Annotated in this window: 43 protein-coding genes and 4 tRNA genes (1 of these 47 only partly in view); 43 read left to right on the top strand and 4 right to left on the bottom strand. The window is 59.6% G+C overall.

The window, feature by feature from the left end; all coding sequences use genetic code 11:
* From modB to PMW67_RS02740, 27 genes are all read left to right on the top strand, one after another.
* Positions 1-148, top strand: the 3' portion of a protein-coding gene (gene modB, locus PMW67_RS02610; RefSeq protein WP_271738667.1) for a molybdate ABC transporter permease subunit. The gene continues 1,295 nt to the left of window position 1, outside the view; the window shows 148 of its 1,443 coding nt (coding positions 1,296-1,443); its start codon lies off the left edge, out of view; it ends in the stop codon at positions 146-148.
* 3 nt (positions 149-151) lie between these two features.
* A complete protein-coding gene (locus PMW67_RS02615; RefSeq protein ID WP_271738668.1) occupies positions 152-1,222 on the top strand; it encodes a sulfate/molybdate ABC transporter ATP-binding protein in 1,071 nt (356 codons plus the stop codon).
* Positions 1,223-1,651: 429 nt separating this feature from the next.
* Positions 1,652-2,935, top strand: a complete 1,284-nt coding sequence (locus PMW67_RS02620) for a double-cubane-cluster-containing anaerobic reductase (protein ID WP_271738669.1) — start codon at positions 1,652-1,654, stop codon at positions 2,933-2,935.
* A gap of 155 nt (positions 2,936-3,090) precedes the next feature.
* On the top strand, positions 3,091-4,254 hold the full coding sequence (locus PMW67_RS02625; protein ID WP_117564977.1) for a double-cubane-cluster-containing anaerobic reductase: 1,164 nt from the start codon (positions 3,091-3,093) through the stop codon (positions 4,252-4,254).
* 104 nt (positions 4,255-4,358) lie between these two features.
* Positions 4,359-5,123 carry an acyl-CoA dehydratase activase gene (locus tag PMW67_RS02630; protein ID WP_271738670.1) on the top strand — a complete coding sequence of 255 codons (765 nt, stop codon included), beginning with the start codon at positions 4,359-4,361 and terminating at the stop codon, positions 5,121-5,123.
* Between the two features lie 14 nt (positions 5,124-5,137).
* Complete coding sequence (locus tag PMW67_RS02635) at positions 5,138-6,355, top strand: glycosyltransferase family 4 protein (RefSeq protein ID WP_271738671.1); 1,218 nt, start codon at positions 5,138-5,140, stop codon at positions 6,353-6,355.
* Positions 6,348-7,397, top strand: coding sequence for a selenide, water dikinase SelD (selD, locus tag PMW67_RS02640; protein WP_253056262.1), 1,050 nt, complete (start codon positions 6,348-6,350; stop codon positions 7,395-7,397). The genes PMW67_RS02635 and selD overlap by 8 nt, the downstream gene beginning before the upstream one ends.
* 61 nt (positions 7,398-7,458) lie before the next feature.
* Positions 7,459-8,085, top strand: coding sequence for a sulfurtransferase-like selenium metabolism protein YedF (gene yedF / locus PMW67_RS02645; RefSeq protein ID WP_271729681.1), 627 nt, complete (start codon positions 7,459-7,461; stop codon positions 8,083-8,085).
* A 19-nt stretch (positions 8,086-8,104) separates the two neighbouring features.
* Positions 8,105-8,356 carry a putative Se/S carrier protein gene (locus PMW67_RS02650; RefSeq protein ID WP_117564982.1) on the top strand — a complete coding sequence of 84 codons (252 nt, stop codon included), beginning with the start codon at positions 8,105-8,107 and terminating at the stop codon, positions 8,354-8,356.
* Positions 8,353-9,492, top strand: a complete 1,140-nt coding sequence (locus tag PMW67_RS02655) for an aminotransferase class V-fold PLP-dependent enzyme (protein ID WP_271738672.1) — start codon at positions 8,353-8,355, stop codon at positions 9,490-9,492. Before PMW67_RS02650 ends, PMW67_RS02655 begins: the two co-directional genes overlap by 4 nt.
* A gap of 195 nt (positions 9,493-9,687) precedes the next feature.
* Positions 9,688-10,146: an IS200/IS605 family transposase gene (gene tnpA / locus PMW67_RS02660; RefSeq protein ID WP_089573702.1), complete on the top strand. Its 459-nt coding sequence runs from the start codon at positions 9,688-9,690 to the stop codon at positions 10,144-10,146.
* A gap of 161 nt (positions 10,147-10,307) precedes the next feature.
* Positions 10,308-11,666 (top strand): branched-chain amino acid transport system II carrier protein, encoded by a 1,359-nt coding sequence (gene brnQ / locus PMW67_RS02665; protein ID WP_271738673.1) that lies wholly within the window; start codon positions 10,308-10,310, stop codon positions 11,664-11,666.
* Between the two features lie 91 nt (positions 11,667-11,757).
* Positions 11,758-11,834, top strand: a tRNA-Pro gene (locus PMW67_RS02670).
* Positions 11,835-11,840: 6 nt separating this feature from the next.
* A tRNA-Gly gene (locus tag PMW67_RS02675) sits at positions 11,841-11,914 on the top strand.
* Between the two features lie 196 nt (positions 11,915-12,110).
* Positions 12,111-12,947, top strand: coding sequence for a formate/nitrite transporter family protein (locus tag PMW67_RS02680; protein ID WP_271738674.1), 837 nt, complete (start codon positions 12,111-12,113; stop codon positions 12,945-12,947).
* Between the two features lie 184 nt (positions 12,948-13,131).
* Entirely contained in the window at positions 13,132-14,589 is a 1,458-nt protein-coding gene (gene selA, locus PMW67_RS02685; RefSeq protein WP_271738675.1) for an L-seryl-tRNA(Sec) selenium transferase, read from the top strand.
* Positions 14,586-16,556: a selenocysteine-specific translation elongation factor gene (gene selB / locus PMW67_RS02690; RefSeq protein ID WP_271738676.1), complete on the top strand. Its 1,971-nt coding sequence runs from the start codon at positions 14,586-14,588 to the stop codon at positions 16,554-16,556. The genes selA and selB overlap by 4 nt, the downstream gene beginning before the upstream one ends.
* A gap of 61 nt (positions 16,557-16,617) precedes the next feature.
* Positions 16,618-16,714 (top strand) — tRNA-Sec (locus PMW67_RS02695).
* A gap of 261 nt (positions 16,715-16,975) precedes the next feature.
* Positions 16,976-18,331: an NADP-specific glutamate dehydrogenase gene (gene gdhA, locus PMW67_RS02700; protein WP_271738677.1), complete on the top strand. Its 1,356-nt coding sequence runs from the start codon at positions 16,976-16,978 to the stop codon at positions 18,329-18,331.
* Positions 18,332-18,561: 230 nt separating this feature from the next.
* Entirely contained in the window at positions 18,562-19,476 is a 915-nt protein-coding gene (locus PMW67_RS02705; protein WP_271738678.1) for an FAD binding domain-containing protein, read from the top strand.
* Complete coding sequence (locus PMW67_RS02710; protein WP_271738679.1) at positions 19,476-22,307, top strand: molybdopterin-dependent oxidoreductase; 2,832 nt, start codon at positions 19,476-19,478, stop codon at positions 22,305-22,307. The genes PMW67_RS02705 and PMW67_RS02710 overlap by 1 nt, the downstream gene beginning before the upstream one ends.
* A gap of 140 nt (positions 22,308-22,447) precedes the next feature.
* Positions 22,448-22,531 (top strand) — tRNA-Leu (locus PMW67_RS02715).
* A gap of 88 nt (positions 22,532-22,619) precedes the next feature.
* Positions 22,620-23,921, top strand: coding sequence for a trigger factor (gene tig, locus PMW67_RS02720; RefSeq protein WP_233509174.1), 1,302 nt, complete (start codon positions 22,620-22,622; stop codon positions 23,919-23,921).
* Between the two features lie 163 nt (positions 23,922-24,084).
* A complete protein-coding gene (locus tag PMW67_RS02725) occupies positions 24,085-24,705 on the top strand; it encodes an ATP-dependent Clp protease proteolytic subunit (RefSeq protein ID WP_022095182.1) in 621 nt (206 codons plus the stop codon).
* Between the two features lies 1 nt (position 24,706).
* Complete coding sequence (gene clpX, locus PMW67_RS02730; protein WP_271738680.1) at positions 24,707-26,119, top strand: ATP-dependent Clp protease ATP-binding subunit ClpX; 1,413 nt, start codon at positions 24,707-24,709, stop codon at positions 26,117-26,119.
* Between the two features lie 287 nt (positions 26,120-26,406).
* Positions 26,407-29,103 carry a valine--tRNA ligase gene (locus PMW67_RS02735; protein WP_271738681.1) on the top strand — a complete coding sequence of 899 codons (2,697 nt, stop codon included), beginning with the start codon at positions 26,407-26,409 and terminating at the stop codon, positions 29,101-29,103.
* Between the two features lie 280 nt (positions 29,104-29,383).
* The gene (locus PMW67_RS02740) at positions 29,384-30,727 is read left to right on the top strand and encodes a bifunctional folylpolyglutamate synthase/dihydrofolate synthase (protein ID WP_117773596.1); all 1,344 of its coding nucleotides are present in this window, start codon (positions 29,384-29,386) and stop codon (positions 30,725-30,727) included.
* Positions 30,728-30,832: 105 nt separating this feature from the next.
* Here the strand turns inward: PMW67_RS02740 and PMW67_RS02745 are convergent, their stop codons facing one another.
* From PMW67_RS02745 to PMW67_RS02760, 4 genes are all read right to left on the bottom strand, one after another.
* On the bottom strand, positions 30,833-31,921 hold the full coding sequence (locus PMW67_RS02745) for a M24 family metallopeptidase (protein ID WP_118270672.1): 1,089 nt from the start codon (positions 31,919-31,921) through the stop codon (positions 30,833-30,835).
* 156 nt (positions 31,922-32,077) lie between these two features.
* The gene (locus PMW67_RS02750) at positions 32,078-32,476 is read right to left on the bottom strand and encodes a DUF1667 domain-containing protein (protein ID WP_271738682.1); all 399 of its coding nucleotides are present in this window, start codon (positions 32,474-32,476) and stop codon (positions 32,078-32,080) included.
* A gap of 4 nt (positions 32,477-32,480) precedes the next feature.
* Complete coding sequence (locus tag PMW67_RS02755) at positions 32,481-33,875, bottom strand: NAD(P)/FAD-dependent oxidoreductase (RefSeq protein WP_271738683.1); 1,395 nt, start codon at positions 33,873-33,875, stop codon at positions 32,481-32,483.
* A 1-nt stretch (position 33,876) separates the two neighbouring features.
* Positions 33,877-35,331 (bottom strand): NAD(P)/FAD-dependent oxidoreductase, encoded by a 1,455-nt coding sequence (locus PMW67_RS02760; protein ID WP_271738684.1) that lies wholly within the window; start codon positions 35,329-35,331, stop codon positions 33,877-33,879.
* Positions 35,332-35,816: 485 nt separating this feature from the next.
* On the opposite strand from PMW67_RS02760, the gene PMW67_RS02765 reads away from it, so the two are divergent.
* From PMW67_RS02765 to PMW67_RS02840, 16 genes are all read left to right on the top strand, one after another.
* Positions 35,817-36,248 (top strand): double zinc ribbon domain-containing protein, encoded by a 432-nt coding sequence (locus PMW67_RS02765; RefSeq protein WP_055251579.1) that lies wholly within the window; start codon positions 35,817-35,819, stop codon positions 36,246-36,248.
* Positions 36,249-36,469: 221 nt separating this feature from the next.
* Positions 36,470-38,233, top strand: a complete 1,764-nt coding sequence (thrS, locus tag PMW67_RS02770; protein WP_271738685.1) for a threonine--tRNA ligase — start codon at positions 36,470-36,472, stop codon at positions 38,231-38,233.
* A gap of 326 nt (positions 38,234-38,559) precedes the next feature.
* The gene (locus PMW67_RS02775; protein WP_271738686.1) at positions 38,560-39,150 is read left to right on the top strand and encodes a hypothetical protein; all 591 of its coding nucleotides are present in this window, start codon (positions 38,560-38,562) and stop codon (positions 39,148-39,150) included.
* Positions 39,151-39,231: 81 nt separating this feature from the next.
* Entirely contained in the window at positions 39,232-39,981 is a 750-nt protein-coding gene (locus PMW67_RS02780) for a sugar transferase (RefSeq protein WP_253056227.1), read from the top strand.
* A 38-nt stretch (positions 39,982-40,019) separates the two neighbouring features.
* Positions 40,020-41,279: a nucleotide sugar dehydrogenase gene (locus PMW67_RS02785; protein WP_118256138.1), complete on the top strand. Its 1,260-nt coding sequence runs from the start codon at positions 40,020-40,022 to the stop codon at positions 41,277-41,279.
* A gap of 9 nt (positions 41,280-41,288) precedes the next feature.
* Positions 41,289-42,335 carry an NAD-dependent epimerase/dehydratase family protein gene (locus PMW67_RS02790; protein ID WP_118256137.1) on the top strand — a complete coding sequence of 349 codons (1,047 nt, stop codon included), beginning with the start codon at positions 41,289-41,291 and terminating at the stop codon, positions 42,333-42,335.
* Between the two features lies 1 nt (position 42,336).
* On the top strand, positions 42,337-43,461 hold the full coding sequence (locus PMW67_RS02795; protein WP_118256136.1) for a glycosyltransferase family 4 protein: 1,125 nt from the start codon (positions 42,337-42,339) through the stop codon (positions 43,459-43,461).
* Positions 43,458-44,720, top strand: coding sequence for a glycosyltransferase family 4 protein (locus tag PMW67_RS02800; protein WP_271738687.1), 1,263 nt, complete (start codon positions 43,458-43,460; stop codon positions 44,718-44,720). Before PMW67_RS02795 ends, PMW67_RS02800 begins: the two co-directional genes overlap by 4 nt.
* 5 nt (positions 44,721-44,725) lie before the next feature.
* Positions 44,726-45,871: a radical SAM protein gene (locus PMW67_RS02805; RefSeq protein WP_118256134.1), complete on the top strand. Its 1,146-nt coding sequence runs from the start codon at positions 44,726-44,728 to the stop codon at positions 45,869-45,871.
* Positions 45,872-45,991: 120 nt separating this feature from the next.
* On the top strand, positions 45,992-47,257 hold the full coding sequence (locus PMW67_RS02810; protein ID WP_147346294.1) for an O-antigen ligase family protein: 1,266 nt from the start codon (positions 45,992-45,994) through the stop codon (positions 47,255-47,257).
* 105 nt (positions 47,258-47,362) lie between these two features.
* Positions 47,363-48,196 carry an ATP-grasp fold amidoligase family protein gene (locus PMW67_RS02815; protein WP_158566263.1) on the top strand — a complete coding sequence of 278 codons (834 nt, stop codon included), beginning with the start codon at positions 47,363-47,365 and terminating at the stop codon, positions 48,194-48,196.
* A gap of 21 nt (positions 48,197-48,217) precedes the next feature.
* Positions 48,218-49,306 (top strand): polysaccharide pyruvyl transferase family protein, encoded by a 1,089-nt coding sequence (locus PMW67_RS02820; protein ID WP_271738688.1) that lies wholly within the window; start codon positions 48,218-48,220, stop codon positions 49,304-49,306.
* Positions 49,307-49,334: 28 nt separating this feature from the next.
* A complete protein-coding gene (locus tag PMW67_RS02825; RefSeq protein WP_118256130.1) occupies positions 49,335-50,504 on the top strand; it encodes a sugar-transfer associated ATP-grasp domain-containing protein in 1,170 nt (389 codons plus the stop codon).
* Between the two features lie 9 nt (positions 50,505-50,513).
* Positions 50,514-51,500 (top strand): glycosyltransferase family 2 protein, encoded by a 987-nt coding sequence (locus PMW67_RS02830; RefSeq protein WP_147346293.1) that lies wholly within the window; start codon positions 50,514-50,516, stop codon positions 51,498-51,500.
* On the top strand, positions 51,497-52,708 hold the full coding sequence (locus PMW67_RS02835; protein ID WP_118256128.1) for a Coenzyme F420 hydrogenase/dehydrogenase, beta subunit C-terminal domain: 1,212 nt from the start codon (positions 51,497-51,499) through the stop codon (positions 52,706-52,708). Before PMW67_RS02830 ends, PMW67_RS02835 begins: the two co-directional genes overlap by 4 nt.
* Positions 52,709-52,748: 40 nt before the next feature.
* Positions 52,749-54,173 (top strand): lipopolysaccharide biosynthesis protein, encoded by a 1,425-nt coding sequence (locus tag PMW67_RS02840; protein ID WP_118256127.1) that lies wholly within the window; start codon positions 52,749-52,751, stop codon positions 54,171-54,173.
* Positions 54,174-54,414: the final 241 nt, after the last annotated feature.

The following is a 54,414-nucleotide window of genomic DNA, read 5'->3' on the forward strand; positions in this document are numbered from 1 at the left end:
TCTCTCCCGTGCGGAGCGGAAGCAGGCTAAGGAGCTCGCCGGACAGGGCGATTCGCTCGACCCGGCGGGCGGAGATGCCTTGCGTATCGATCGCGAGGCGCTGGCCGAGCTCATGCGAGATGATGCGGCGCCGCAGGGAGGTCGATAAGCTATGTCGCTCGTTTTGGATATTAAGAAACGTTATCCCGGGTTTGTGCTCGACATGCAGCTTGAGGCCGACGAGGAGCGCGTGGCGCTGCTGGGCGCCTCGGGTTGCGGCAAGAGCTGCACACTGCGCTGCATTGCCGGTGTGGAGACGCCCGACGAGGGCAAGATTGTCGTCAACGGCGTGACATTTTTTGACTCGGCCGCGGGCATTAACCTGTCGCCTCAGGAGCGCAAATGCGCTCTGCTGTTCCAAAACTATCAGCTGTTTCCCAATATGACGGTGGCCGATAACGTGTGCGCTGGCGTAAAGGATGCGGGCGACGCCGCGGCGCGCAAAAGGCTGGCCGAGCGCTATCTGGGCATTTTCGGTCTGGCCGACTTTGCCGACCGCTATCCCGCGCGCCTCTCGGGCGGTCAGCAGCAACGTGTGGCGCTTGCCCGTATGGTGGCGGCTCACCCGGGCATCTTTATGTTCGACGAGCCCATGAGCGCACTCGATTCCTATCTTAAGAGCGCCCTCGAACAGAACATGCTCGACCTGTTCGATGTATGCAACCGCACCGTGCTCTATGTGAGCCACGACATCGACGAAGCGTGCCGCCTGTGCCAGCGCATCTGCGTGATGCACGACGGGCATGTTGAGGAGATCGGCTCCGTCGAGGACGTGGTCCGCCGTCCGCAGACGCTGGCGGCGCTGCGCCTGACGGGCTGCAAGAACACAAGCCGGGCGCGCAAGATCGGCGACGAAGAAGTTGAGGCGCTCGATTGGGGCATGACCTTTAACGTGGGTCGCGAGGTTCCCGATAATGTGGCGTACCTGGGCATTCGCGCGAGCTACTTCCATGTGGACAACCGTGCCGAGCGGGGTCGCAACAGCTACGACCTGCACGTGGCGCGCGTGAGCGATTCGCGTTTTGAGCGCCTGGTGCTGTTGGATGCGCCGCGGGCCGATGCGCCAACGCGTCTGCAGTGGAAGGTCAACAAATTGAGCGTACCAGCGGATGGGTTACCGCAAGAAGGCGAGACCCTGCGTATGCATTTTGATGCCAGCAGGATCCATCTGGTTTGTCGGTAGCGCCGGGTAATGCCGTCGGGGATATAAGTCTCGGCGGCTTTGTCTTGCCGTTCGCCTAATGGGGAATGACAAACTCTTATCAACACAGATAATTATTTATTAAACGGCGGCACACGACGCTGTCGTACGAATGTCAACGGTGTTCGCATGGTCGACGACCGTTGATATAGTTGACCTTAACTTGTAAAGGAGGACGCGCACATGCCGCAGACGACATACATTCGCCGCGTTGCCGCGCGCGCCCTGTATATGGCTCGGAGTCGCATATGAGCAGGTATGTTCACGGCTCCGGGAGAGACGACGCACAACTAAATAATCGACCGCAAAGCAGGTTCCCCAAAATTCCGGGTTTAGGCACGGCTGGGTTTTCGCCGCCCACCGTGCAGCAATACCGTAGTTATCCGTATTTGGTTCGAGAGGGGAACCGTCATGGCTGAAGAATTCGATTTCCATCCGATGTGGGAGAGCCTCGGCATGAATCTTGCCGATCACGACATGCTGCTGGGCGCTGTGGGCCAGATGTACGGCGATATGTTCCTGACGCAGAACAATCGCCCCAAGTCCACGTCCTACCTGGATTTTGTCGCCACCAACATCCACAGCGGCCGTATTAAGGAGATGCTCGACAAGAAGGAGGCCGGCGAGGCCACCAAGATCGTCGGTTCGTTCTGTGTGTACGTGCCCGAGGAGATCGTGCTTGCCTGCGATGGCATCCCCGTTGGCCTGTGCTCGGGTGCCGACTGGGCGACCGACAAGGTCGAGGAGCACTTGCCGCGCAACACCTGTCCGCTCATCAAGAGCTTTGCCGGCTTTAAGCTGGGCGAGGTCTGCCCCTACATTGAGTCGAGTGACCTGGTGGTGGGTGAGAACACCTGCGACGGCAAGAAAAAGGCCTACGAGTTCTTTGCCACGCAAAAGAACATGTACGTCATGGATATTCCCAACGTACACGACGAGTCGACGCTCGTGACCTGGAAGGCCGAGGTCAAGAAGCTCGCCGCCAAGATCGAGGAAGAGTGCGGCGTCAAGATCACGCCCGAGCGTCTGAAGGCCGCCATCCACGCCGTCAATGAGAAGCGTCGCGCCCTGCAGCGCCTGGCTGCCACGCGCGCTGCCGACCCGGCGCCCATCAGCGGTCTCGACAGCCTGCTGACCGTTCAGGCCGCCTTTATGGACGACACGCCGCGTCTGACCGGAGCCATCAACGAGATGGCCGCCGAGTGCGAGCAGCGTGTCGAGGCCGGCGAGGGCGTGGCGCCCAAGGGCACCAAGCGCATCCTGTACACCGGTACGCCCATGGCCGTCCCCAACTGGAAACTGTTCAACCTTATCGAGAAGGCCGGCGGCGTCGTGGTAGGCGAGGAGTCCTGCACGGGTTCACGCTACTACAAGGACCTGGTCGACGAATCCGGCGAGACGGTTGACGAGATGCTCGATGCCATCGCCGAGCGCTACTTTAAGATCAACTGTGCCGTCTTTACGCCCAACGACCAGCGTATGAAGGACATTGTCCAGATGGCCAAGAACCTGCATGCCGACGGCATTGTCGACGTGGCCCTGCAGTTCTGCACGCTCTACGAGATGGAGTCGTTTGCCGTGGAGAAGGCCGCCGAGGAGGCCGGCATTCCATTTATGCACATCACGACCGACTACGTCGGCGAGGATGCAGGCCAACTGCAAACCAGGATTGAGGCTTTCTTGGAAACCATTTAGGACTATTCGTCCCGGCGGCTTCCCCAGGCACCCGATCTTGCTGTTCAAACCGTCGCTTGCGTACCAGAAGTACGCGGCGCTCCTCTTTCACGGCAACCTCGGGCACCTGGAAAAGCCGTTTCCTTGGTTGTTTAAAAGGTTTGTTAAGGAGTTATATGTCGGAAAATATTGAGCAGCCGTTGCCGTCCACGTTTGAGGAGTTCAACGAGCAACGCAAGGCGGCGTTTATTCGCGTCAAGGATTACAAACAGGCCGGCAATCGCCTGGTCGGCTATTTGTGCAGCTATACGCCGCTCGAGATTATCGATGCCGCGGGCGCTGCAAGTGTGGCCTTGTGCGGCACATCCGACGAGGTGATTCCCGAGGCCGAGAAGGTGCTGCCGGCAAATCTGTGTCCGCTCATCAAATCGACGTACGGCTTTGCCTACTCGCAAAAGTGCCCGTTTACGTACTTTAGCGACATGATCATCGGCGAGACCACCTGCGACGGCAAGAAGAAGATGTACGAACTGCTCAACGAGCTCAAGCGCACGCACATTCTGCATCTTCCGCAGGGTCGCGATCGCGCCTACGAGCGTAAAGGCTGGTACGAGGAGTGCCGCCTGCTCAAGGAGGAGCTCGAGGGCTTCTACGGCATCACGATTACCGACGATGACCTGCGCGCTGCCGTCCGTCGTCGCAACCGTCTGCGTGCGGCCCAGCTCGAGATGTTTGCGCTGCAGGCCAACCAGCCGGCTGCCATGAGCGGCGTTGACCTGATGAGCACCATGTTCGCCGGTACGTTCAGCTTTGATATCGAGGCCTATACGCAGCAGCTGGAGCAAAAGGTTGCCAAGCTGCGCGAGACCTACGACGCGGGCGAGCGCCCGGTTGCGGCGGATGCCAAGCGCATTCTGATCACTGGCTGCCCGGTGGGCGGCGTGATCAACAAGATCGGCCGTACTATCGAGTCCAACGGCGGTGTGGTCGTGTGCATGGACGACTGCTCGGGCGAGCGCACGGCGGCCATGATGATCGACCCGGAGGCTCCCGATATCCTGCGCGCCATCGCCGACCGCTACCTGGATATCAACTGCTCGGTCATGACGCCCAACGACGGTCGTATGGAAAACACGCTGGCCATGCGCGAGAAGTATCACGTCGATGGGGTAGTGGAGAACGTGCTCCAGGCGTGCCATACCTTTAACGTGGAGAGCGCACGCATGCAGGAAGCTGTCGAGGGTGCGGGCATTCCGTACATGAAGATTGAGACCGACTACAGCAACGGCGACATGGGCCAGATCGAGACGCGCATTGCTGCCTTCATCGAAACCCTGTAGGTGACGGTATGTGACAAAGGGACTGTCCCTTTGTTACATGTGAGGGAGGATGCCAAGGCGCCTGAACGCGCCGCTACCTTTGATGTTTAGATTGGGAGAGAGCCATGATAGGGATCGGGATCGATATCGGGTCTACGGCGGCTAAGGCTGCTGTGGTCGATGGGGAGGGTTCGGTGGCGTGGACGTGCGTGCAGCCAACCGGGTTCTCCTCGGTCGATGCGGCCGAGCGCCTCCGCGGTGAGCTCGCTGCAGCCGGCTATGACGTGACGGGCGACGATGTTCGCGTGGTCGCGACTGGCTACGGCCGTGTCGCGGTGCCCTATGCCAACAAGGTAGTGACCGAGATCACCTGCCATGGTGCCGATGCGGTCCGCCTGTTTGGCGAGCAGGGCACGGTGATCGACGTGGGCGGCCAGGATACCAAGGTCATCCAACTCAAGGGCGGCCGCGTGGCAAAGTTCGCCATGAACGACAAGTGTGCCGCCGGCACGGGGCGCTTTCTGGAGATCATGGCCGACCGCCTGGGCATTTCCCAGCAGCAGATGGCCGACCTGGCGCGTTCCGGCGAGCCCACCAAGATCAGCAGCATGTGCACGGTGTTTGCCGAAAGCGAGGTCATCAGCCTGATCGGTCGCGGTGAGCCGCGCGAGAACATTGCGCGTGGCGTGATCGACAGCGTGGTCTCGCGCGTGGCGACCATGGCCGGGCAGGCCGCGGGCGCCCCGTACTACCTGACCGGTGGCCTGTGCGAGAACGCCTTCGTGGTGGAGCGGTTGGGCGAGCTACTGGGGTCGCCGGTGACCACCTCGCCCCAGGCTCGCTTTGCCGGAGCGATCGGCGCGGCTGTCCGCGCCGCCGCCTTGGCCTAGGGGTGTACCGCGACATGCGCATCCTCAATATCTCGGCACAAAAACCAGATAGCACTGGCAGCGGCACCTACCTTGCCGCGCTCGTACGCGAGCAGATCGAGACGGGGCATCGCGCCGCCGTGCTTTGCGGCGCGGCACCGGGTGATACCCAAGGCGAGCTGGACCGGCGTGCTGCCGTGTTTGCCGTACCGTTCGAGTCGCCCGAGCTGCCGTTTCCCATCTGTGGCATGTCCGATGTCATGCCCTATCCCTCCACACGCTATCGTGATCTGACGCCTTCGATGCTCAAGGCATTTGAGCGGGCATTTGCTGCTGCAATCGATCGAGCGGTGACTGAGTTTCGGCCCGATCTGGTGCTCTGCCATCACCTGTATCTGGTGACCGCATTGGCGCGCGAGTGCGTCCGAGGCGTGCCGGTTGTTGCCGTGTGTCATTCGACCGACCTGCGCCAGCTGCGTTCGCATACGCTCGAACGCGATCGCATCGTAAGTGCGGTTCGTCGGCTCGATGCCGTCTTTGCGCTCCATGCTGGGCAGGCTGAGCAGATTGACCTGGTGTGCGGCGTCGATGCCGATCGCATCCACGTGATTGGGACGGGTTACGACCATCGCGTCTTCTGCCGCGATGCAAGCGTGGCGAGGCAGCCGGGATCGCTTGTGTACGTGGGCAAGATTTGCTTTAAAAAGGGCGTCGAGTCGCTGGTTCGAGCTGTGTCATTGCCGATTGACGATGGCGTCCGCCCATCTGGCTTGGTACTTGTGGGCGGCCGCGGGGACGATGCCGAGTACGCGCGTATCGAGCGCTTGACCGCGGCCTCGGATGTGCCGGTGACGCTGGCGGGGCGCCTGGATAGCGATGGGCTCGTGCGTGCCTACCGCAGTTCCGACGTCTTTGTGCTGCCTTCGTTTTACGAGGGTCTGCCGCTCGTGACGATCGAGGCCCTCGCGTGCGGCTGCAAAGTTGTGGCGACCGATTTGCCCGGCGTTCGTCCCTGGATGGAGGCGATGCTTCCCGGTGCTCCCGTGACGTGGGTGGCGTCGCCGCGTATGACGGATGTCGACACGCCCGTGGCGGCCGACCTTCCGTTGTTTGAGCGCGCACTGGCAGATGCTATCGCGCAGGCGCTTGCGGCGCCGCTTTCGACGTTCGAGCCGTCGGCGGTCTCTTGGGAAGCGTGCCTGGCGCGTATACTTAAAGTCGTTGATTTGTTGGAAGGGGGTTCGTATGGCTAAGGACACCATGAGGCTCACGTCCATGACGGCCGCGAGCGGTTGAGCCGCTAAGTTGGCTCCCGGAGCCCTCGCCCAGGTCCTGGGCGACTTACCCAATGTGCATAACGACAACTTGCTCGTGGGGTTCGATACCTCCGACGATGCGAGCGTCTTCCGCGTAGGGGAGAACCTGGGGCTCGTGCAGTCCATCGACTTCTTCCCACCGATGGTCGATGACCCGTTCCTGTTTGGCCAGATCGCTGCGGCCAACTCGCTGTCGGACATCTACGCCATGGGCGGGCGGCCGAGCCATGCCATGAACCTGCTATGCATACCCAGTTGCCTGGGCGTTGAGGTTGCCGGTCAGATTCTGGCGGGCGGCGCCGATAAGTGCGTCGAGGCGGGTTGCTCCATCGCGGGCGGCCACACCATCAACGACGACGAGCCCAAGTACGGTCTGTCCGTGAGCGGTTTTGTGCCACTCGACCATATGCTCGCCAACAGCGGCGCACGCGTGGGCGATGTTCTGCTGCTGACCAAGGCGATCGGCTCGGGCATCATCACCACGGCCATTAAGGGCGAGCTCATCGAGCAGGACGAGGCCGCAGCCATGTTTGACTCGATGCGTACCCTCAACGAGGCCCCGATTCGCCTGGCCGAGGGACTCGAGCTTCACGGCTGCACCGACATCACGGGCTTTGGCCTGATCGGGCATGCGTGCGAGATGGCCGAGGGCTCGGGCGTGCAGATTGAACTTACGTCGGGGGCGGTGCCGCTCTTTGACCAGGTGCTCGATATGGCGCGTCTGGGCATTATTCCTGCCGGTGCCTACCGCAACCAGGACTTCTTTGGCCCGCGCGTGGCTGCCGACGAGGACCTGGAGCCGGGCATGTTGGATGCGCTGTACGATCCGCAGACCTCGGGCGGTTTGCTCATCGCGGCGCCTGCTGCCGATGTGGATGGGCTTGCGCGTCGCCTGCATGCCGAGGGGCGCATCGCGGCCGTTGTCGGGCGCGTGTGTGAGGCGGAGCCGGGCGGTCCTGCCGTCCGCGTTGTTCGCTAGCCCGCACGTTTATGTAACTGTTTGCCGTTCTCTAGAACGGCTCTTTCGAAAGGAATTTGCTATGTCTACCAAGATTGAAGTCAATGCCATGGGCGATGCCTGCCCGCTGCCCGTCGTCAAGACGCTCAAAGCTCTGAAGCAGCTCGATGGCGAGGGCGCCGTCGTGACCTCGGTCGACAACGAGACCGCCGTCAAGAACATCTCCAAGATGGCGCAGGAGAAAGGCTGCACGGCCTCGGTCGAGAAGGTTTCTGACGCCGAGTGGCACGTGACCGTGGCGACCTCTGGCGCCGTTGCCATGGCCGATCCCGAGCAGGATGGCGCTGCCTTCTGTGATGCCAGCGCCGGCAAGGGCAGGCTCGTCATTTCCGTCTACACCGACTGCATGGGCCGTGGCGACGACGAGCTGGGCCACAAGCTCATGAAGGCGTTTATCTTTGCCGTGACGCAGCAGGAGGAGCTGCCCGCGACCATGCTGTTCTACAACGGCGGCGCCAAGCTCACCGTTGAGGGCTCGCCGGTGCTCGACGACCTGAAGGGCCTGGCCGAGCAGGGCGTCGAGATTCTCACCTGTGGTACCTGCCTCGACCACTATGGCATTAAAGACCAGCTTGCGGTGGGCGAGGTCACCAACATGTACGTGATCGTGGAGAAGATGGAGCAGGCCGTGCGCGTCGTGCGCCCGTAGCGTATTGGTTGGAGTTGCCATGAGGGAGAAGCGCCCGGCGCTTGTCATCACGTTTCCCACCACGGCGGCCGCCATGGGGTGCGAGACCCTATGCATCGAGCGCGGCCTTCCCGGGCGAACGATTCCCGTGCCCGGGGAGGTCGCTGCCGGCTGCGGTCTGGCGTGGAAGGCGTTGCCTGCCGATGAGGAACTGCTGCGCGCCGAGCTTGCCGCAGCGGGCATTCCCACCGAGGGCTATACCGTGATTGATATGTGGGAGGTCGTGCGATGATCTATCTGGATAACGCGGCGACGACCATGCACAAGCCGCAGACGGTCATCGATGCCGTGACGCAGGCGATGTACTCGCTCGGCAATGCCGGGCGCGGCGCCACGTCGGGTGCCCTCGATGCCGCTCGTACGATTCACGCTTGCCGTGCCAAGCTCGCGCGCCTTTTGGGTTGCCCGAGGGCGGACCATGTGTGCTTTACGCCCAACTCCACGGCGGCGCTCAACACCGCCATCAACGGGGTGGTGCGCCCCGGCGACCATGTGGTCACAACGGTGCTCGAGCACAACTCCGTGCTGCGTCCGCTCAACCGCCTGGCGGCAGAGCAGGGTGTGGCCGTTGAGCACGCGGGCTGCGACGCGAACGGTGCGCTCGACTACGAAGAGCTTGAGCGGCTGGTGACGCCTGACACGCGTGCCGTCGTGGTGACGCATGCCTCCAACGTGACCGGCAACGCCGTTGACGTTACACGCGTGGCGGCCATGGCCCATGCGGCCGGCGCGCTCGTGATTGTCGATGCTTCGCAGTCGGCCGGCACCGTGAAGATTGACATGCAGGCGATGGGCCTCGACATCGTGTGCTTTACCGGCCACAAGGGACTGATGGGCCCGCAGGGGACCGGCGGTCTGGCCGTGGCGGAGGGCGTCGACGTGGCGCCCTGGGCTATGGGCGGCACTGGTGTACACAGCTTCGATGAGCTGCAGCCACTGGAGTGGCCCACGCGCCTGGAGGCAGGTACGCTCAACGGCCATGGCATCGCGGGCCTTTCCGCTGGTCTCGACTTTATCGAGGCCCAGGGTGGGGTCGAGGCGATTGCTGTCCACGAGCGTGCGCTCGCCGATCGCTTCCTTGCCGGCGTGCGCGAGATTCCGGGGATTAAGCTCTACGGTGCCTTCGACCAGCCGACGCGCTCTGCGATCGTGTCGCTCAACGTGGGCGATATCGACTCTGCTGAGATCTCGGATGCGCTCATGCAAGGGTGGGGGATTGCGACGCGCCCCGGCGCCCACTGCGCTCCGCTCATGCACCGCGCACTGGGGACCGAGCGCCAGGGTGTCGTTCGTTTCTCGTTTGGGTATTTCAACACGGACGAGGAAGTCGACACCGCGATTGACGCTCTGCGCGATTTAGCCTGCTAAAGCGTATATACTTGCGGGACGGGTCTTTTGCCCGTCCCGTTTTTGTTTCAAGACTTTAGTCTGCTGGCCGCGCAGCGGCCAGCTTTAAACCACCCGCTACGCGGGTGGAGACAAACGGCTTTGCAAAGCCGCCCCTCCGACCGATATTGACGATTGTTCAGGCCGTCAAGAATTCGAGTCGAAGGGGTGGTCGCCATGGCCCAGAAGGCCTACAGCCTTTCCCACACGAAGTGGATGTGCAAGTACCACATCGTGTTCACGCCGAAGTATAGGCGCAAAGTGATCTACAACCAAATCAGGAGCGACATAGGGGAGATCCTCAGGAAGCTGTGCGAGTACAAGGGGATCGAGATAATCGAGGGGCACCTGATGCCCGACCACGTGCACGTGCTGCTGGCGATCCCGCCGAAGTACAGCGTCGCGAGCGTCATGGGCTACCTGAAGGGGAAGAGCTCGCTGATGATATTCGACAGGCACGCCAACCTCAAGTACAAGTTCGGCAACAGGAAGTTCTGGGCGGAGGGCTACTACGTGTCCACCGTCGGCCTGAACGAGGCGACGATCGCCAAGTACATCAGGGAGCAGGAGTCCCACGACATCGCGCTGGACAGGCTGAGCGTGAAGGAGTACGAGGACCCCTTCAAGAGGGGGTGATCCTGCCGGTTCGACCGGCGCGCCACGGGTCAAGATGCACTAGGCCTGGACGAAGTCCGGGCCCGCGCCTTTAGACGCGAGCCCGGGGCCCGTGGGTTATACCCTAAGAGCAAACCACCCTTTTTAAGGGTGGTTCTGATTTCGACCCGAAAGGTGGTCCTATGGCATCATCCGCCCCGCGCGGTCTGCGCTCCGACCATGTCGTCACCGTCGGCATCGCCCTGTTCTCGATGCTCTTTGGCGCCGGCAACCTCATTATTCCGCCGCTGCTGGCGCTGCAGGCAGGCTCTGCCACGCCGCTCGCCATGCTTGGCTTTCTGATTGCCGCCATCGGCCTGCCCGTCATGGGCTTTATCGCCGTGGCACTTGCCGGAACGGCGCGCGAGCTTGCCGGTCGCGTGCACCCCAAGTTTGGCGAGTTTTTTGTCGCGGCGGTCTATTTAGCGATCGGCCCGTGCCTGGCTATTCCGCGCACGAGCTCCACGGCCTTCGAGATGCTGGTGCCGCTGCTGCCGGAGGGCGTCTCGCTTGGCACGGCTCGCCTGGTGTTTGCCGTTGGCTTCTTTGTCGTCGCGTTTGCACTCACGCTGCGCCCGGGCGTTATCACACGCGTGCTCGGTCGTATTACGGGCCCCGCGCTCATCGCGCTCATCGTGTTGGTCGTTGGTGCCGCCGTGATCTCGCCGCTGGGGCCGGCTGCTGCTCCGCAGACTCCCTATGATGCCGGTGCCGCGGTCCAGGGCTTTCTGACCGGCTACCAGACCATGGACCTGCTCGCGTCGCTCGCCTTTGGCATTATCATCGCCGAGACTATCCACGAGCTGGGCGTGACCGATGACAAGCGCGTGGCCTTCGAGATCTCGCGCTCCGGTGTGATCGCTGGCGTGCTCATGGCCATCATCTACTGCGGCCTGGCGCTTGCCGGCATGCAGCTCGGCACGGTTATGCCCGATGCCACCAACGGTGCCGCCATCCTCGCTCGTTCGGCCTCTATGCACTTTGGCCTTGCCGGCACGGTCGTGGTCTTTGCGATCTTTTTCCTCGCCTGCATGAACGTGTGCATCGGCCTTATCAGCTGCTGCTCGCGTTACTTCTGCGAGACGTATGTGGTAAAAGGGGGAGCGGAGGCTTCCGAGGAGGCCATGCGCCGTCCCTTTGCGATACTCGCCTTTGTGTTCGCGGCGTTTTCGTGCGTGCTCTCCAACGTGGGCCTCGACGTGATCCTCATGTTCTCGGTGCCCATGCTTAACGCCCTGTACCCTGTTGCCATTGTTCTGGTGCTTATGGGCCTGGTGCACGGTTTTTGCGACGCGCATCCGCAGGTGTGGGTCTGGGTCGGCGGCGTTGTCGCGGTGCAGAGCGTGATCACCTCGGTCCGCGACGCGTTCTTTGCGGGTGCGTGGTTACCGTTTGATGTGCTGCCGCTGGCGGATATCGGTGCCGCGTGGGCGCCGGTCGCCGTAGTTGCCTTTGTGATTGGCCTGCTCCATAGTCGTTTTGTTGCACATTCGAGGAGCTAAGGCATCAATGCTTGCGCAGGCGGGGAGTCTCCCCTATAATTTCCTTCGCTTTGGGACACGCAAGGTTTAGACCTTAGCTGCTCAACACCTTCGGGACGTGGCGCAGTTTGGTAGCGCGCCTGCTTTGGGAGCAGGATGTCGCAGGTTCAAATCCTGTCGTCCCGACCATATCTTGCGGGCGTAGTTCAATGGTAGAACCCCAGCCTTCCAAGCTGATGACGCGGGTTCGATTCCCGTCGCCCGCTCCACAAGATTGGTTAACGGCTTTGATTCTTTTTGGGATCAAGGCCGTTTTTGTGAGAGTACCGGGTGACGAACCCGTCGCTCCAAGTAATTTGCAGGTCAGAGGTACGTTTACTTCTGGCCTGTTTTGTTTTGACCATCCGGCGCGGGACATGTGCTTTGGCAATGCTTGTCCCACAACGTAAGAAAGAAGTGATCGACATGGCAGATTCCAAGGCAGAATATTCCACCCCCGATTGCCTGGCGCCCGCCGCGATCGAGGCCAAGACCGAGGCTGCCGGTGTTACCAAGGCCAACCTACCGACCACGAAGGCCTTTATGCTTGCCATGTTCGCCGGCGCGTTCATCGCCTTTGGCGGCCTGTTCTTCACGGTCTTTTTGAGCGATCCCACGCTTGGCTGGGGCGCCCAGCGCTTTGTGGGTGGCCTTGCTTTTTGCCTGGGTCTGGTGCTCGTGCTCATTTGCGGCGCGGAGCTGTTTACCGGCAACTCGCTTATGGTCTGCGCGCTCAAGAGCAAAAAGATCACGCTCGCCCAGATGCTCAAGGCTTGGGTCGCTGTGCGGATCGGCAACTTTGCCGGCGCGCTGTTCGTCGTCTTTTTGGTTTACATGGCAGCTATTTACAAGCTCAACGGCGAGGCCGTCGCCAACACCATGGTGAGCGTCGCCGCCGGTAAGGTTTCGATTGACGCCGTCACCATCTTCTTCCGCGGCATTCTGTGCAACATCTTTGTGTGCCTGGCTGTATGGATCGGTACCGCTGGCAGGACCGTGATCGACAAGGTCGTGGGCATTCTGCTGCCCATTGCCGCGTTTGTGGCCTGCGGTTTTGAGCACTGCGTTGCCAACATGTACTTTTTGCCCATGGGTATTTTGATGCACTCCTGCGGCTATGGAGTTGATGTCGCCGGCGCCGACGCCCTCAACGCGGCGGGCCTGGCGCTCAATCTTTCCGTCGCCACGCTCGGCAATATCGTGGGCGGCGCCCTGATCGTTGCGCTGGGCTACTGGTTTATCTACGCCAACAGGGAGGCCTAAAGGCCCCATGGCATAACCGACCAAAGAGGGACAGGTTTATTTTGGCGGGTTTGGACGAGGCGCTGCGCCGTCTTGCCATGAGCTGCCATAATGGACCTGTCCCTTTTGCATGCGCGTCGCCATTTGGTGGCCGACGATGATCGTGGGGGACCTGCTTTTTATTGAACATGTCGAAAGGCTTTCCATGAGCGACTGCGAATCCATGCCTGCCGAGGTGCGCGACCGCCTGCGCTCCATTCCCGCTGTCCACGAGCTGCTGGCGGAGTGGCCGGTCATGAAGGCTGCGGGCGATGCGGGCGACACGATTGTGCGCGAGGCGATTGACGCCGAGCTCGATGCCGAGCGCACGGCGATTCGCTCCGGCGCCCCCGCCAGGAATAAGCGCGAGCTCGCCTTGGCTATCGAGCGGCGGTGTCACCGCCTGTCGCTGCCGACCCTGCGTCCCGCCGTCAACGCGACGGGCGTTGTGATTCACACCAATCTGGGCCGCGCTCCGCTCGCTCCCGCAGCGGTGCAGGCGGTGACCGATGTCGCCCGCGGATACAGCACGCTCGAGTATGACGTCGCGACCTGTGCACGTGGTGGCCGCAAGGAACATGCCGCGCGCCTGCTGCGCACGCTCACGGGGGCGCAGGACGCCTTGGTTGTCAACAATAATGCCGCGGCGGTGCTGCTGGTACTTGCCGCGCATGCGTGCGGCAAAGAGGTCATCGTGAGCCGCGGCGAGCTGGTCGAGGTGGGCGGCAGCTTCCGCATCCCCGACATCATGGCGGCTTCGGGTGCCAAGCTTGTCGAAGTGGGCTCTACCAACCGCACGCATCTGGATGATTATCGATGTGCCATTACGCCCAGCACGGCGATGATCCTGAAAGTCCATCCTTCCAACTATCGTATCGAGGGCTTCCACGAGGAGGTTTCCGCGGCGGAGCTTTCCGCGCTGGCGCATGAGCACGGGCTGTTGCTGTACGAGGACCAGGGCTCGGGCGCTTTGCTTGCAGACGGGGTGCTCGCCGATGCGGGGGAGCAGCCCACGTCCGCCTCGCTTTGCGCCGCCGTTGACGTCGTCTCGTGCTCGGGTGACAAGCTGCTCGGTGCTTCGCAGGCGGGTATTATTCTCGGTAGCGCCCAAGTAATCGCCGCCTGTGCCTCGCATCCGCTTATGCGCGCGCTTCGCCCCGGCAAGCTCACGCTCGCGGCGCTCGAGGCCACTTTGCGTCTGTATGTGACCGGATCCGATACGGCGCATCGGGAGATCCCGGTACTCAACATGCTTTCCGGCGCGCCGGCGCCGCTCGAGCGTCAGGCCAAGCGCCTGCACGACCGCATACTGCGCAAGCTTCGCGAGGCTCAGTGCGAAAAGGCCGTGGAGCTGCAGGTTGTCGAGGGTGTCTCTACTCCCGGCGGCGGATCGCTGCCGACCGTCGAGCTCCCAACATTTTGCGTTGCCGTCTGTCCCGTCGATGGGCGCCTATCCGCCGATGGCCTAAAGCACGCTTTGGTTCAGGAGCCCGATACGCCGGTTGTGACGCGCGTGCGGCACGACCAGGTGCTGTTTGACGTTCGCACGCTCTTGCACGACACCGACCTTGATCTGTGTGCGTCTGCGTTGGCGGATGCCGTGCAAACGGGTTTGCGTCGATGACGGCGCGTGAGCTTGTCGAGTGTTCCGTTGTCGTTGGAACAGCAGGACACGTTGACCACGGAAAGTCGGCCCTTATCGAGGCACTGACTGGCAAAAATCCCGACCGTCTGGAGGTCGAGAAGCGCCGAGGCATGACTACGGAGCTCGGCTTTGGCGAGCTCGAGCTTCCCAGCGGCAAGCTTGTCGGCTTGGTCGACGTGCCTGGGCATGCGCACTATCTGCGCGCCATGGTGCAGGGCGCCACCGGCGTGGACGTTGCGTTGCTGGTGGTTTCGGCCGTTGAGGGCGTGATGCCGCAGACCCGCGAGCATGTTCGCGTACTGGAGCTGTTGGGTGTGACGCACATGGTCGTTGCGCTTACGATGCGCGATCTGGCCGATGACGAGACGGCGGAGCTCGCCGAGCTCGACGTGATGGATTTCCTCGGCGATACCGTCTTTGCCGATGCACCCGTGGTGCCCGTTTCCTCTCGCACGGGTGCGGGCGTCGAGGACGTTCGCCTTGCCCTCGATACCGCTATCGACTCTTTCCTGGCCGATGCCGCATCCCGCCCGGTGCGCCCCGGTCTGGCCCCGCGTCTGCCCATCGACCGCTGCTTCACCATCAAGGGATCCGGGACGGTCGTCACGGGCACGCTTCACGATGCCCCCGTGACGGTGGGCGATGAGCTCGTTTCGAGTCCCGCGGGCGTGCGCTGCCGCGTGCGCGCGATTCAGGTGCATGGCGATACTCCTCGGTCGTTGCCCGGACAGCGCGTGGCGCTCAACATCGTGGGCGACGGCGCGGGCGACCTTCCGCGCGGCGAGGTCCTCTGCGGGTCTGGTGCCGAGGGCTCGACGCTCAGGCTCATCGCCCGCTTCACGTATCTGGGGCGCGTGGGCACCAAGCCCGTGCCCTTCGAGTCCGGCGCGCGCGTACACGTGATGGTGGGCACGGCAGAGGTCCTCGGCCGTATCATGCTCATGGAGGGTGAAGGACCCATTGAGGCTGGCGAGACCCGCATCGTGCAGGTCCGTCTGGAGGAGCGTCTTCCCGTGCGATCGGGCGACGGCCTCATCGTGCTCGCGTTCTCGCCGGTGACGCTTATCGGCGGCGGTCGCGTTCTTCTTTCGCGGTGCCGCCGCTCGCGCGACCTCTCCGCGGGCGAGCGCGCGCTGCTCGGGGCCCTGGATGCCGGCGACCGCGCTGCCACCGTTGCCGCATGGCTGGGGCTGCAGCGCCTGCCCGCGCCTGCCGCGGCCGCAACCCGTGCTCTCGATCTTTCGGGCGCCGAGGCGGCCGCGCTCCTGCACGGGACGGTTTCCTCGGGCGATGCCGTGGCGCTTCATGCCGAGCGTTCGACCGAGGAGCTCTATGCCGCCCCCGCTGTGCTCGACGCCGCACTCGTCATGCTCTCCGACACGCTGGCCGCCATGCACGGGGCCTCGCCCAAGCAGACGGGTTTCACGCCGGGCGAGGTTGCACATGCTGCCTGGCCGACAGCGGACGAAGACGTCGCGTCCGCGCTCGTCCTCGAGGGCTGTGCGCGCGGCGTGTGCGCCGTAGACGGTGCCGAGGTGTTCGACCCGCATTCCGCTGCCGCCGCCGCGCGCGTGGTGCGTGAGGCCTGTGACCGCATCCTGGCGTTGCTCGACGGGGCCGGTCTCGATGCACCGACGTTGCCCGAGGTGGGCGAGTGGTTGCAGCTCGATTGCGACACCATGACGCGGGCTCTGCGCGAGCTTTCGCTCAACCGCTCGATTGTGAAGGTCGAGCGCGACGTTGCTCTGTCCGCCGCCGCCGTGGCCCATGCGCGTGAGGTCGTAGCAGCTGCCATCGAGGCTGCCGGTGGCACTGCCACTACGAGCGTGCTGCGCGAGGCCCTGGGCGTGTCGCGCAAACGAGCCATTAGCATCTTGGAGCACCTGGATGCGGTGCGTTTTACGACGCTCGACAAAGGAGCCGGCGGCCTAAGATCGCTTCGTTAGGGGCTGCCGTATCGCTGTTCGCCACGACGCCCTGCTAGTTTGGTAAAATACCGCCACGTTTGGGAGCGGATGGGCTCCGGTGGGCCCCGCGGTCTTCAAAACCGTTGTGAGGCGTGCAAAACGTCTTGGATGTGTTCGATTCACATCCGTTCCCGCCAACGCATCTCGCCAAAACCACCACAAAGGTGCCTGTCCCCTTTGTGGTGGTTTCGAAACGTGCGGGAAACAGCTTCGAAACACGCAATTTGTACGTCAGCTGTTCAAAAACGCTTCTACCTGCATCGTAATCAAAATGAAACATCCGCCCGCGGTCTTATCCGTAACTTTGCCGCAACAGTGCGATATTATCCATACTCGATAAAGTCACGGCGCATGGGGCGCCGCGAACGACATTTTTCTTTCCCATCATTGGAGGAAGCATGAGCTACACGCAGAAAGTTCTCGACGAGCTCAAGGCCCGCTATCCCGAGCAACCTGAGTTCATCCAGGCCGCGACCGAGATCCTCGGCACCATCCAGCCGGCGCTCGACGCCCACCCCGAGTACGAGGAGGCCGCCCTGCTGGAGCGCCTCGTCGAGCCCGAGCGCATCGTCATATTCCGTGTGCCGTGGGTCGACGACCAGGGCAAGGTTCAGGTCAACCGCGGTTACCGCGTCGAGTTCAACTCTGCCATTGGGCCCTACAAGGGCGGCCTGCGCTTTAACCCGACGGTCACCCTGGGCATGCTCAAGTTCCTGGGCCTGGAGCAGATCCTCAAGAACAGCCTGACCACCCTTCCCATGGGCGGCGGCAAGGGCGGCTCCGACTTTGACCCCAAGGGCAAGTCCAACAACGAGATCATGCACTTCTGCCAGTCCTTCATGACCGAGCTCTATCGCCACATCGGTCCCAACACCGACGTTCCCGCCGGCGACCTGGGCGTTGGCGGCCGCGAGGTTGCCTATATGTTCGGTCAGTACAAGCGCCTGACCAACGAGTGGACCGGCGTCCTCACCGGCAAGGGCCTCTCCTTTGGCGGCTCGCTCGCCCGTACTGAGGCCACCGGCTACGGCCTGGTCTACTTTGTGGACGAGTACCTCAAGAGCCGCGGCGACTCCTTCGAGGGCAAGAATGTCGTCGTCCACGGCTCGGGCAACGTCGCCATCTACGCCGTCCAGAAGGTCGCTCAGCTCGGCGGCAAGGTGCTTGCCTGCTCCGATACCCACGGCTGGGTCGAGGATCCCGACGGCATCGACTACACCGTGCTCGAGCATGTTTACAACAAGAAGCGCTCTGGCCACGACAAGGGCGTCACGCTCGCCATGTACGTTGACGAGAAGCCCAACGCCGTGTGGCACGAGGGCGACGGCCGCGGCGTGTGGCAGCTCCCCTGCGACATTGCGTTGCCCTGCGCTCGCGAGAACACGCTGCTGCTCGAGGACGCCCAGGCGCTCGTCGCCAACGGCTGCAAGGTGGTCGGCGAGGGCGCGAATATGCCCACGACCATCGAGGCCACGACCTACTTCCAGGAGAACGGCGTCGCCTTTATGCCCGGTAAGGCTGCCAACGCCGGCGGCGTGCTCGTGTCCGGCCTGGAGATGAGCCAGAACGCCGAGCACCTGTCCTGGACCTTCGAGGAGGTCGACGGCAAGCTCGAGCAGCTCATGCGCGGCATGTTCCACAACGTGGACGACACCGCCAAGGAGTATGGCCAGGAGGGCAACTTTGTCATGGGTGCCAACATCGCCGGCTTCCTGAAGGTCGCCGACGCCATGCTCGCCCAGGGCGTCTGCTAAATCTTCGCTCGACATAGCATGCTATAAGGCTCCCAGTCATCTTGGCTGGGAGCCTTTTCTATCCTGGAGGACTCCTCATAACTTGCGGTGAAATACGGACTGTTTAGCGCCCCGGAACGGCTAATCAGTCCGTATATCACCGCAAGTTATGGATGGGTGGGTGGATTTTGTCCTAAAACGGTGTGCGGCCCCTCGTTTGGTACACTTAAAGGTGCTGGACAAGTGAAGAGATGGGGGAGAACGTGCTCAAGTTCGGTACCTACGTCCGTGTTGGAAACGCGGCCGAAGCCTATGAGCTCTTGCAGAAAAACCGCAACAACAAGATTGTGGGCGGCGGCATCTGGATGCGCCTGGGTTCGCGTCGCGTGGCGACGGCGATTGACCTTTCGGCCTGCGGACTCGATCAGATCGAGGAGACCGAGACCGAGTTTCGCATCGGTGCCATGTGTACCCTGCGCCAGCTCGAGCGCCATGCCGAGCTCAACGCGCTTGTCAACAATGTCTTTGAGTTCGCCGTCCACGATATCGTGGGCGTGCAGCTGCGTAACACCGCCACGGTGGGCGGCAGCATTTACGGTCGCTTTGGTTTCTCGGACGTGCTCTCGGCATTTTTGGCGCTCGATTGCTATGTCGAGCTGACGGGGGCCGGCCGTGTGCCGATCGCCGAGTTCGTGAACATGGGCTACGTGCGCGACGTGATCGAGCATGTTGTGGTCGTTAAGCATGACTACCGCGCAAGCTACGAGGCCGTACGCAAGGCCGCGACCGACTTCCCATCCCTAAATGTCACCGCCGCCTGGTGGGATAACAGCTGGCATGTCGCCGTGGGTGCCCGCCCGCTGCGCGCGACCCTGCTGCGGGGCGAGGCATGCGGCCTGGTGAACGAGCAGCCTTCCGAGGACGAGCTGTGCGCCCTTGCCGCATCCGTGCGTGCCCTGAGCTACGGCACCAACATGTGGGGCTCGGCCGACTACCGCCGCCGCATCTCGGCCCCGCTGGCGATTCAGGCCGTGCGCCGCGCCGCCGGCATTGAGCTTTCGGCCGCGCTTGCCCGCGAGCTCGAGACCGTTCAGGCCCCCAAGTTTGCCACGGACGAGTATTCCTGCCGCCGCGTGCCCGGCGTCGATTCTAGTGAGGTGCGCTAATGGCTGCCAAACTCATCGATCTTTCCTTTACGCTCAACGGCCGCAAGGTCAAGGTTCAGATTGCCCCTGATACGATGCTCTTTGCGCTGCTGCGCGAGCAGGGTTGCGCGTCGGTGCGCTGCGCCTGCGAGACCACCAACTGCGGCCTGTGCACGGTGTGGCTCGACGGCGACCCGGTACTGAGCTGCTCGGTTCCCGCCGCGCGTGTCGAGGGCCGCTCGGTTACCACGCTCGAGGGCCTCAAGGCCGAGTCCGAGGCGCTTGCCCGCGCGATGGCTGCCGAAGGTGCCGAGCAGTGCGGTTTTTGCGCTCCCGGCCTCATCATGAACGTGCTGGCGCTTGCCCGCGCCGCCAAGGAGGACCCGAGCCTCGTCGCCACGCGCGAGGAACTCTCGCGCCAGCTGGCTGGCAACCTCTGCCGTTGCAGCGGCTACGAGAGCCAGCTGCGCGCCATCGTCCGCTTCCTTAACGAGTCCGGCGTGCGGGTGGGCTTCGAGATGCCCGAGCTGCCGGTCAACGACACGAGCTCCGACGGCGTCTCCTACAAGCAGATTACCCACAAGCAGCCCAAGAAGGACTCGAAGGCCCTGCTCGAGGGCCGTCCCGTCTACACGGGCGATATGGTGCCCGCCGGTGCGCTCATCGTCAAACTCAAGCGCAGCCCCTATGCCCGCGCCAAGATCCGCTCCATCGATACGTCGCGCGCCCTGAAGGTGCCCGGTGTCGTGGGCGTCTACACCTACGAGGACGTGCCCAAGCGCCGCTTTACCATCGCCGGCCAGAGCTATCCGCAGCCGAGTCCCTACGACCGTCTGATTCTCGAGAACCTCGTCCGTTACCAAAACGAAGAGGTGGCGATCGTCGCCGCCGAGACCGAGGAGGCCGCCGACAAGGCGCTCAAGCTCATCAAGATCGACTACGAGGTGCTCGAGCCCCTGCTCGACTTTACTCAGGCACTCGATAACGACATCGTGGTCCACCCCGAGGGCGACGTGACCTTTATGTTCCCGCAGGGCGGTGATGTTCCGCGCAACCTTGTGTGCAGCGGTACCAGCGACTTTGGCGACCTGGACGAGGCATTCGCCCAAAGCGACATCGTCTTTGAGCGCACCTACACCAGCCAGGCCACGCAGACCGCGCCCATGGAGACCTTCCGTGCCTTCGCGACGACCGACGCGTTCGGCCGCATCTCGGTGACTACCTCCACGCAGGTGCCCTTCCACGTGCGCCGCATGGTCGCGCAGTCGCTCGACATTCCGCAGTCGCAGGTGCAGGTCATTAAGCCGCGCATCGGCGGCGGCTTTGGCTCCAAGCAGACAGGCTGCTGCGAGATCTTCGTGGCATTCGTTACCCAGCAGACCGGCCGTCCGAGCTACTGCTGCTACACGCGCGAGGAGACCATCACTGCAGGCAACTCGCGTCACCAGATGCAGATGACCGTTAAGCTGGGCGCCATGAACGACGGCACCATCACGGCCATCGATTTGCACACGCTTTCCAACGCCGGCGCGTACGGCGAGCACGCCACCACGACGATCGGCCTTTCGGGCCATAAGAGCCTGCCCATCTACAACCATGTGAAGGCGAGCCGCTTTAGCTGGGACGCCGTCTACACCAACACCAACCGCGGCGGCGCGTATCGTGGCTACGGTGCCACCCAGGGCCAGTTTGCCGTGGAGAGCGCCGTCAACGAGCTCGCCGACATGCTGCACATGGACCCCGCCGACCTGCGCCTTAAGAACATTGTGCGCGAGGGCGAGGTCATGCCGCAGTACTACAACGAGAAGCTCAACGCCTGCGCGCTCGACCGCTGCCTGCTGCGCGCGATGGACATGATCGGTTGGCGCGACAAACCGCTGGCCGTGGACCTGGGCGACCGCGTACGCGCTCTGGGCTGCGCGCTTACCATGCAGGGCTCGGGCATCTCCAACGTGGACATCGCCGGCATCGACATGCGCCTGGAAGAGGATGGTTTCATTACCATCGGCACCGGCGCCACCGATAACGGCATGGGCGTCGACACGATCCTGGCGCAGATTGCCGCCGAGGAGCTGGGCGTGGAGAGCTCGCTGATCGTGGTGCGCGGCGTGGACACCGACGTGTCGCCGTTCGACGCCGGCTCGTACGCGAGCTCCGGTACCTACGTGACGGGCCTGGCCGCCAAGAATGCCGCGACCGAGCTGCGCAAGAAGATTTGCGCCAAGGCCGCCCAGATGTGGGACGTGGATGCCGCCGATGTGGTCTTTGATGGCCAGTACGTGCGCCTGTCCGACGAGCGCGCCGCCCGCGAGCGCGGTCGCTACCTCACGCTGCGCGACTTTGCTAACCTGTGCGTTAAGAACATCGAGGGCGGCGACGCGCTGACCTCGCATGCCTCTGCCAGCCTGCCCGTTTCGCCCCCGCCGTTTATGGCCGGCATTGCCGAGGTCGAGGTCGACAAGGCCACCGGCAAGGTGACCGTGGTGGACTACGCGGCTGCCGTCGACTGCGGTACCGTGATCAACGAGGCGCTCGCGCGCGTCCAGGCCGAGGGCGGCATTGCCCAGGGTATCGGTCACGCGCTCTACGAGATCGTCGAGCACGATGACCGCGGCCGCCTGCGCACCGGCAACTTTATGAGCTACAAGCTGCCCACGCGTCTGGATATCGGCAGCATCCGCGTGGCCTTTGAGCCGAGCTACGAGCCGACGGGCCCGTTTGGCGCCAAGTCGATCGGCGAGGTCGTCATCAACACGCCGCTCGCCGCCGTGGCTTCGGCCGTGGCACACGCCACCGGCCACCAGGTGCGCTCGCTGCCGATCACGCCCGAGAAGGCCCTGCTGGGGGAGTAGCGGGTCAGCGAACAAGTCGTAATGGGCGGGGCGGGGCAACTCGCCCCGCCTTTCGCACTCGTGGTGAGGTCGTGAGCCTGTAAAACGTGTGCGTGCGCTTGTCGTTCGTATCTGCTATCATTCCTAGTCTGTGCGCTCATGCGGGCGTGGCGGAATTGGTAGACGCGCCAGATTTAGGTTCTGGTGGGATTCCCGTGAAGGTTCGAGTCCTTTCGCCCGCACCAACGCATCTGCGTCGGCTTCGGCCGTCGCGACACTTTGTTGCATAAAGGTACCAGCACCTCAGATAAGCTGGGCAGTATGAGGAGGAACGTGTTGAACATCACCGCTTCTGACGTCAAGGACGCCAAGCTCACCGCTACGGTCACCATCCCGGCCGCCGACGTCGACGCCGCGATCAAGAAGGCCTATAAGGACACCGCCAAGAAGTACCGCTTCCCGGGCTTCCGTGCCGGTAAGGCTCCCCGTCCGGTCATCGACTCTGCTCTTGGCGCCGAGGCTACCCTCGCTCAGGCCACCAACGACCTGATCGCCGCCAACGAGCCCGCCGTCCTCAACGAGCTGGACATCGTCCCCACCAAGAGCGGTGACTACAAGGAGCTCGACCTCGCCAAGGATCACGAGGACTACACCTACACCGTCGAGTTCTCCCTGCGTCCCGCCGCTGAGCTCTCTTCCTTCGACGCTGTCGAGATCGAGATGCCCCCTGCGGAGGTCACCGAGTCCGAGATCAACAACCAGGTCGAGATGCTCCTCAACTACCGTGCCACCTTCGAGGACGTCGTGGGTCGCGCCGTCGAGGCCGAGGACTATGTCACCGTCGACCTCAAGGCCGTCGAGAACGCCGACAACTTCGCCGCCGAGGGCCGTATGCTCATCGCCGGTAGCGACAGCAACCCCGCCGAGTTCAACGAGGCTCTGATCGGCGCCAACGTTGACGACGTCAAGTCCGTCACCTGGACCGACGAAGCCGAGGAGGGCGAGGAGGCCGAGACCCACACCGTCGAGGTCACCGTCAAGGGCATCAAGGTCCGCAACACCCCCGAGCTCACCGACGAGCTCGTCAAGTCCGACTTTGGCTTCGACAGCATCGACGCTATGCGCGACGCCATCAAGATCGAGATCGAGCAGGACAAGGCTTCCCGCCTCCCGGCCGAGAAGGAGAACCGTTGCGTCTCCGCTCTCGCCGAGCGCCTGCAGCTCGACGAGATGGATGCCGACTACGAGCAGTCCGTCTTTGAGGAGCTTGGCCAGAACTTCCTGTCCAACCTCGCTGCCCGCGGCATGACCCTGGACACCTGGCTGCCCGCTTCCGGCCTGACCATGGAGCAGTTCATCGGCGACCTGCACAAGCAGGCCAACGACGTTGCCCGTGAGTCCCTGGCGCTCGACGCTCTCGCCCGCGAGCTCAAGATTGAGGTCACCGAGGACGACATCAACGCCGAGTTCGAGAAGGCCGGCGTCAAGGACGTCGAGGCTTCCAAGGCTGAGTTCATCGCCGATGGCCGCATGCCTGCCGTCCGCGAGTCCATCCGTCGCTCCAAGGCCGTCGACCACCTGGTCGAGAACGCCAAGGTGACCGAGGTCGACGAGACCGCCAAGGACGCCGAGTAATTCTCGCCACCTTGCCCACGAGCGCATGCATGCGCCCGTGATGGGGTAAAGTTATAAGCCGGTTATCCGGTTGCTTCGTACGGTGCCAGCCAATGCATAGCATGCGGGCACCGTACGTTTATCTAGAACCAATTTGGTCCGCAAGAGAGAAATGGAGATGCGTATGATCGCTAAGTTCGATTCCGCACTCGTGCCATACGTTATCGAGCAGACGCCGCGCGGCGAGCGCAGCTACGATATCTATTCGCGCCTGCTCAACGATCGCATCATCTTCTTGGGCGAGGAGATCAACTCCGTCAGCGCCAACCTGGTCGTTGCCCAGCTACTGCATCTTGAGAGCCAGGATGCCGAGAAGGATATCTCGCTCTACATCAATTCGCCCGGTGGCGAGGTTTACTCCGGCCTGGCGATTCTTGACACCATGAACTTCATCAAGCCGCAGGTCTCCACCATCTGCGTCGGTATGGCCGCGTCCATGGCCGCCGTGCTGCTTTCGGCCGGTGCTAAGGGCAAGCGCTTCTGCCTGCCGCACTCCAAAGTCATGATTCACCAGCCCAGCGGCGGTGCCCAGGGTCAGCAGACCGAGATTGAGATTGTGGCCGAGGAGATCAAGAAGACCCGCCGCGAGCTCAACCAGATCTTGTCCGATGCCTCGGGCCAGCCCATCGAGAAGGTCCAGGCCGATACCGAGCGCGACAACTACCTGACCGCCGCCGAGGCCCTCGACTACGGCCTGATCGACCGTATCGTTACCTCGCGCGATCTCGCCGCGAAGGACGCCTAGGATGGCAGGTAACATGCAGGACAACTTTGACGAGAACGGCAACCCCATCCGCTGCTCCTTTTGCGGAAAAGAGCAGGGCCAGGTCCGTCGCCTCGTAAAGGGCCCGACCAACATCTTTATCTGTGACGAGTGCGTCGCCGCCTGTTCCGAGATCCTTGAGGAGTCGCTGGCTTCGGATTTTATGGACGCTGCTCGCAACGGCAATCTGCCGGGCTTCCTCAACGACCACGGCCAGGCTGCATCCCAGCCCGCCGTGGACCCCGAGGCCGAGGGCTTTGAGCTCGAGGACGACCGTCAGGTCATCACGCACGTGCCGACGCCGCACGAGATCTATGACGAGCTTTCGGCCTATGTTATGGGCCAGGAGGACGCCAAGCGCGCCATGTCGGTGGCCGTGTACAACCACTACCGTCGCGTGATCGAGGGCGGTGCCGCGGTGTCCGCCTTTGACGAGGCATCGGGTATGGGCGGACAGTTTGACGACGATATGGACGAGGTGGAGCTTGCCAAGTCCAATATTCTGCTGCTCGGCCCCACCGGTACCGGTAAGACGCTGCTGGCCCAGACGCTTGCGCGCATCCTCGAGGTGCCGTTTGCCATTGCCGATGCCACCGCGCTCACCGAGGCTGGCTACGTTGGCGAGGACGTGGAGAACATCCTGCTCAAGCTCATTAATGCTGCCGATGGCGACATTGAGCGCGCTCAGGTGGGCATTATCTACGTGGACGAGATTGACAAGATCGCCCGCAAGGCTGAGAACCTCTCCATTACCCGCGATGTTTCGGGCGAGGGCGTTCAGCAGGCGCTGCTTAAGATTCTTGAGGGTACGGTGGCAAGCGTTCCGCCCACTGGCGGCCGCAAGCATCCCCAGCAGGAGCTGCTGCAGATCGACACGACCAACATCCTGTTCATCTGCGGCGGTGCCTTTGTGGGCCTGGACAAGATCATCGCCGACCGCGTGGGCAACAAGGGCGTGGGCTTTAACTCCGAGATCGCCGGCCCCACCTCGGTCGACGAGAACGACCTGCTGCGCCAGGTGCTCCCGCAGGACCTCAACGCCTTTGGCATGATCCCCGAATTCGTGGGCCGTACGCCCGTCGTCACCCAGACGCAGGCGCTCGACGAGGACGACCTGGTGTCGATCCTGATCGAGCCCAAGAACGCCGTGGTGCGCCAGTACCGTAAGATGTTCCAGCTCGAGGACGTCGATCTTGAGTTTGAGGACGCGGCCCTGCACGAGATCGCCCGCATGGCGCTCGCCCGCAAGACCGGCGCCCGCGGCCTGCGCGCCATCTGCGAGGACGTGCTGCAGCAGACGATGTTCGACCTCCCCAGCGAGGAGGGCGTTTCCAAGGTCGTTGTGACCGAAGCCTCCGTAAAGGGCGAAGAGCAGCCCCAACGCATCTACGGGTAAACCTGCCAAAAACGTGCTTGCAAATAGCCTCCGACCATCCGCGGTCGGAGGCTATTTTATATATACGCAATAACCCCAACTACCTGTGTTATTCTGTGTGTTTGTTTAAGCCTCGGCAAAGTCAATTCAGACTGAAGTAATCGATACCTAAGGGGAGGAATGTAGGCCCGATTTTCGTAGATTCCGCACGAGCCGAAGACCACTTAATGTGGTCTTCGAGCGAGCCCAGGACCTGACCGAGCGAAAATCGGGCCTACATTCCTCCCCGACGGGCAAGGGAGAGATATATGGAAGAGATGCCCAAGAACTACGATCCGTCGACCAACGAGCCGGCGATCCTGCAGAAGTGGCTCGACGGCGGCTACTACAAGCGCCGTGAGGGCGTGGGCGACTGCACCGTCACCATTCCGCCTCCCAACGTGACCGGCAAGCTCCACATGGGCCACGCCACCGACGACTCCATCCAGGACGCCATCATCCGTATGGCCCGCATGCGCGGCAAGTCCACGCGCTGGGTGCTGGGCACCGACCACGCCGGTATCGCCACGCAGACCAAGGTCGACAAGAAGCTCAAGAGCGAGGGCATCAGCCGCCTGGAGATCGGTCGCGACAAGTTTGTCGACGCCTGCTGGGATTGGACCCACGAGTACGGCGGCATTATCGTCGAGCAGATCAAGCGCATGGGCTGCTCCGTCGACTTCGACAACGAGCGCTTCACCATGGACGAGGATTACGCCCAGGCCGTGCGTAAGGTCTTCTGCGACTGGTACCACGACGGTCTGATTTACCGCGGCAAGCGCATCGTCAACTGGTGCCCCAACTGCACCACCGCCATCTCGGACGACGAGGCCGAGTACAAGGACGAGAAGGGCCACCTGTGGCACCTGCGCTACCCGCTGACCGAGCCGGTCAACGGCCAGGATTACATCGTCGTCGCCACCACGCGCCCCGAGACCATGCTCGGCGATACGGGCGTCGCCGTCTCCCCGAAGGATCCCGAGAAGGCCGCCTTTGTGGGCAAGACCGTCAAACTCCCCATCGTCGACCGCGAGATTCCCATCTTTGAGGATTGGCATGTCGACGCCAACTTTGGCTCCGGCTTCGTTAAGGTCACCCCTGCCCACGACCCCAACGATTACGCTATGGGTCAGGCTCACGACCTGCCGCAGATCAATATCTTCGATGAACACGCGGTGGTCGTCGAGGGCTACGGCGAGTTTACCGGCATGACCCGCGAGGAGTGCCGCGAGGCCGTCATCAAGTGGTTTGAGGAGCATGACCTGCTCGACCACGTCGAGGAGCACGACCACTCCGTCATGCACTGCTACCGTTGCGACGCCGCGCTGGAGCCGTGGCTGTCCGAGCAGTGGTTTGTGGCCGTCGACAAACTCAAGGGGCCGGCGCTCGACGCCGTCAACTCCGGCAAGGTCACCTTCCACCCCGCGCGCTGGACGCAGACCTACACCACCTGGATGGAGAACCTTAAGGATTGGTGCATCAGCCGCCAGCTGTGGTGGGGCCACCGCATCCCCGTGTTCTACTGCGAGGACTGCGGCTGGGAGGACGCCCTGACCGAGGACACCGACGTGTGCCCCAAGTGCGGCGGCCATCACGTGCATCAGGATGAGAACGTGCTGGACACCTGGTTCAGCTCGCAGCTGTGGACCTTTGCCACGCAGGGCTGGCCGCAAAAGCCGGAGCTGCTCGAGGGACATCACCCCACGACGGCGCTGGTCACCGCGCGCGACATCATCGCGCTGTGGGTCGCCCGCATGGTTATGAGCTCCCTGTACTTCCTGGACGAGGTGCCGTTTAAGGACGTCGTCATCTACCCGACGATCCTTGCCAAGGACGGTAGCCGCATGTCCAAGTCCAAGGGCAACGGCGTTGACCCCATGGACCTCATTGGCATGTACGGTGCCGACGCCATGCGTTACAACTTGCTCACGCTGTGCACCAACAACCAGGACGTCAAGTTCGACGCGAACATCGACAAGAAGACTAAGAAGCTCATCGACAGCCCGCGCACCGAGCAGGCCAAGTCGTTTGTGACCAAGATCTGGAACGCCAGCCGCTTCCTGCTCATGAACATGGAGGGCTACACGCCCGGCGAGCCCGTCGTGGAGACGCCGGCCGACGCCTGGATGTTCAGCCGCCTGGCCAAGGCCGTGAAGATGGTCACCGAGGGCATTGAGAGCTACACCTTTGGCGATATGGCCCGCGGCGTGCAGCAGTTCTTCTGGAACGAGGTCTGCGACTGGTACGTCGAGGTCACCAAGGCCCGCTTGAAGGGCGAGGACCGTCTGCAAGCTCAGCGCAACCTGATCTTTGTGCTCGACACCTCCATTCGCCTGATGCACCCGCTTATGCCGTTTGTCACCGAGGAGATCTGGGACAACATGCCGGCGAGCGTGCTCGACCTGGACGCCGAGGGCAACGTGGACCGCGCCGAGGCGCTCATGATCGCCAAGTGGCCCGAGCCCGCCGACTACGCTAAGTATGTCGATGAGCCTGCCGAGCGCGCGTTTGAGCTGTGCCGTACCGTCGTTTCCGCCGCCCGCGCCACGCGTTCGCGTTATCGCCTGAGCCCCAAGGCCGAGCTCGACGTGGTCGTGCGCGCCGGTGCCGAGGACATCGAGAAGCTCGAGAGCCTGCGCTCGACCATTGAGCCGCTGGCCAACACCGCTTCGCTGGTCATGGGTACCGACGTTGAGAAGCCGGCTGCGAGCATTGCCGTGGTCGACAGCGGCGTCGAGGTTTTTGTGGTGCTCGAGGGCAAGGTTGATCTTTCGGCCGAGAAGGCGCGCCTGGAGAAGGAGATCGCCACGGCTCAGAAGGAGCTTGCCGGCTGCGAGAAGACCCTTGCCAACGAGGGCTTTGTGGCCAAGGCCGCGCCCGCGGTGGTGCAGAAGAAGAGGGACCGTGCAGCTGAGCTCAAGGAGATCCTGGCGGCGCTGACTGCTCAGGTTGCTGACTTCTCGTAAGGTTCACTCGGGGGCGCGTCCCGATGCTTTGCTCTCCGCTGCGGACAGTCCTGCGCAAGACGGACAGCACATTAAGTGCTGTCCTTTGCGTGCGGAACTTGCGGCGAGCAAAGCATCGGGCCGCTCCTAGTTCGTTTACGTTGTTGTTTGCATCTGGCGTGTTAGGGCCACTGGGTTGTGGCCTTGATCTCGCTGCAAGCGGGTAAAGGCTGATATTGTCAACGTGAGGGGCTCATTCTTTTTGATGGGCCTCTTTTTCTGTTATGGGGGACTTTGGGTTATGGCTAAGCGTTCGGGGTCGTATGTCGTTCCTTTCTCGTTTGAGCTGCTTTCGTTTGATGAGGCTGTGGGACTTGCTGCTGATACGGGGCGGATTTCTGGGGATGCTGGTCCTCTGCTCGAGACGGTTGTCGATATGCTCGATGAGCTGGGACGTCCGGATGAGTATTTCGATTGCATTCAGGTTGCCGGTACCAATGGCAAGACTTCGACCACGCGTTTTTCGGCTGCTATCTTGCGTGGTGAGGGGTTAAAGACCGCGCTGTATACGTCGCCGCAGCTGGTGCGCTATCCCGAGCGCATGGAGGTCGATGGGCGCGTCGTGAGCGATGAGGCCTTTGCCCGTGGCGTTTCCGCCGCTGTTGAGGCGGGACATCGCGTGAATGCCCGTCGTGTGGCGGCGGGGGAGCGTGCCTATGCCATCACGCCGTTTGATCTGCTGACGGCTGCCGCACTTGTCGTGTTTGCCGAGGCCGCGGTGGATGTTGCTGTGCTCGAGGTCGGCATGGGCGGACGCTGGGACGCCACGAGTGCGACCGATCCCGTCGCCGTTGCCATTACGGGCATCGGGCTCGACCATACACGCATTCTGGGAGATACGCTCGAGGCCATTGCGGTGGAGAAGGCTGCGGTTATTAAGCCTGGGCGCCTGGTTGTTTTGGGCGAGGGTACGCATGAGGCAAGTGTTCAGCGCGTGATGGATGCACGTTGTCGCGAGTGCGGCATTGTGCCGCTCGTAGTGAACCATGCCACGACCAAAGTGCCGGAGCACGTGGGCAATACGGTTGAGTTTAGCTGCACCACGCCGCGTGCGATCTATACGTCGAGCATGGTCAAGCCGGCCTATCAGCCGCAGAATGCCGCGTGCGCGATTATGCTGTGCGAGGGGTATCTGGGTCGCGAGCTCGATCATGACAAGCTCGATGCGTCGCTTATGGGCTGCCCCACGCCGGGCCGATTTGATGTGCTGGGAACTGATCCGCTTAAGCTGATTGACGCCTGCCATAACCCTCAGAGCTGCGAGAACTTTGTGAGCGCGCTGGACGAGATCGATCCGTGCGTGGAGAACCGCCCCACGTTGCTGTGTGCCGCGCTGGCCGACAAGGACGTGGCTGGCATCGTCGACGTGCTGATTCCGGCCTTCCCCCGTGTGGTCGTGACGCAGACCGATTCCGATCGCGCCCTGCCGGCAGAGGAGCTCGCCGCCCTTGTGGACGCTGACAAGCTTGCGGGCGTGTACCCCAGCGTATCCGAGGCCCTCGCAGCTTTCGAGGCCGCGGGCGAGCCCTTCGTAGCAGCCGGCACCATTACCCTAGCCGGCGAAGTGGCAGGCTTGCTGCGCTAACCCATCCCCTCATCAGTTGCGGTGAAATAGGGACTGTTTTATGGGCTAGAAGCCTTAAACAGTCCGTATTCCACCGCAACTTCTAGGGGAGCTTTGGTGGCGTGCCTAGTCTAGGCGGACCGGATCGTGGGGGTAGGCGTTGAGAATCTCGACGCCGTTCTCGGTCACCAGGGCCAGGTCCTCGATGCGGACACCGGTGCGGCTGGGGAGGTAGATGCCTGGTTCGATGGAGAACGTCATGCCCGGCTCCACGACCTGCTCGTTGACGAGCGAGACGTCGCCTGGCTCGTGGTCCTGCAGGCCGATCGAGTGTCCCAGGCGATGCGTAAAGTATTCGCCGTAGCCCGCGTCCTCAATCACGTCGCGCGAGGCACGGTCCAGGTCGCACATGCGCACGCCCGGTGCGATGAGCGCCTCGGCGGCCTCGTTGGCGCGGCGCACGATATCGTAGATGCGCGCCGTCTCCTCGTCCGGCTCGCCCCAAAAGAACGTGCGCGTCATGTCCGAGCAGTAGTTGCGATGGCGTCCGCCAATGTCGAACAGCACCACGTCGCCGCGTTTAAGCTCGGTATCGTCGGGCTCGTGATGCGGGTCGCCGGCGTTGGCGCCAAAGCTCACGATGGGCGGAAAGCTAAAGCCCTCGCAGCCGTGCTTGCGATACAGACTGAGCATCTGGTCGGCAATTTCGCGCTCCGTCACGCCCTCGTGGACGAGCTTGATAACATCGGCCATCACGGCATCGTTAGCGGCCGAGGACGCGCGCATGAGCTCCTGCTCGGCGGCATCCTTGTAGGTGCGTGCGGCGGTGACGGCAAAGTCACCCAGGAAAAACTCGCTTGCGGCGTGGCGCTCCATGAGCGGCATCAAAAAGCCGGAACGCATGACGGTGTCGATGCCGAGCGGCTTGGTCGGATCGATCTCGCGAGCGATGGCATCGGTCACGATATCGGTATCGGTGTGGTAGGCGACGCGGGCATTGTCATACTCTGGCAGCTGGTGCAGGGCGTTGACTAGGATCACCGGCTCGGCACCGCGCGCGAGCAGCACGCCGCAAAAACGCTCGAACATATCGGCATAAAAGCCGGTTAGGTAATAGATCGACCACGGGTCATTCACGAGCAGCTGCGCACCGGGGTGCTGAGCCTCGAGCGCATCGAGCACGCGCGCCACGCGCTGGTCATCGACATGTGCCATGAAACATCCTTTCGCTAGGCTGCCACCATGGTATCCCAAGCCCGGCACATAGGGACGTTCCTTTTATGTCGGCACCTTGGGACACTCCTTAGCATGACCAGCCTGGCAGGCATGCAGACAAAAGTAGCTAAAAGAGCTCCGTCCCTAATTAGCTGCTTAGGCTGGGTCGATGTCCATGCTGGCGACTAGGTCAATGTTGGTGCCGAGAAGATCTTCCAGCACGACGTCGCCCATGCGGATGGGGGCGTTGACGACTAGACCTCGGATGAGGGCCATGGCTTGGGCGTGGAGTTCTAGCGGGATGGCTTCGGCCGTGCGGACGGGGAGTAGGGCTTCGTCGCCGCCGGAGACGGTCACGGTCGTTGTGAGCACGCGCATGGGGCAGGTGAGCTCCTGGTGTGCGAACTTGTCGCCGCGTGGGCAGTTGTTGCCGGTTACGGAGCGCACCTCTGCCACGGCGCCGTCTGCTCCGCGTTCTACCTCCACGGTCAGGAGGCACTCGGACGGGCAGGTGGTGCAGTTGAACTGCAGCGTTTCGGTCGCATTTGTGCTCATGACGTTACGCCTCCTCAACGGGATCGACGGACAGGACGATTTCGCTGGTACCCAGGTCGAGTGCGCGTTGAATCACCTTTGCCGGCAGTGGGAAGCTTTCCATAACGCTCGGTTTGAACGCGCGGACCTTGCCGGCGAACAGTTCCTCGCCGCCAGCAAGAATGCGCACGCGGGCAGCATCGACCGGTCGGCGCACGCGGAAGTTGAGCTTGGTAAGCGCCACGGCCGTAATGCGTCCCGGCAGCGCGTAGCCCGCAATGCCGGCAGGGGAGACCGTTAACTCGCGGCCCGTGCCCGAAGCGCTCGCCCCGGCGTCGCCGCCCAACGCCCACGCCGCCGCGGCTGCACCGGCGCGCTCGGACTCGGTCGTCACGTTGTCGGCCAGGTCGTGCACGTGCAGCACGTTGCCGCAGGCAAAGATGCCCGGCACGCCCGTCTGCAAGCTCTGGTCCACCACGGCGCCGCGCGTGCGCGGGTCAAGCTCCACGCCTGCGGCAACCGAAAGCTCGTTCTCGGGAATCAATCCCACCGAAAGTAGCAGTGTGTCGCACGGAACAATGCGCTCGGTCCCCGGAATGGGCGCCAGGTGCTCGTCGACCTGGCTCACCTCGACGGCCTCCACACGGTCGTGCCCGATCACGCGCGTGACGGTGGTAGACAGGTGCAGCGGAATGCCAAAGTCGTCCAGACAGTTCTTAACATTGCGGCGCAGTCCGTTGGCGTACGGCATGAGCTCGTACACGCCCTCGACGGAAATCCCCTCGAGCGTGCAGCGGCGCGCCATGATAAGCCCGATGTCGCCCGAGCCCAAAATGACGGCGCGCGAGCCGGGCTTGAGGTTTTCGATATTGATGTATCTCTGCGCCAAGCCGGCCGTGAACACGCCGGCGGGACGGCTACCGGGGATCTTGATTTCGCTGCGGGTGCGCTCACGGCAACCCATGGCAAGAACGACCGCGCGCCCGGTGAGCTGCAGCATGCCGGCGGGGTTCATGAGCGTGACGGTATGGACCGCGGTGGCTCCCGGGGCCTCGTCCACGCCCGACGCGCTCACGGCTGCGTCCGCGCCCTCGCCTGAATCAATCCCAATCACCATGCTGTTGAGGAACAGCGCAATGTCGGTTGCGTGCACCTGGTCGATAAAGCGCTGCGCGTACTCGGGGCCGGTGAGCTCCTGTTTAAAGTGCGACAGGCCAAAGCCGGGGTGGATGCACTGGCGGAGGATGCCGCCCAGGTGTTGCTCGCGCTCCACGATGGCGACGCGTGCGCCTGCCTTATGCGCGGCCAGCGCGGCCGCCATGCCGGCAGGTCCGCCGCCGATAACGACCACGTCGAAGGCTTGCGTTTGTACGGCTTCTACGACACCGTAATCAATCGCGCTTGATTTGATTTCCGTCATCCTAGCGCACCCCCTTCAGCGGTCCCTCGACCAACCAAGATCCGGCATCTTCCAACAGCACTTCGCTGGGGTCGCAGCCCAGCTCGCGCGCCAGGATCGCCACCACGCGGCTCTGGCAAAAGCCGCTTTGGCACCGACCCATGCCGGCTCGGCAGCGGCGCTTGACGCCCTCGACCGAAACCGCTCCCGGGTGGCGTCGGATCGCGGCCACTATCTCGGCCTCGGGCACCGTCTCGCAGCGGCAGACGATCTGTCCCCACGCGGGGTCGGACTTAATGAGCTCTTCCTTGCGCGCAAGCGTCTCGCGGTCAAAGTCGTCCGGCGCGTGGCGGATCGGGTCCCAATCGGCGCGTTCGCGCAGAGGCACGCCGGCGTTGCGCAACACCTGCACCATGCGCTCGGCAATGGCCGGCGCGCTCGCGACGCCTGGCGACTGAATGCCCGCCGCCTGGAACAGCCCCGGCACCACGGCCGACTGTCCAATAAAGAAGTCGTTCGTTCCCTGAATGACCGGGCGCCCGCCGGCAAACGCGCGCACCACGCGGCGCGTGTCCAGGTCGGGCACCAGCTTGCGCGCGCCGGTCAGCAGCGCGTTCACATCGCTCGCATAGGTCTGCGTGTCGCCCGGCTCGCGCACGGCGGCCGTGGCGGTGATCACGGTGTTGCCGTGCACGGTGCCCGTGACGATAACGCCCTTCGATATCGGCGTCGGCACCGGGTAGAGCGGCATGAGCGTGCGCGGTTCCTTGTCCAGCACCACGATGTTGCCCTGGCGCCATACCATCTGGAACTCCTCGGCGCCCGCCATATGCGAGATGTTCGCGGCGCCGTTGCCCGCGGCGTTGATCAGGTAGCGGCAGCGCACGTCTCCGGCGGGCGTCGCCAACGTAAAGCGCACGTCGTCGCCCGAGCCCGCGATTTCAATCGCCTCCACCGGTGCGGAGCGCATAAACGTCACCCCGTTGGCCACGGCGTTCTCCAGTGCGGCGATGGCAACCTCAAACGGGTCGACAAACCCAGTCGATGGGCACCACAACGCGCACGTTGCATCGGCACTCGCGCGCGGTTCCAGCTCGCGGATGCGCTCGGGGCCGATAATCGACAGCTCGGTCACGCCGTTCGCCAGGCCGTTGCTGCGCAGCTTCTCCAGCTGTGCGCGGTCCTCGTCGTTAAAGCCCAACACCATCGACCCGGTGCGGCAGAACAGAAAGCCCAGCTCCTGCGCCCACGCACCGTACAACTTGCAGCCACGGGCGTTGACCTGCGCCTTAACCGTGCCCGGTGCCGGATCGTAGCCGGCGTGCACCAGGCCGCCGTTGGCCTTCGACGCGCCCAGCGCGATATCGTTGGCCGCCTCGACCACGCAAATGGACAGGTCAAATCGCGCGAGCTGCCGCGCGATGGCACACCCGGTAATGCCCGCGCCCACAATTGCGATATCAAACGTTTCTGCCACGGTGCCTCCCAGACAAGTTGACAGGATGTCAATAGGACTATCCTACGGTCTGCGCATCCCCAGCGCGGCGGCAATGCGGCGAACAGCCCCGCAACACCCGCCAACGGCAGGAGAGGGGAGACGCGGCAACGTCGACAACCTCGTCTGCCGACAGCTACGGCAACCGTTCGTCTCGATCTGTAACAGTTAGACGAGGATTTGGGTTCTAGATGTTACAGATCAAGACAAACCTTCCGGCGGATTTTGAATGTCTCGATCTGTAACAGTAAGAGGGGTTTTGGAGCCCCAGTTGTTACAGATCGAGATTGAAGTCGGGGAGGGACCCCTGTGTCTCGTTCTGTAACATCCAGGACCGTATTCCGCTCCCACCTGTTACAGATTGAGATGTTTGTGTCCGCACCAGCCCCGCCCCTGGCCGTGGTCCCATATAAACAAAGCCCGTGGTAAACTTGACCGGACTGTTAATATTCCGAAAGGTACCCGTAATGTCCAAGTACATCTCCGAGCTCATGTCGCCGCAGCTTATGGGCGTCGTCTATGCCTTTGTTGGCTTTATCATCGCCCTGTATGTGCTGTCGGTCGTCTATGTGTTCATCGACGCTCGCCGCCGCGGCGCCAGCGCCTACGTGGCATGGGGCATCATCGCCCTCATCCCGTTTGTGGGCCTCATCGCCTACCTGGTCCTGCGCCCGCACTCCTACGCGTCCGACCGCGAGGAGCAGGAGCTGGACATGGCCCTGCGCGAGCGTCAGCTTGCCCAGTACGGCACCTGCCCGCAGTGCGGCGCGCCCATCGAGAAGGACTTCGTCGTCTGCCCGGTGTGCGATACCCAGGTTCGCAACGTATGTCCCAGCTGCCATCGCCCGCTCGATGCGCACTGGAAGGTCTGCCCCTACTGCCGAACTCGCATCCAGTAACGCATCCATCGCCGGGCCGGCCGCGAGCCACGGGCACGCCGCAAGCCATACGCGCACCCCGCCCCCACACGATGAAGCATGCGTAGAAAATCGCCCGCCGTGCCGTTAAGGTGCGGCGGGCGCTTGTATACCAAGGCAACCTGCCTATAATGATGCAAGTCAAAAACGCCGAGCGCATCGCACGCACTTGCATCAGGCATCCGAGAGGAGAAAACATACCCATGAAGGCACTCTACAATGACGGTTCGGTGGCCGAGCTCCCGCAGGACGAGGTCACGCACGTCATCCGCCACTCCGCCGCGCACATCATGGCGCAGGCCATCAAGCGTCTCTATCCCGAGGCCGACTTTGCCTACGGCCCCGCGACCGACAACGGCTTCTACTACGACGTCGACCTGCCCGATGGCGTCAAGATCAGCGAGGACGACTTCCCCGCGATCGAGGCCGAGATGAAGAAGATCGTCAAGGAGAACCTCAAGTTCTCCGTGTACGAGAAGCCCCGCGCCGAGGCCATCGCCCTTATGGAGGAGCGCGGCGAGAAGTACAAGGTCGAGCACATCGGCGACCTGGACGACGACGCCCGCATTACCTTCTACCAGCAGGGCGACTACATCGACATGTGTGTCGGCCCCCACATCTGCTACACCAAGGCGCTGAAGGCCTTTAAGCTTACCGGCGTCTCGGGCGCCTACTGGAAGGGCGACAAGGACAACAAGATGCTCACCCGCATCAACGGCGTCGCCTTTGCCACCAAGGAGGAGCTCGACGAGCACATGCGCATGCTGGAGGAGGCCAAGAAACGCGACCACCGCAAGATCGGCCGCGAGATGGACCTCTTTATGATGCGCGACGAGGCCCCCGGCTTCCCGTTCTTCCTGCCCAACGGCATGATCCTTAAGAACACGCTGCTGGACTACTGGCGCGAGATCCACCACAAGGCCGGCTACGTGGAGATCTCCACGCCGCTCATCATGAACAAGCAGCTGTGGAAGACCAGTGGCCACTGGGACCACTACAAGGACAACATGTACTCCACCGTCATTGACGACGAAGAGTACTGCATTAAGCCCATGAACTGCCCGGGCGGCGTGCTGGTGTACGCCTCCAAGCCGCACTCCTACCGCGAGCTGCCCATCCGTGCCGGCGAGATTGGCCTGGTGCATCGCCACGAGCTGCGCGGCGCCCTGCACGGCCTGTTCCGCGTGCGCTGCTTTAACCAAGATGACGCCCACCTGTTTGTGCGCCCCGACCAGCTGACCGACGAGATCGTGGGCGTGGTCAACCTCATCGACTCCGTGTACCAGAAGTTTGGCTTTAAGTACCACGTTGAGCTTTCCACCCGCCCCGAGGACTCCATGGGTTCGGACGAGGACTGGGCGCGCGCCGAGGAGGGCCTGCGCACCGCTCTGGAGAAGCTGGGTATGGACTACGAGGTCAACGAGGGCGACGGCGCCTTCTACGGCCCCAAGATCGACTTCCACCTGGAGGATTCGCTCGGCCGTACTTGGCAGTGCGGTACCGTTCAGCTCGACTTCCAGATGCCGCTCAACTTTGATCTGGAGTACGTGGACGCCGACGGCACCAAGAAGCGCCCCATCATGCTGCACCGCGTATGCTTTGGCTCTATCGAGCGCTTTATCGGCATTCTGATTGAGCACTTTGCGGGCAAGTTCCCCACCTGGTTGGCTCCCGTGCAGGTCAAGGCACTTCCGGTTTCCGAGAAGAGCCGCGACTACGCGCACGAGGTGTGCGCCAAGCTGGAGGAGGCCGGCATTCGCGTGGTCTGCGACGACCGCGACGAGAAGATCGGCTACAAGATCCGCGAGGCCCGCAGCATCGACCGCGTGCCCTACATGCTCATCCTGGGCGAGAAAGAGGTCGAGGCCGGCAACATCTCCGTCCGCGATCGCTCCAACGAGACCGTTCAGATGAGCGTTGACGAGTTTGTTGCGAAGGTGCTCGAGGAGATCAAGACTCGCGCTTAAGGCAAGCTTCACAACAATTAACAAAGGCGACCGTCCGCATAGGTCGGTCGCCTTTTTTCATGTCCAAATAAGAAAAGCCGCTGGTTGAGCGGCTTTTTTTGTTGCACAAAAAGGTACAGGTTTTTGTAGAGGGGTATGGAGATGTACCTACTAGCAGTACATTTTGCGTAATCTGGGTAAACGCTGATTAATTGCTCGTATAATGTCGTCTGTCGAAAGATACAAAAACCTGTACTTTTGCGACTGCGCCTAGCTGCGAGCGAGAAGCCTGTTCTAAACGCCCCTGCATTTGCGTGCATCGCAAAGCCAAAAGAGGGGGCGAGAACATGGAACAGACGGCACGGCGCCAAGAACAGCTGCCGGGCGCATTTAACGGCGCCACTACCAACAGCCAGCACGGCCGCGTTCGCTGGTATCTGGTCCACACCCCCCATGGAAAAGAGCGCGAGACCTGCGAAAAGGTCCGCTGCATTATCCCGCACGAGCTGATGCAGGACGCTTTTGTGATGCAAAAGGAGTTCTGGTTTAAGCGGGACGGCGCATGGTCGCTCCAAACCAAACTCATGTACAAGGAATATTTCTTCGTCGCCACGCACGATGCCGCTGTGCTCGATAGGGCTTTGGCCCAGCTGAGCTTTGGCTGCCGCATCGCCGGCAGTAGGGAGCGGGCGTACATGCCCATGCCGGACGACGCACAGGACTGGTACCGCAGCGTTCTGGACGACGACGGCGTGGTGCGCAACAGCGTCGCGCGCATAGAAGACGGCGTGTTGCACATAGAACAGGGGCCCTTGGTGGGGCAAGAGGCCCGTGTAAAGAAGATAGACCGTCATAAGCGCTGGTGCCTGGTAGACGTGGGCGAGGGTGACTCCACATTTAGGGAGCTGCTTCCGTTAGACGTGCCCAGCAAAACGTAAGGGAGACGTTGCGCCGGCAAATTACTTGATTTTGGATTCATAGATGGGGGGGTTCCTGGGGACAGGAACGTAAGTTTTATTGTGGCTGCTAAAGAAGTAACAGAGACAAATGCGCCCGCGGGGGCGGCGCTGATTGCTCAGGCCATGGACCGGCGTGAGGGCGTCGGCCGCTACAACGCTATGCAATCCATCATGGACTGGGATCGCTCGCGCCTAGCCTACCGCACCGTCAAGCGCGCGTTCGACATCGTGTTCAGCGGTGCCGTGCTCGTCGTTATCGCGATCCCCAGCTTGGTGCTGGCGGCGGCCATCCGCATGGAGAGCGAGGGCAGCCCCTTCTACAGCCAGATCCGCGTTGGTCAGACCCGCCCAGACGGCAGCCTATCAACCTTCCGCATGTGGAAGTTCCGCTCCATGTACAAGGACGCCGACGAGCGCCTCGCCGAGCTCAAGGAGCAGAACGAGATCGCCGGCGCCATGTTCAAGATGAAGGAGGACCCGCGCGTCACCAGGATCGGCAAGTTCATCCGCAAGCATTCCATCGACGAGTTCCCGCAGTTCCTGAACGTGTTCCTGGGCCAGATGTCCGTGGTAGGCCCGCGCCCGCCGCTGCCCAACGAGGTCGCTGAGTACACCGAGTACGACTTGCAGAGGCTAGCAGTGAAGCCAGGTATTACGGGGCTCTGGCAGGTGACGGAGCGAAACTCCACCGGGTTCGACGGCATGGTCCGCCGTGATCTCGAGTACATAGCCAAGCGCGGAATCGTCATGGACCTCAAGATCGTCCTCCTCACGGTTCTTGAGGTCTTCAACGGAAGCGATGCGTACTAATGCCTAACTCTAATGCTCGATTCGAATCGGAGAAGAAAATGAAGATTGCCGTCGCCGGCACCGGCTACGTCGGCCTGTCCCTCGCCGTCCTGCTCTCGCAGCACAACGAGGTCCACGCGCTGGACATCGTGCCCGAGAAGGTCGAGAAGATCAACAGCTACCAGTCGCCCATCCAGGACGACGAGATCGAGCGCTTCCTGGCGGAGGCAAAGGCGGGGGAGCGAAAGCTCGACCTGCACGCCACCGTCGACGTGGCGGAGGCCTACACGGGCGCCGACTACGCCGTCATCGCCACGCCCACCAACTACGACTCGGACAGGAACTTCTTCGACACGAGCTCCGTCGAGGCCGCCATCGCCGCAGTGCGCTCGGTGAATCCGGACGCCTGGATCGTCATCAAGTCGACCATCCCCGTCGGCTACACGGCGGGCCTGCGCGATAGGCTGGGCGACAGCAAGATCTTCTTCAGCCCCGAGTTCCTGCGAGAGAGCAGGGCGCTCTACGACAACCTGCACCCCAGCCGCATCGTGGTGGGCGCGCCGAAGGATGACGCTGAGGCCGTTATAGCCGCCGAGAAGTTCGCCGGCCTGCTCGCACAGGGCGCCGACCCCGCCGAGCTGGAGCGCGTGAACGCCGACGGCACCAAGGGCATCCCGGAGCTCGTGCTGGGCACCACCGAAGCCGAGGCCGTGAAGCTGTTCGCCAACACCTACCTGGCGCTTCGCGTCGCCTACTTCAACGAGCTCGACACCTACTGCGAGGTCCGCGGGCTCAACACCCGCGACGTCATCGACGGCGTCTGCCTGGAGCCGCGCATCGGCAGCCACTACAACAACCCCAGCTTCGGCTACGGCGGCTACTGCCTGCCCAAGGACACCAAGCAGCTGCTCGCCAACTACAAGGACGTGCCCCAGAACCTGATCGAGGCCATCGTGGAGGCCAACCGCACGCGCAAGGACTTCGTCGCCGACGAGGTGCTGCAGATGGTGTGGGACCGCGTGTACGAGGGCAAGCCGAAGCCGGTCGTTGGCGTCTACCGCCTGACGATGAAGTCCAACTCCGACAACTTCCGCGCGAGCTCCATCCAGGGCGTCATGAAGCGCGTGAAGGCCAAGGGCGTGCCCGTGGTGGTCTACGAGCCCACGCTGGACGCGCCGGAGTTCTTCGGCTCCGAAGTGACCCACGACCTGGAGGCCTTCAAGGCCGGCTGCGACGTGATCGTCGCGAACCGCTGGAGCGACGAGCTCGCGGACGTGGCTGACAAGGTCTATTCACGCGACTTGTTCAAACGAGACTAGGTGGTATGAATGGCAAATAGAAAAGTCCTCGTCACAGGAGCTGCCGGGTTCATCGGTGCTTTCCTCGTCAAGAAGCTGATCGAGGAAACCGATGACGCCATCGTCGGACTCGACAACCTCAACAGCTACTACGACCCCGGCATCAAGGACGCGCGCCTGCGCATGCTGGCCGAAGCCGACACAGACGGCCGCTTCACCTTCGTGCGCGGCGACCTGTGCGATGCCGCCCTCATCGAGCGCTTGTTCGCACAGAACGGCTTCGATGTCGTTGTGAACCTCGCCGCCCAGGCGGGCGTTCGCTACTCCATCGAGAACCCGCGCGCCTACCTGGAGAGCAACCTCGTCGGCTTCTTCAACGTGCTCGAGGCCTGCCGCCACCACCCGGTCAAGCACCTGGTCTACGCGAGCTCCAGCTCGGTCTACGGCGGCAACAAGAAGGTGCCGTTCTCCGAGGAGGACCGCGTCGACTCGCCGGTGTCGCTCTACGCCGCCACCAAGAAGTCCAACGAGCTCATGGCCGCCGCCTACTCCAAGCTCTACTCCATCCCGGCCACCGGCCTGCGCTTCTTCACGGTTTACGGCCCCATGGGCAGGCCCGACATGGCCTACTTCGGCTTCACGGAGAAGCTGCGCCGCGGGGAGACCATCAAGATTTTCAACATGGGCGACTGCCGCCGCGACTTCACCTACGTCGACGACATCGTCGAGGGCGTCAAGCGCGTCATGGACGCCGCCCCCGAGGTGAAGATGGGCGAGGACGGGCTGCCCCTCGCCGCGCACCGCGTCTACAACATCGGCAACTCTCATCCCGAGAACCTGCTCGACTTCGTCGACACGCTGCAGCGCGTGCTGGTGGAGGAGGGCGTGCTTCCCACCGATTACGACTTTGAGGCCCACAAGCAGCTCGTGCCGATGCAGCCCGGCGACGTGCCCGTCACCTACGCCGACACCACGGCGCTCCAGCGCGACCTGGGCTACAAGCCCGCGACGCCGCTCGAGGACGGCCTGAGGGCCTTCGCCAAGTGGTATAAGCGCTATTACGGGGGCTGTTGCTAGCGTGCGAATCGCAATGATTGGGCATAAGCGGTTTGGCTCTCGCGAAGGTGGGGTCGAAGTCGTTGTCACGGAACTGGCGCGTCGTATGGCTGCTCTTGGGCATGAGGTTACATGTTACGATCGCTCCGGCTCCGACGTAATGACCGGTGAGGCGACATCCCTTTCCGAGCGCATCGCTGACGGTGTTCGTATTGTGCCGGTAAAGACAATTGATAAGAAGGGCCTTGCTGCACTTTCTTCGTCCTATTTTGCGACTCGACAGGCGATTAAGGACCGTCCTGACGTGATTCATTACCACGCCGAAGGGCCCTGTGTTCCACTTCCCCTTGCCCGTCGGGCAGGAATTCGCACCGTTGCAACGATCCACGGTCTTGACTGGCAGAGGGCCAAGTGGGGACGACTTGCTAGCACTTGTATCAAGATGGGCGAGAAGGCGGCTGCAACCCAATCGAATGAGCTGATTGTCCTGTCGTCGTCTGCGGAGGGCTACTTCAAGCAGGAATACGGTCGTGAGGCCACTCTCATACACAATGGAGTGGAAATCCGTGAGCGTATTGATGCCAGTTTAATCGCTGAGCGTTGGGGCCTATCTCGTGGCGACTACATCTTGTATCTTGGCCGACTGGTGCCCGAGAAGCGCGGTGATTTGCTCGTTGATGCTTTCCGTCGGCTCGATACCGATAAGCGCTTGGTCATTGCTGGCGGAGGTTCTGACACCGATGCATTTGAGATTGAGCTTAGAAAGCGGGCTGGTTCTGACCCGCGCGTTATTTTTACTGGATTCGTCACGGGTGACCTTCTCGCCGAGCTCTATTCGAATGCATATGTCTACGTGCTCCCTTCCGATGTGGAAGGTATGCCACTTTCTCTTATGGAAGCCATGTCCTACGGTACATGTTGCGTTACGAGCGATGTGCCCGAATGCGCTGACGTTCTTGGAAGCGCCGGCGCAACTTTTGCCAAAGGCAACGTTTCTGAGCTTACTCGCGTCCTTCGCGGCCTTCTGGATAATCCGGAAAGGGCCAACAAGCTCGGCGAGAGTGCTCGCGAGCGCGTGAGAAATAACTATGACTGGGATTCCGTCGTCGAACGGACCCTCGAGCTTTATCAAGGAGAGGCCCGATGAAGATAATCTTGGCGAATTATCGCTACTATGTCTCGGGCGGTCCCGAGATTTATATGTTCAACGTTAAGCGCCTTCTCGAAGACGCCGGGCATACTGTTATTCCGTTTTCGGTCCGCAGCCCGCTCAATGAGGGTACGCCATATTCTCGCTATTTTCCCCATGGGAAGAGCGAGTCGGGTGACGCCTACTTTAACAACGTTAAAAAGACTCCGAAGAACGTCGCTCGTTTGCTCTCCTGCGCTTTCTATAACCGCGAGGCATATAAGAATCTCCGCCGTCTCATTCAGGACGAGAGGCCGGACGTCGTTTACGTTCTGCAGCAGATTAACGCGCTTTCTCCCAGCATCTTCAAAGCGTGTCACGATGAAGGCGTAAGGGTTGTCCACAGGCTTTCGGATTTCAATATCATGTGCCCCCGTTCCGATTTCCTTTGCAACGGGGAGGTTTGTACTGCTTGTATCAACGGTGATTACTCCAAGGCTGCCGATATGTCCTGCTGCCATGGCTCGAGGGCCACAACTGCAGTACGCATCGCGTCGATGAAATTCCACCGCTGCAAGCGCCTGTTTGATTATGTGGATGCATTCGTCTGCCCCTCCGCGTTCACGGCGTCCCTTCTCAAGAAGTCCGGTGTACCAGGGGAGAAGATTAATGTTGTTCCGACGTTTACTACGGCTCCTTCTCGGTCTGAGGTCTGTCCTGCCGCGGGAAAGTACGCACTCTATCTTGGTAGGATCAGTCCCGAAAAGGGCGTTGATCTAACCGTAGATGCCGCCATGCGCAACAGCGGTGTTAGGCTCAAGATCACTGGTCGTACCGACGACGAGTACGCTGCGTCAATTAAAACGGCTGTAGAAGAGGCCGGCATATCGGACCGCGTAGATTTCGTAGGCTTCGTTAAGGGCGAGGAGAAGGAGCGCCTCATTGACGGCGCCGCTTGCGTTCTCTGCCCATCGACTTGGTTTGAGAACATGCCCAACACCGTGCTAGAGGCCTACGCACATGGCAAGCCGGTTGTTGTTTTCGATATCGGCTGCATGCCGGAGTTGGTGGAGAACGGGGAGACTGGGTCCGTGCTTCCCCTGGGCGACGTTGATGCCCTTTCGAAAACCATCGCCTTTTACCTGGAGAATCCGGATGAAGCCAGACGTCAGGGTATGAATGGTCGTAATGCCGTGCTAATGAAATATACACCGCAGAACCATCTCGAAAAGCTTGAAGCAATTCTTGATCCTGCATGCGCCAAGAAAGAGGACTAATCCACATGGCCGAAAAGAAACTCAACGGTACCGTCATCGTCACCTACCGCTGCAACGCGCGCTGCACCATGTGCAACCGCTACAAGGCTCCGAGCCGCCCGGAGGAGGAGCTCTCCATCGAGACCATCAAGAAGCTCCCCAAGATGTACTTCACCAACATCACCGGCGGCGAGCCCTTCATCCGCCAGGACCTCAAGGACATCGTGCGCGAGCTCTACAAGAAGTCCGACCGCATCGTCATCTCCACCAACGGCTTCTTCACCGACCGCATCATCGACCTGTGCGAGGAGTTCCCCAACGTCGGCATCCGCATCTCCATCGAGGGCCTGCAGCAGACCAACGACAAGATCCGCGGCCTGGATAACGGATACAACCGCGGCTACGCCACGCTCAAGAAGCTCGTCGAGCTCAAGCACCCCGACGTGGGCTTCGGCATGACGGTCCAGGACCTCAACGCACCCGACCTGGTGCCCCTCTATAAGATCTCCGACGAGCTGGGCATGGAGTTCGCCACGGCGTCGCTGCACAACAGCTTCTACTTCGTCGAGGCAAAGAACATCATCCACGACCGCCCCATGGTGGCCAAGAACTTCGAGGACCTGGTCAACGATCTGCTAAGGTCCAACAGCCCCAAGAAGTGGTTCCGTGCCTACTTCAACCACGGCCTCATCAACTACATCTACGGCCAGCCGCGCCTGCTGCCTTGCGACATGGCGTTCGACACCTTCTTCATCGACCCCTACGGCGACGTCATGCCCTGCAACGGCACCAAGGACAAGGAGGTTATGGGCAACCTCAACGAGGAGTCCTGGGACGAGCTCTGGAACTCCGAGCAGGCCGAGAAGGTCCGCGCGAAGGTTCGCCACTGCGACCGCAACTGCTGGATGATCGGCTCGGTGAGCCCGGCCATGCACAAGTACATCTGGAAGCCCGGCTGGTGGGTGCTCAAGCACAAGGTGAAGGGCCTTTTCACCAAGAGGCCCTACGACATGCACGAGCTCAAGGTCGTTCGTGATTATGAGGAGGGCCGCGTCACCAAGGAGCAGCTCGACGCCTGCTCCACCTGCGACCTGTGTGCCAAGATCAACGACGGCCTGTCCGAGGCGTCCAAGGCCGATGCGCACGTATACGAGACGCATGAGGCAATGTAGGGGTATAGCGTTGTCGGCCTTTGGCCTTACTATTTTGCGCGCAGATAGCAAGTTTTCTTAGTTATTTTGCTCGGAAGACAAGTCATCTTTTTTTCTACTCGCAAGAGGAGGTATCTAAGCTTGCATTGCCCGAAGATGCGGGGCAAAGGTGAATTTGCGTTTGGCGTTATAGCTCTTTTCGTCTGCTTATTTGCTTATTGCTCTTCTCTGATAACTTATAGAATTAGTTTTGTTATTTTTGCTTTGAGTATCATGCTGATGATTGCCCTTGCCGTTCGAAGTGGCAGGATTGTGTCCTTTGATCTGAGGGCAATCGTGCCACTATTGCCATGGGGCGCGGTTGCTGTCATGGCTGCTATCGGATTTGTACTGGGCGGTGGTTACGACCTTTCTGCAACTATTGCCCTTGTCTCCGTAGTTGTTATTAGTTATTTTGCAGCTGAAAACTCTAATTGGATTCTGCCTGCCGTTAAAGTTTTTATTGGGGTTTTACTCATTTTTGCATTGGCAACTATTGCCTGCTATGTAGCGCCTCAGCTCTATACTGGTTTTATAAAACCGACGTTCTATTCAAATGTGCCAATGGCAATGGACTATCGATCGGGTTTAGCGTCACACTATAGTCATAATGGAACTTTCTGCACGATAGGCTTAATACTTGCTTCCTCTATGTCCTTTTATGGCAGCGAGTCAAGTTCAACTAAACGGTTCTACGGCATTCTTGCGTTAATTTTCTTTATTGCTCTTGTTTTGACTACAAAAAGGGCTCATTTGTTGTGCGGGATTTTTGCTATTGGTTTGGTTTACTTGCTTTCTGGCAATAGCCATAAATATCTTAAGGCTATTGGAGTCACGGTATTGGTGCTGCTTGCCGTGGCTATCCTTGCGCCTCTTGTTCCTGGCGTTGAGGCGACAATCGAAAGATTGAATTCAACCTTTTCCAGTGGTACCAGCTTCGAGGACAACGTTAACAATAGGACATTTCTTTGGAATTACGCCCTTAATGGCCTTTCCCAGGCACCTTTATTTGGTCATGGCTGGACTAGCTACTGCTATCGTTGGCCTGACGGTTTTACTATTACATATATGGCGCACAATGAGCTCCTTAATCTTTTATATGAAACCGGGTTTTTTGGAACTGCCTTGGTTCTTGCTAGCTGTCTAACAAGTTTTGTATTAACCTTCACGACTATTTCGAGGGTTGTGGAGGGGCAACAAAAAGCTTTTCTACGCCTTTCACTTTGCATTCAGGTTTTCTTTTTAAGCTATGCATTTACGAGCGGAGCTCTATTCACAACGATTCCAAACCTGATTACGTATTTCTTTGCTATCGCGATAACTTGCAGCCTCCGGTGGAATTCAATTTCCCGCCAAAATGCTGCGTAAGAGCAACGGAGATAATTAATGGGAAAAATTAGTAAAGCAGTTCAGTATATGAAGCATCCTTTGAGAACTTACTCATTAATCTCAAAATGGGGATGGACTCGCTGCTTGCCTGATGAAATTCACTTAAAAATAATGTATAGGGCGCTGATTGGAAAGAACATCAATCTTGATAATCCAAAAGGCTTTAACGAGAAGCTGAACTGGCTAAAGCTTCATGATCGTAACCCTCTCTACAATATCCTTGTTGACAAGCTGGCTGTTAAGCAGTGGGTCGCCGACAAAATTGGCGCTCAATACGTTTCTGAGACTTATGACTCTTGGGACCGTGTCGAGAGCATAAGCCTCGAGAATCTTCCCGAACAATTCGTGCTTAAGACGAATCATGACAGCGGCGGAGTTGCTATCTGTCGCGACAAGTCCTCGTTTGATTTTGATGCGGCCAAGAGGGTTCTTCGTAGACATCTCAAGAGTAATTATTTTTGGTGGACAAGGGAGTGGCCCTATAAGGATGTTACCCCCATGGTCATGGCGGAGGAGTATCTCGAGGATGAAGGCTTCGATACTGGCCTAGTTGACTATAAAGTCACGTGCTTTAACGGAAATCCTCGCCTAATTGAGGTGCATAGGGGCAGGTTTGGTGAACATACTTGCAACTATTACGATCAGGATTGGAATCCAGTCACCATCGATTGGGCCGGCATCCCAGTTTCTCCTGTTGAGGTCGAGCGGCCTGAAAAGCTTGAGAAAATGCTCGAGTTGAGCAGTGTTCTCACTAGGGGAATTCCTCAAGTACGTTGTGATTGGTATGTTCTGGGCGATCGCTTAGTTTTCGGAGAGTTAACGCTGTTTAATGGAGCCGGACTTGATCCCATTGATGAGAAAAACGATTTATGGCTCGGATCGCTCATTGATTTGTCACTTGCCTATGGGGATCAATAATTAGTTTAGAAGCACGATAAGGTGATTATTAATATGAGAATTGGTATCGTTACATTATTTGGTAATTTTAATTACGGCAATAGACTTCAGAATTATGCGCTTCATACCGTTTTGAGCCAAATGGGGCATGATGTAGATACGCTCGTTACTCTTGAAAAATCATCTGCACTTAAATCCATTTTTCACAAGTATTTTGAAAAGGAGAACGGTGCGATAAGGTTCAGGACTAAAAAGGAGCGTGGTCGCGATGCCGCTTTTTCTAAGTTTACAGATTCTCTAATTCCTACAAGAATTATTTCAACGAACGGCAGTGGTATTTCGTCTCAATTGAATGATGAGTACGACTATTTTGTTGTCGGAAGTGACCAGGTCTGGAATCCCCTTTGGTGGGGCGATTCGCTGGAGTGCAGATGCGCCAATGATTATCTTCTTCAATTTGCCGACGCTAATAAACGAGTAGCATACTCAGCCAGTTTTGGCCTGGCATCTCTTCCCGAGAATTGGGCGTCTTCCTTTAAGGAAGCTCTTGAATGTTATTCGGATATTAGTGTGCGAGAAGATGCCGGAGCTCGCATTGTAGAGGAACTGACTGGTCGAAAAGTGCCGGTTACCCTAGATCCGACCATGCTTTTGACTGCAAATCAATGGCGTAAGATAGAAAAGCCTGTGGCTTGCAAGCAGAAGTACGTATTTCAATTTAATCTTGGCGAGCAGTCTGATGCTCAGGTTAAATTGACGGCGGAGTTGAAGTCGCTCGGGTATGAAATTATTGACTACATGAATCCTAACTGTCGCTATTTTGGCGGTGATCCTTCGGATTTCCTTTCTTATATCGATAAGGCCGACTGTGTCTTAACCGATAGTTTTCATGCATCGGTTTTTTCGATTTTGTTTAAGCGTCCCTTTGTCGTTTTTGATCGTAAACATGCGAACGGTTCCAACATGAACAGTCGTATTAACACCTTGCTGCAGATGTGTGGCCTCGAGGAACGGTGGGGTATTTCGGATGCGACAAACGCGCTTAACTGCGACTATTCTGGAATCGACCGTGCTATAGATATTCGCAGGGCATATTCCAATTCATACTTATTAGACGCTTTGTCACGTTAAATTCGTCCCTTCAGTTATCGGAGAACACATGTCTCTCAAATCAGATGTTAAAGATGGCTTATATGATGTCTTAGAGAACGTCAAGATTCATCGCGCTCGACAGGCAGAAATTGCAAAGTTTAAAGATCCCAAAAGAAAATCTATTCTCAGTGATGTCGAGCTCTCTTCCGAGCAAATGCGTGCCATCGACAAGTTTTATGTTGAGAACTATGGTAGAAAAATCCCTTACACATGGCATCGGCATAATCTTGCAATTTCTGGCAAGTTCGATGTCAGGTTTTTTCCAGAACTCCTGTTTATCCCTGAGTTTGAACGATATATGAATATGCCGGTGGCGTATGCCACCGTATTTGAGGATAAGAATCTTCTTCCATTGTTTGCCGAAAGAGCTGGGGTTAGAACTCCACGTCCAATCGTTACAAGCACGTCTGGGGTTCTTCGCAATTCCGACTTCAAAGAGATTTCCAAAGAGACAGCACTTAATTTAATTGGCAACTGTGGTGCTTGCTTTGCAAAACCGACCGTAGGGACTTGTTCGGGCGAAGGCTGCGGGTCTTATTGCTTTGCTTCCGGTGTCGATGCTGCGACGGGTGTTACTGCTGGAGAATTATTCGAATTGCTCGGCAGTGATTTTACAGTTCAAGAAGTAATCTCATGCCATTCTTCAGTGGTTAAATTACATCCTGAGAGCGTTAATACGCTGAGGATTATGACATACCGCTGGCAAGGCGAACTCCGTTCTTTACCTCTGCTGATGAGGATTGGTCGCGGAAAGAGTGCGGTGGATAATGCGCATGCTGGCGGCATGTTCATTGGCATTTCAAATGAAGGTTTGCTTGCACCATCGGCCCTTACTGAGTTTAATGATCGGTTCGAGAAACATCCTGACACGGGGGTTGTTTTTCAGGGATATAAGATTGCTGGTGTTCCCGGTGCTATTGATGCGGCGAAGCGCATGCATTCGTTGATGCCTCAAATGGGCCTTATCAGTTGGGACTTTACCATCGGGGAAGATGGCGCGCCGATTGTTATTGAAGCCAATATTAGGGGAGGCTCTATTTGGCTTTCCCAGATGGCGAATGGCATTCCAGGGTTTGGTGACGCAACGGCGGAAATACTTCAGTGGCTTCGTTTCATGAACAATTTGGCTCCTCACGAGCGGCTTAAATATAAATTCGGTTACAAAGAATTGGGGTAGTTGCCGCCTATGAAAGGCAAAGTATCGATAATTATTCCCGCATTTAATGTTGAGAATTATATCGGGCGCGGTGTCTCTTCCGCTCTTTCCCAGACGTATGAGGACATTGAGGTTGTCGTTGTCGACGACGGGTCGTCTGATGGCACTTGGAGTGTTCTCCAGACGTATTCTGCTGATTCAAGAGTGGTGCTTTCACGGCAAGAAAACTCCGGTGTCTCTCGCGCACGTAACCATGCGCTGAATCTTGCGACTGGTGACTATGTTATCTTTCTCGACTCTGATGACTGGCTTGAACCTGAAGCATGCGAGCAGATGATGCGGATGCAAAGCCTTAAACCGGGTGCCCTAATTGCTGCAGATGCAAATTTTGTTTCTGTGGTTAACGGCTTGGAGGTTTGCGGCAATCAGATTGTCGACATGTCCATTGAGGATCTATCCTCCGATGCCGCTATTCTCCGCTTTGGAGTTTACAATTCGATACATATCGGCAGTTCCTGCTATAAGCTTTTTTCTCGTGAGTTAATTGAACGGTGCGGCTTAAGGTTTGATGAGCGGATTGCCCATACCGAGGATGGTCTTTTTGTATTTACCTATCTTAAGGTATGTCGCGGCCTTCACTATGAGCCCCTTGCGTTGTGGAATATTTTGGATCGCCCTGGAAGCGCTACCACCAGCGGCTTCAACCATAGTTTGATAAGCTCTCTCGATGCTATTGATCAGATGATTGGTTATCCAGGGAACAGTCCTGAGATCGTTAGTCATCTTCGTCAGTTCAAGGTTCATGAGGCTTTGAGGATTCTTGGAATGGGTATCGATTCGGGCCAAATGAGCTCGAACGAGGAAGATCGATTATTTAACGCTATTAGGTTTACCGAGTGTGACAGTTCTCAGCTAAGTGGTGTCGATAGGGTGCGTAGAGCGATGTATCTTAACGCTCCACGAATTGTTTCGAGGGCATTTAATTCAACATTGCGTGCCGTAAAGAAGAGGAAATGAGAATGACTCAGCAAGAACAGTCGGGAAGGGCTGATAGGGCACCAGAAATCATCTCTCTGGGTGATTCCTGCTGTGGATGCGGCGCCTGCTCTGCCAAATGCCCGAAGGGATGTCTTTCGATGACGCCGGACGAGGCGGGCTTCTTAAGGCCCAGCTTCAATTCCGACCTATGTATCGGGTGTGGTGCTTGTGACTCGACTTGCCCCGTATTAAGTCGCAATCCCGTTGTCGAGCCTGTTGAAGTGTCTTGGGCCAAGTCTCTTTCAAGTGATGTTCTCCAGCAATCATCGTCTGGAGGGCTCTTTGGTGTGCTTGCCGATGCTGCTATTAAGTCCGATGGCGTTGTCGTTGGGGCTTCTTTCCAGGAGCACTGCCATACGGTTCGACATGAGTGTGCTACTGATTTAGAGGATCTTAAAAGACTCCAACGATCAAAATATGTTCAAAGCGAGATTCCTGCTTCTCTTTATCGAGAGGTCAAGGAATATCTTCTGGCGAAACGCTTAGTTTTCTTTACGGGCACTGCTTGTCAGGTTTCCGGCATGAGGAACTATCTGGGCAAGCTAGCAGATTCCGCTTTCTTTATTTCTGCTGACGTTATCTGCCACGGCGCCCCATCGCCTCTGCTCTGGAGAAAATGGATTGAATTCCAGTCTTCTGCCCAAAACTCTGAAATTGATGATGTCAATTTCCGGAGTAAGACGACCGGATGGTCGTCTTACTCCGTCCTTTACTACGCAAGGACGGAGAAAGACGATTGTCGCGTCACCGGCGGACGTTATGGCGACGATTGGTATATGAGAGCATTTTTGGATAACGCGTCATTACGTTCTTCATGTTTTGATTGTCCGGCAAAGCGCTCATGTGGCTCTGATTTAACTCTTGGCGATTTTTGGGGATTCCCCTCCATTCATCCCGAAGTTGATTCCTCTATGGGGGTCTCTGCCGTTCTGTGCAATACCGATAAAGGCAAGAAATGGTTCGAAAGAATATCGCCTAAGCTCGAAATAGGGCCTTCTAGCTATGACGAGGTGATTGGCGGGAATCCTGCGCTTGCCGCTTCAGTGGCTCCTCATCCTCAAAGATGCAAATTTATGCGTGCTCTTGCCAAAGGGGCGAGTATCAAGGAGCTTTCTTCGAGGTGGAGCTTCACGGATACATTTTTTATTCGTTTGAGACGAAAGCTCAAGCGAATGCTCGGCAATTAGGCTGCATTCGTTGTAATCGCTATATGGTTTGGATGGGCAGATGACTGCAGAAAGTAAATATAAGAAATTAGTTAAGAACTCTGTGGTTTTCTTTATTGGGAACCTAGGTAGCAAGGTTATCACCTTTCTCATTGTTCCCTTTTATACTTATTATTTAACGACCGCAGAGTATGGCACAGCTGACCTTGTTACCACTACGGTCAATTTGCTCGTTCCATTTGCTATGGTTGGTATGAACGAAGCTGTTCTTCGATTCACGGTCTCAAAGGAAGTCGACGTTAAGACCATTGCGTCGAATTCGCTTCTTGTTGTTATCGCTGGCTGGCTTATTTGCTGGCTACTGTTCCCGTTGTTTCGCATGTTCAGCGTTATTGGTGATAACGTCGTTTATTTCTTGCTCCTACTTTGCTTGACCAGCTTCAACTATGTATTCATGCAGCTTCTTCGCGGGATCGGTAAATCAAAGGCATTTGCTGCTAATGGAGTGGTCATTACATTTGTTACCGCCTTTTCGAACGTACTTGCACTTGCGGTATGGCATCTAGGTGTTGGCGGATACCTTGCTTCTATGGTCGTAGCGCAATTCATCGGTGCTTTGCATATCATCGTTTCCTGTAGACTTTGGAATTACCTAGCGTTCTCCAGCTTAAATAGACATGCGCTAAATGCCATGTTGACCTACTGCATACCTCTAATTCCGAACTCGCTTATGTGGTGGATTATGTCGGCTTCCGATAGGTATGTAATACTGTTCTTTATTGGCGCCAGCGCAAACGGTATCTACAACGTTGCCCAGAAGATCCCCCAAATTGTGAACATCGTCTACAATATTTTCATGCAGGCATGGCAGATTTCGGCAATTGAAGAACGAGAATCTGCGGATAATGCTAGGTTTCAGTCGACGGTCTTTCGCTATATCTTTGTGGTTCTTGCTGTGGCATCGTCCCTTATCGCTGCGTCTGCCTACCCCGTCTACACGTTCCTCATGAGTTCGTCGTATGAAGGCTCGTGGCAGCCAGTTGCTATGCTATCGCTTGCCAATCTCTTTTCCTGCGTTGCCGCTTTCTTTGGAACAACGTATGTCGTTACTAAAGAAAGCAAGAAGGCCTTCTCTACAACCGCTATTGGCGCAATCGTTAATATAGCGCTCACTTTGCTTCTTGTTCCGGCGTGTGGAATTTTGGGCGCTGCTGGCGCTACTGCCATTAGCTATGCTGTTATCGCTGCGGTGCGTGCGCGTGATACACGTAAGTTTATTAAACTTGATTTTCGCAGGGGAGAGATTGCTGCCAGCTTTGTTTTGATTGGCGCCCAAGTGGCTTTGTCTTTCGCACCGTTCTCCCCTGGCATTCTAATTGCAGAGTTTCTGCTTTTCTTTGCCCTTCTATTCGTTCTTAGGAATGGCCTCTTAGACATTGCTTGCAAGGGTATGAAGGTAGTTGGAAAGCGTAAGCAATCTGCTTAAGCGGTGTCTGATTGGGCATTTACTCGTTTGGGCTCTCCGGATTATTGTGAAACAGTACCGAAGAAATTGCACATGGGTGCCGGGGCAAGTATGAGCCTCGGCACCCATTTTGGGTAGCGTCGAGAAAGTTGGTGTAGAGCCCGATCTGAAGCGAGTCGGCCCTGCGGGTACCGTCAAGATTCTTTCGCAAATTGATCGAGGCGGCCTCGGCCCCGCCTTGCTCTAGCCCTCCGCCTTCTTG

It is taken from the genome of Collinsella aerofaciens, from assembly GCF_028209395.1.
GTDB classification, from domain to species: Bacteria; Actinomycetota; Coriobacteriia; order Coriobacteriales; family Coriobacteriaceae; genus Collinsella; species Collinsella aerofaciens_AZ.

What these genes read in the sequence shown, in the direction of transcription:
- PMW67_RS02735 (WP_271738681.1), top strand. Translation starts at nt 26,407, where the DNA reads ATGGAAGAGATGCCCAAGAACTACGATCCGTCGACCAACGAGCCGGCG.
- selA (WP_271738675.1), top strand. Translation starts at nt 13,132, where the DNA reads ATGAGCGACTGCGAATCCATGCCTGCCGAGGTGCGCGACCGCCTGCGC.
- PMW67_RS02800 (WP_271738687.1), top strand. Translation starts at nt 43,458, where the DNA reads ATGAAGATAATCTTGGCGAATTATCGCTACTATGTCTCGGGCGGTCCC.
- PMW67_RS02840 (WP_118256127.1), top strand. Translation starts at nt 52,749, where the DNA reads ATGACTGCAGAAAGTAAATATAAGAAATTAGTTAAGAACTCTGTGGTT.
- PMW67_RS02750 (WP_271738682.1), bottom strand. Translation starts at nt 32,476, where the DNA reads ATGAGCACAAATGCGACCGAAACGCTGCAGTTCAACTGCACCACCTGC.
- PMW67_RS02650 (WP_117564982.1), top strand. Translation starts at nt 8,105, where the DNA reads ATGAGGGAGAAGCGCCCGGCGCTTGTCATCACGTTTCCCACCACGGCG.
- PMW67_RS02740 (WP_117773596.1), top strand. Translation starts at nt 29,384, where the DNA reads ATGGCTAAGCGTTCGGGGTCGTATGTCGTTCCTTTCTCGTTTGAGCTG.
- gdhA (WP_271738677.1), top strand. Translation starts at nt 16,976, where the DNA reads ATGAGCTACACGCAGAAAGTTCTCGACGAGCTCAAGGCCCGCTATCCC.
- tnpA (WP_089573702.1), top strand. Translation starts at nt 9,688, where the DNA reads ATGGCCCAGAAGGCCTACAGCCTTTCCCACACGAAGTGGATGTGCAAG.
- PMW67_RS02790 (WP_118256137.1), top strand. Translation starts at nt 41,289, where the DNA reads ATGGCAAATAGAAAAGTCCTCGTCACAGGAGCTGCCGGGTTCATCGGT.
- PMW67_RS02625 (WP_117564977.1), top strand. Translation starts at nt 3,091, where the DNA reads ATGTCGGAAAATATTGAGCAGCCGTTGCCGTCCACGTTTGAGGAGTTC.
- PMW67_RS02805 (WP_118256134.1), top strand. Translation starts at nt 44,726, where the DNA reads ATGGCCGAAAAGAAACTCAACGGTACCGTCATCGTCACCTACCGCTGC.
- PMW67_RS02620 (WP_271738669.1), top strand. Translation starts at nt 1,652, where the DNA reads ATGGCTGAAGAATTCGATTTCCATCCGATGTGGGAGAGCCTCGGCATG.
- PMW67_RS02655 (WP_271738672.1), top strand. Translation starts at nt 8,353, where the DNA reads ATGATCTATCTGGATAACGCGGCGACGACCATGCACAAGCCGCAGACG.
- PMW67_RS02710 (WP_271738679.1), top strand. Translation starts at nt 19,476, where the DNA reads ATGGCTGCCAAACTCATCGATCTTTCCTTTACGCTCAACGGCCGCAAG.
- PMW67_RS02635 (WP_271738671.1), top strand. Translation starts at nt 5,138, where the DNA reads ATGCGCATCCTCAATATCTCGGCACAAAAACCAGATAGCACTGGCAGC.
- clpX (WP_271738680.1), top strand. Translation starts at nt 24,707, where the DNA reads ATGGCAGGTAACATGCAGGACAACTTTGACGAGAACGGCAACCCCATC.
- PMW67_RS02630 (WP_271738670.1), top strand. Translation starts at nt 4,359, where the DNA reads ATGATAGGGATCGGGATCGATATCGGGTCTACGGCGGCTAAGGCTGCT.
- brnQ (WP_271738673.1), top strand. Translation starts at nt 10,308, where the DNA reads ATGGCATCATCCGCCCCGCGCGGTCTGCGCTCCGACCATGTCGTCACC.
- PMW67_RS02835 (WP_118256128.1), top strand. Translation starts at nt 51,497, where the DNA reads ATGAGAATGACTCAGCAAGAACAGTCGGGAAGGGCTGATAGGGCACCA.
- PMW67_RS02785 (WP_118256138.1), top strand. Translation starts at nt 40,020, where the DNA reads ATGAAGATTGCCGTCGCCGGCACCGGCTACGTCGGCCTGTCCCTCGCC.
- PMW67_RS02680 (WP_271738674.1), top strand. Translation starts at nt 12,111, where the DNA reads ATGGCAGATTCCAAGGCAGAATATTCCACCCCCGATTGCCTGGCGCCC.
- PMW67_RS02830 (WP_147346293.1), top strand. Translation starts at nt 50,514, where the DNA reads ATGAAAGGCAAAGTATCGATAATTATTCCCGCATTTAATGTTGAGAAT.
- PMW67_RS02825 (WP_118256130.1), top strand. Translation starts at nt 49,335, where the DNA reads ATGTCTCTCAAATCAGATGTTAAAGATGGCTTATATGATGTCTTAGAG.
- thrS (WP_271738685.1), top strand. Translation starts at nt 36,470, where the DNA reads ATGAAGGCACTCTACAATGACGGTTCGGTGGCCGAGCTCCCGCAGGAC.
- selB (WP_271738676.1), top strand. Translation starts at nt 14,586, where the DNA reads ATGACGGCGCGTGAGCTTGTCGAGTGTTCCGTTGTCGTTGGAACAGCA.
- PMW67_RS02745 (WP_118270672.1), bottom strand. Translation starts at nt 31,921, where the DNA reads ATGGCACATGTCGATGACCAGCGCGTGGCGCGCGTGCTCGATGCGCTC.
- yedF (WP_271729681.1), top strand. Translation starts at nt 7,459, where the DNA reads ATGTCTACCAAGATTGAAGTCAATGCCATGGGCGATGCCTGCCCGCTG.
- PMW67_RS02755 (WP_271738683.1), bottom strand. Translation starts at nt 33,875, where the DNA reads ATGACGGAAATCAAATCAAGCGCGATTGATTACGGTGTCGTAGAAGCC.
- PMW67_RS02705 (WP_271738678.1), top strand. Translation starts at nt 18,562, where the DNA reads ATGGGGGAGAACGTGCTCAAGTTCGGTACCTACGTCCGTGTTGGAAAC.
- PMW67_RS02765 (WP_055251579.1), top strand. Translation starts at nt 35,817, where the DNA reads ATGTCCAAGTACATCTCCGAGCTCATGTCGCCGCAGCTTATGGGCGTC.
- PMW67_RS02615 (WP_271738668.1), top strand. Translation starts at nt 152, where the DNA reads ATGTCGCTCGTTTTGGATATTAAGAAACGTTATCCCGGGTTTGTGCTC.
- PMW67_RS02725 (WP_022095182.1), top strand. Translation starts at nt 24,085, where the DNA reads ATGATCGCTAAGTTCGATTCCGCACTCGTGCCATACGTTATCGAGCAG.
- PMW67_RS02775 (WP_271738686.1), top strand. Translation starts at nt 38,560, where the DNA reads ATGGAACAGACGGCACGGCGCCAAGAACAGCTGCCGGGCGCATTTAAC.